A 57,671-nucleotide genomic window follows, 5' to 3' on the forward strand; every position below is an offset into this window, starting at 1 on the left:
AATAGTGGGAAACCTGCCCTTTCCGCTTGATACAGTGGTAAAGCCTTTACCATTTTGTAAGGGTTTGTCAAAATTTAAGAGTTCCCATTTAAAAGTACACTGATTCAGGTTCGTAAAATGATAGCGATTTTCTACTGAAATACGCCCATCAAAATCAGGAGGAAGTTCCTTCCCGTCGATTTTAATAGGTGCATAAATTTCCCGGATTGCATTCACACTACCTTCATGTTCTCTATGTGGCCCGACCAAACCATCCGGTGCATTCACGCCGTTCACATCTATTTTGTTTTGCTCATCCGTCCGAACTAAACCCTCATCTACTAAGGCCCAAAGAAAACCACCGGCACCCCTTTTTGCCTTCCAGTGCAATTCCCAAATATCGGCTAAGCCCGCTGCACCCCCGCCATCGTCCTGAGCGTGAAGAAACTCGGTAGGCATATAGATATTGGTATCGGCCAAAATTTTCTGCGTACTGTAATAATCTTCATAATGATTACAGTCGATCCCATTAAAATCATTGCCAGGACGATGATGCGCGTGAATTACCGGTCGTTTAGACAAATCATATTGATCGAATAGGGCATCTAACTCAATATTATGTCCCCCTTCGTTACCATTACTCCAAAAGATGATGGACGGATGATTTAAGTCGCGCAGAACCATTTCCTTTACCAATTTTGTTCCCACCGGTGTTGCATAAGCCTTTTGCCAGCCCGCTAATTCATCGATAACACAGAGTCCTAAAGAATCGCAGATATCCAAGAAAGACTGATCGGGCGGATAATGTGAGCAACGAACCGCATTCATGTTCATATATTTAATGAACTTCACATCTTCCAAATCAATGGTGGAATTCACCGAACGCCCTGTTTCCGGCCACCATACATGTCGGTTTACACCTTTCATTTTAATTTTGGTACCATTCAGATAGATTCCATCTTGCTTACGCACTTCGATGGTACGGAAACCGAATTGCTGCCACATGGCATATACCAAGCTTCCGTTTTTATAGAGTTCAGTTCTTACACGGTAGCGATTAGGCGTTTCGGCAGTCCATAAAGCAGGATTATTCACATTGGTATTAAATGACACGACAGCGTCCCCTTTCTTGGCCGTGGCCTGCAGCATATCCACCGTTTTGCCCTGCTGATTAATGATTTTTGCCTTCAGCGTCATTTCTTCCAGCACGCCTTCCAAATGCGCCTGCATACGAAAAGAACCGTCAGCCTTTGCATCAATGGCTACATAGTCTATAAAAGATGCAGGCACAATTTCTAAGTACACCGGACGAAAAATCCCACCGAGAATCCAGTAATCGGCCAACCGTTCTGCATTGTTAACTGACGGATCAGCTGACATCTTACTAACCGTAACTTCTAGTTGGTTTTCCTTTCCGTAGCGGAGTTTATCACTTATATCATAACGAAAGCGATAAAAAGCCCCCTGATGGATCGGACCAGCGGATTGGCCATTTATTTTCACCTCCGCATCGGTCATCACCCCTTCAAATACAATAAACACTTTTTTCCCCTTCCATTGTTGGTTGACCGAAAAAGTATGTCGATATACTCCTTTCTCGTCATGAAAGCGAAAATTCTTTCCATAAGTAACATAATCACGGCCATAGTTATAATCGCCATAACCCTGTTGTTCCCAGTGAGAAGGAACTACAATCTTGCCCCATTTACCACTATTACGTCCCCCTGAGCACCAAAAATCCCATGTAACCGTATGTTGATTATCTGTACCTGATAGGTACTGAACCTGCTTTCCGACTTCTTGAGAAGACGCGGTGTACAGACCAAAGGTCATGAAAATAAAGAATAAGAAGGTTTTATGTGCTATAAGCATACTCCGGCATTTATTTATATGCATTGGCTATATACGTTAAAAATAAGAGAATGAGTTAAAAGACTATTCTGAAGCATCTTGCAACTATCTATTTAATTATTTTAACACCTTTCGGTGCCTTTACGGTAGACTCAATCGTCCCGTTAGCCCGCCTACTATGCTTAATTTCAATCAGCCCATACGGGGTAGGAAAAGTACCTTCCACCCATTGTAAGTCACCCAGATGTGGTTCGATTTTGATGACCTTACAACCAGCTTTCAAAATTTTCACACCCAGTATGTGTTCACTCATCCAAGCGGTAGGCCCGGACGCCCAGCCATGGCACAGGCTATGTCGAAACCCGGGATAGCAATAGGCGCCGAAATCTCCGTGTATATCCTTTTTACCTGACACCGGCATCTCATCAATACGCGTAGCATTTTTTGTCCAATCCAAATTAAAATCTTCCCAGAAGGTAGTCGCTCCCATGTCCAGCATACCCCCCCAATATTGACGAATAATATCAATAGCCTGCTGATATTCACCCGCCTTCGCTTGAGCTTGCAACATATAATAGCCATAAAAAGTAGAGAAATCCTTGGCTCCACCTACCGAAACCACCTCATCGCAAGCCTTTTTCGGATCCATAATTCCTGCGATTGCCATTAAGGAAGCGGCCTGCTTTAATTGATGATGGTCTTTTACATATTTATTCATACGTTCAACACAGGCACGCGCCTTCTCCGCGGCTGCAGATTGTCCTAAAATTCCACATAATTTGGCGGCATCTTGCATTGCCCAAACAATGAGTGCTCGATAGCCTGCTTCTACCCCTTCCTTGTTAGGTGTAGACGGCCAATCCAGAAAGCGCTCTGCAGCCAGCTGCTCCTTTCCATTCACATCAATTTTTCCATCGATCAAGTCAATTAAGCCTAAAATGTAATTCTCATGTTTCTTCAGAAAATCCAGGTTACCACTATGTTGGTACCAGTCGTATTGAATGATCAAGTACCATAAAGAATATGCGCTCATCCCATTCAACCATTGCGGTAAGGGATATTGCTGACAAGCTAGGTCCAACGTTTTTGGCACAACCTCATTATTGCCAAACACGCTGGTGATCGTAGAAATTTCAGGATGCATATCCCCAAGCCATATCAAGCGATCCCGCTTAATGCCATCCCATACATATTCTTGCATATTCAAATGCACGGTATAGGCTCCCGTTAGCCAAATTTTATTGAGCCGTTCATCGTTACTTTTAAATGATCCCAAATAAGGTATATCACGGTATCGCAAAATTGCCCTCGCCTCTTTAATATGGATGGTGGTATTCTTCTGCAAGAGGTCAATACGAACAAAGCGGAACCCGGTATTACCGATCTCGATCAGGCCGTCTCTAGGTATTTCCATGGTAATATCTCTTTTCGCATGATCATCCGTAGCATAACCAACGCCCCACTCATAGTTTCGGGTTTGACTATTACATTCACCAACAGACTCGCCAAATCGGATCCGCACTAAAGATGGTTCGCGGCGTGTAGACCCTCCTAATACAAGTTGCAAACCGCCATGTATTTCTTTCCCATAATCTAAGAGAATCGACGCCACTTCATTCTCCGTGGACACCATTTCGCACATATTTTTCCCGCCCAGCTCGGTTTGACTATTCCCTTGCTTCAGCAATTCCTCTTCATGGCTTACCAACGTGCCATCTCCAGCATATTTCCACAGCACGCGCTGCGGCGAGATAAACACTCGTGTCAATTCATCTTTTTGGACTTTTCCATCGTATATTGGTTCAAATACGGGAGGTAACTGCGCCCATAAAAGGTGGGAGACACCGGTCCATAAACATAATTGGATTGTGAGAAGGAATGATTTCATACTTACTATATTGGCTTTAATCGGTTTTTATTGCGTATATAATGACTTAAAACAAACATACACATAAACGCTATGCAATCGCAACCTGCGCCGTCCTGACTTAGGGATTACCTTTTTAAAAAAGGAACATTTTTTTTAATCAACTTTATCGTGTTCTTTTTGTCTTAACACAAAAAGAACCAAAAAAGTCAAGGCTAATGTAGGCTACCTTGCACCTGATTGCAAAACATCGTTAGCGCGTATTGGAGCCGTTTCACTTCCTCAATCCGCTTGGATGTTGTAATATGAGCAGAAGTGCAAATGCTTTGCTGCTCGTTGCGTCAGTATCCTCCAAGGCCGTTTTTCCCACACACTGGGCCTTTTTGGTTATTCGCAGGAACCCTCCGTTCTACTTAAAATGCCACATCGGATATCCTGCGGTTTGCAGGTTGATGCACTACCGCTGTAGCGGGAGATCCAAGTGGCGAGTTTTTTGTTTTTTTTTTTGCGGAAAAAAAGAAAAACAAAACGTTCTTTTAATATTTTAATATAAACACCTTCTGCTATATGTTAAAAGCGAAATTATTAGAGCGTCCTGATACTTACATCTTGATACTTATCGGTTTGAAAAAAATCGAAGATAACGATTGAACAATATCGAATTCTCATTACTTTAGCAAAAGTAAACGACAACCTTGCTATAATGGCATTATTAAACTTAAATTATGACTATGCGATTTATTAATTTATTGACCTTTCTTCTCTTCGCAATCGTTTTTCGAGTAGCAGCGCAACCCAGTGAGCAATTTATTAAGGTGATAGTAGCACCCGATCATGAGAACTGGGAATACAAGCTAAATGAACCGGTGAAATTCACGGTTACCATTCTTCAAAATGGCAATCCATTAAAGAATATTCCTTTGCGTTATGAGCTCGGCCCGGAAAAAATGCCGGCACTTAAGAAAGATTCGCTGTTGTTGACGTCCGCGTCCTATACCGTTAAAGGTGAAGGTATGAAGCAGCCAGGCTTTCTTCGCTTAACGGCCTATGCTTATGTGAATGGCAAAGCATATAAAGGCCTCGCCACGGCAGGTTTTACCCCAGAGAAAATTGAACCAGCCGCTCAGCTGCCGAATGACTTTGCTGCGTTTTGGGACCAAGCCAAAAAAGAGCTGGCGGCAATCCCCTTAGATGCAAAAATGACGCTATTGCCCGAACGATGCACAGAAAAAGTGAATGTATACCATGTTAACATGCAAAATTATGGCGACTCCAGGCTTTATGGTATTCTATGCGTACCCAAGAAAGCAAGCAAGTATCCAGCGATTCTCCGAGTGCCGGGTGCAGGTGTCAGACCTTATAATGGCGATATTGCAATGGCTGAAAAAGGATTTATAACACTCGAAATTGGTATTCATGGCATACCGGTAAACATGGATCCTGAACTTTATGCCAGTCTTCGCTTGGGAGGTTTGTGGAACTACTTTAATTACAACCTGGATAATCGGGACCGTTTTTATTACAAACGTGTTTATTTGGGATGTGTACGAGCAAACGATTTCATCAGCTCATTACCTCAGTTTGATGGTGAACACCTAGCTGTTATAGGAGGTAGTCAGGGAGGAGCACTTTCCATTGTGACCGCCTCTTTGGACCCACGTGTCAAGTTTTTGGCTTCCTTTTATCCGGCACTCAGCGACTTAACCGGCTACTTAAAAGGACGAGCCGGCGGTTGGCCACATTACCTGGATTCGACAAATCGATCTGTTAATGAAACCCCTGAAAAACTAAAAACCATGGGTTATTATGATGTGGTTAATTTTGCTCGACAATTAAAAGTACCAGGCATCTATTCATGGGGCTTTAATGATGAAACTTGCCCACCAACTTCTTTATATGCCGTGTATAATGTAATCCAGTCGCCAAAACAACTATATCTTGCCTTGGAGACCGGACATTGGACTTATAAAGAACAAAATGAGGTTGTAGGTGAATGGCTGGAAAAGAAGCTTGGCAGGTAGGAATTTTAACAGCTGAAGCTAACATTAAGAACATTGCCTCAGCTATCGCTCTTTTTCTGCAGAGCAGTTGTTTTTAAAAAAGGAACGTTTTTTTATCAACTTTTTCTTGGCAAAAAGTTGAACAAAACCCAAGGCTGTGTAGGCTACCTTGCACCTGATTGCAAAGCATCCATTCCGCGTATTGGAGCCGTTTCACTTCCTCAATCCGCTCTGGTACTGCAATACGAGCAGACGTGCAAATGCTTTGCTGCTCGTTACGTCGATATCCTCCAAGGCCATTTTTCCCACACACCGAGCCTTTTTGGTTATTCGCAGGAACCCTCCGTTCTACCTAAAATGCCACATCGGATATCCTGCGGTTTGCAGGTTGATGCACTACCATTGCAGCGGGAGATCCAAGTGGCGAGTTTATTCGCGTTCCGTTCATTTTTGGCGCTCATGAGCTCCCTAAGGTCGGTTTTTGTTTCTTTTTTGCGGAAACCACGAAGTAGCATGAGTGCTTTTTAAAACAAACAATAACGAATAAAAAGAAAAATCTTATTTCACCGCTTTCTTATCATTTACAATGATATTCTTCAATTGTAAACCTCTGATGAAGTCAAACGCGACATCACTTTCATTTGGCGTTGAAATGGTTAAATTTTCGAATGTAAAATTGGAAAGCGTGTATTGTTTGGAATCGTTGATATGAAGAAAACGATCACAGGTCACCTTACAATTGCGCATGGTTAAATGGTCTACGGAAGATTTCGGTTCCGGTTGTCCTTTCAAATCAAAAAATTGCGTCCATGCGTCGATGGTAAGAAAATTGCGTGCAGTGCCGTCAATATCCTCTACCCATATGTTTTTATGTTTTTGCGGTGTATCGGGCCGCATTTTCAATCGAAGCACATAGGAGGTGTTTTTTACGGTACAACGCCTCATAATGACATTGTCGCTAAAAACCGACTCGCTACCCAATGTAAGAGACGGACAGTTTTCGATCGTATTATCTTCTATGATGATATTGCGATTAGCCCCATTATTTGGGTCCTTATCGGCTGTTGGCCCTTTACCACCCTTTAAGCAAATACCATCATCATTTACGGATATATAGCAGTTTTTTATTAACACATTTTGACATACATCTAGGTCAATGCCATCCGAGCTTGGCGCACGAACTTCACTTCCATTGTTTGAACCTGCAAGAATACGCACACCCAAAATCTTTAGGTTTTCGCATTTGTAATAATGCGAGGTCCAGAAAGGTGAATTAAGCAACTGAACGCCTGATACCTGCACATTTTTACTATTCGATATATATAATAGCCGTGGGCGCTGTTCGTCCATATTGGTGCATTTCGGGTTCCACTCGCGGCGAAGCCAGAACGCCTGCCAATAACGTAATCCATTGCCGTTGATTATCCCTTTTCCTGAAATCGTAAATCCGTCCAAACCATCGGCATTGATCAAGGCAGCAAAATATTTCAGCGACTGCCCTTCAATACGGGTAGTAAGCACTTTAAAATCAGCAATATTATCACTGCATTTGAGCGTTGCACCCTCGTCTAGATATAGATGTGTTTTAGGTTTGAAGAAGAGTGATCCCGTGAGGAAAACGCCTTTTGGAATAACAATAACACCACCACCATTTTCAGACGCCTTGTCAATAATTTTTTGGATACTTTCAGTTTGTACGAGGGTGCTATCGGCGTTTACACCGTGATCGGTAACGATGTATTCTTTCCCCAACGAATTGCGAACGATCTTACTTGTATCCGAAAACCAAGTAGGTATAGGCGTTCCATCAGGAAAATTTTGTGCATGGAGCTTCCCTTCATTTTTAAAAAGAAGGAAATAGAATAACACCGCTAAAACGAAAGTAATCGGGCTTTTGTATCTCATTTTTTCAGATTTCTATCATTAGGTTATTTATCATAATCCGTATACATCCAAAAAAAAGAGATTCTCTCATTAAAAGCAACCTGTACCGTCCTGCATATTGTATAAAGGCGCAAACAGACACCACAAAACACGCTAAAAATCAACACTTTACAATTAATAACTTTTATATTACTTCGAAACTATTTATTGGGCGGTTTAAAAAAGGTCTACATCCTACTTGTCTATGCCGGGGACAACACCTAAACGTGCTGCATGTTCAGCAATAATAACGAGAAACCTTCATTATATGAGCAACTATTTAAGCATCTGCACAGCACTATCATTAATCTCAAATGGATGCTCCTGTAATAAGCGGTAAATCTCGGCGCCCGCTAGCAAAACCGGTCCATACCCGTGTGCAGCAAAATTGCTGATCGGACGATAATAGTAAAATGCCGGGTCAAAGCCCATACCCGTTCCCACACAGGTACCCGTTACCTGTCCTTGTTCTGTTACTTGGGTATTCACCGCATTCCAAGCCAACAGTGCCATAGGCCCATAAGCTTTCGCATCCAACCAACCTTTATTAATGGCTCGGGCAATGCAATATGCATAAATGGCCGTGGCAGAAGTTTCAAGATACGAATCGTTTCGATCCAGTAACTGATGCCAAAAACCTGTTTTATCTTGCCTTTCCGCAAGCCCTGCTACATGACGATGAAGATTTTCAAGCACGACCGCCCTTCCTTGAAAATCTACGGACAATACATCCAACAATTCCACTTTTGTCAACAGCGCCCAGCCATTCGCCCGCGCCCAATGGAATTGTGGATGAGGGTCCATATCCTGTACCCAACCGTGCATATATAGTCCTTTTTCGGTATTAAACATACGCTCGGCAAATTGCTTATACTGTTTCAGTGCCTCCTCAAAATAACGATTGTCGCCCGTCAATTTACCCATCTGTGCCAGCGCAGGCAGACTCATATATAAATCATCCAACCATAAGGTGTTAGGTAGCGGTCGATTACGTGCCAAGGTTCCATCTTGCAAACGGAATTCTTTGTGCAAGATGTAATCTACATAGTTCTCTACCAAGGGTCGTATATGAGCTGTCTGCGCCCCTGCGTCCAGCGCTTTTATCATGGCTGCAGCCATGGAGCCGGCGTCATCCAAGGCATGTGGTTTCAGCACGCTCCGAACAGGAGTAGTAGCATCCTTATGTTGACGAAGACGTTTTTTATACTGCTCGGCAACAGAACCAATGAAATCAAGTCGCTTTATCGTATAATCCTTATACTTTTGATCGTCCGTTGCCAAAGCCACTTCTAACATACCCATATAAGTCACCCCCCACTCGTAACTAATCAATCTAAAATCACCGGGTTGGAAGATGCTGTTCTCATTTGCCTGCTTTAGATCGACTACCTTGTGAGTAGACTTGTCTATTAAAGCTACCGGCGTAGCGGCATCTAAATATCGGTAAACTTTGTCAAGCGTCTTTTTCACATCTTCGGGTTTTGTTTCACCATAAGGTGTATCATAATCGGGCTTAAGCAGGTGTAAGGGTGCCGTGGCGTCGTTTCCGCCCTTACTAATATATTGTGCTTTTAAAGGTTGTGAAGACAAGCAGATCAGCAAGTGGCATGCAGTTAATAGAACTGCTATTCGAAATGGCACTGGTTCCATAAAGATCATTCGTAATTGGTTAATATGAACACTAATTTTTAACATCAGTAAATAGATTACAAGATACTAATTTCGGAGATATCAACTGTCAGGCACTGTCCTGATGAACAAGGTAGTTTCGGCCTAAACAACGAAGCTACCTTTCGGCAGCCTCGTTGAACCAACATGAACTAAAGATCTATAAGATGTTTTTGTTACCAACCCGGATTCTGCATACCCCCCAGAATTCTGTATGGCTTGTTTCTCTTCTGACGACAAAACGGCCTCACTATATTCCTCGAGGTAAACCTTCTCAATATGAATTTTAAGAAATTTTTCTCTATTGCTGGCAAAGTAAGTTTATATAATACGTTGTCTCTTTATCTACAAATTCTAAGTACTTAGATCGTTCGATCATTGAGCCCGCAGCTACTTTTACTAACACTAAGATCAATATCCCTCGTTTTGTTTCCAGTTGCTCCTCGTATTCAGCTCATTTTGAGGTATTGGAAGTAATAGATCACGCCTAGTTGGTAATTGTCCATTTGTATTTGTATGATAATGGCGTGCAAAATTACTCAAGGTATTAACTGCTTCATCTTCACCCCATCTTACTAAATCAAAAAACCTTTTACCCTCCCCTATAAACTCGAATTTTCGTTCTCTTTTAAGGTCATCTAAGGTTGGGCTCCCGGATAAAAGTGATAACCCAGCACGTGTTCTGATCTGATCGATATACATTTTTGCTTCTACGGCCTTATTATTCATAATTAATGCTTCTGCATATAACAGTATCACATCTGCGGGTCGAATAATGGGAAAATTACGTGGAAAATCGTTCCAGGAACTTATTTTTTCATTCGTGTTATCCTTTTCCAGAAATTTCGTGATAACATTTCTAGAAACCCAGCTTCTATTTTCCGTATCTAAGCTGCTCCAATACCCTGTATCAACACTTGCAACCAATCTTTTATCGTTATTATTAATCATCTCACGCACGAGCACACTATCTACTCTCAAATCTTGTCCTTGCTGGCTATAGGTTGGGTAAGTCCATTCTGGAAAAGGGGAAGCCCCTGATCCGGAATTTGTAATATATCCAGGAAGGCTGGATCCTAAACCAAGATTGCCTGAAGCAAATTGTATAGAAAAAAGATCGTACTTGTTTTCATTCTCTAAGGTAAACAGGGTACTATAGTCCAGATTAAATCGCTGATTTACTTCATTAATGATACCCGCAAGTGTGGTTTCTGCTTTTTCATAAGCACTATGATCATTTAGCGGATAGCCAGCCATTGTCATGTACACCTGTCCTAGTAACGCTTTTGCTGCCAGGCTGCCAACTCGACCAGCATCCTGTCCTGTATAGACTGGATCCAGATGCACTGCAGCGTATTCCAGATCCTGAATAATCTGCGTATACACGACTTCTAACGGCTCTCTGGGCAATGTGATGGCCGCCCCATTTTCGATCGGTTGAGTCACAATAGCAACAGGCCCAAATGACCGTGCTAATTCTGTATAAGCATAGGCTCTTAAAAAAGAAGCTTCAGCTCTATAGCGTAGGTATTCATCTTCTTTCGTATGCGCCAGTAAGTTATTCGCTTCCTTGATCATAGCATACAAGCGAGAAAAAATGCTAACAACTGTACCCGAGAAGGGAGTTATTAGGTATTTCCTTAAATCCAATTGATCGTTTTGAGCAGAAGTTTCCCCTCCCCCAAGATACCTTATATCAGATCGATCTTCGGATGCCAACAAATAGTAGTCGGTAGCAAAATCAGTATTCGTACCATTTTTACCCAAACGAGCATAAATTCCTGTCACAGCCTGTTTGATCTCCAATTCACTGCTATAGAAAGAGTCGGAAACATTATTCTCTATAGGCTTAATATCAAGGATATCCTTACAGGACTGGCTGATACACAATATAAAGAGTATAATGCCATATTTTTTTAATTGATTTTTCGTTTTCATGAGTTCAGGATTAAAAAGTCGCGTTTAAACCAAAGGAAAGTGTTCTAGCTTGCGGATAAGCCCCCCAATCGGCAGAAGCATTATCTTGTGTTGCTGCTTCAGGAGAAAACCCTGGATAATAACTATCCCACATATACACATTGTCACAAGAAGCATAAACACGCAATCGGTTTAGGACTTTCCCTTTCACTGGAATATTATATCCAAGTGTGATATTTTTTATTCTAAGATAACCGGCATCATACATCCAATTCGTATCATATTGGCTGGTTACCGCAGAAAAGAAAGCAGGCACCTTACCATCTCCCGGCTCTTCTTCTGACCAATAGGCATTGGTAAGCCATTGATCCATGTAAAGCCATCTCACATCATTTGTTGGACGATTCCATCCTCTGGATCCGATGGAAAGCAGATCGCCCCCTAATTTACCCTGAACAAGTATTGACAAATCAAGATTTTTATATGAAAAAGTATTCGTTAAGCCGTACTCGAAGTCAGGTTGGTAGTTGCCTGCTATAATATAATCAGCTGCATCAATTTTATTATCGCCATTGGCATCCCGGTATTTGGTATCGCCTGGACGCTGTCCGGAATAAATAGGTATCTTAGCGATATAACTTCCATTATCGCCACGATCGAAATCGCTTTCGCGAAGAACTCCGATCGCGTCTAATAAATAGTATGAGTTAATGGGGTTTCCGACCCGCTGTATGATTGTACTTCCCTGCCCTAATCTAATATCAGAATTGTCACTACCGAGGCTAGTTATTTTATTTCTGTTGATCGATATGTTGAAGGACGTATTCCATTTAAAGACACCTACTAGATTGGAGGAGTTCACCATCAATTCGATTCCTTTATTATCTACATTACCAACGTTATCCAACATATTGGAAAATCCTGTAATAAGTGATACAGGAGCTCCTAATAGTAAATTACTTGTCTTTTTATAATATAGATCAGCAGTAAGGTATAGACGATCTCTAAAAATCCCTAGGTCAATCCCAATATTATAACTATCCGATTTTTCCCATCCAAGCATTGAATTGGAGATATTTCCTAAAACGAAGCCATTGTTTAAAGACTGCGCATCTCCAAAAGGATAGTTTAATGGCGTCATGTTCGACAGAAATTGGGAGTTTCCAATGCGATCATTTCCTGCTTGCCCCCAACTTAACCTTAATTTGGCAGTACTCATCCACGACAGGTTATTAAAGAATGATTCTTCATTTATTTTCCAAGCAGCCGATAGCGCTGGGAACCAGCCCCAACGATTTGCCGGGCCAAATTTGGATGAGCCATCGCGCCGCAACGATGCGGAAAACAAATAACGATTTTTATAATTGTACTGAACTCTTGAGAAGAAAGAGACCATGGCGTTTTCTGCGGCTCCTATCCCGTTTGTAGTCATCACAGTCCCTCTGTTTAGATCAAATACCCAGGTTTTGTCGTCTGGAAATCCCGATTGCCCCTGATCAGTACTTTCATCCCAATAGCGCTCTTGGCTTGCACCAATTAAAGCCTCGATACCATGATCTCCAAAAACTCTATTATAATTTAGTGTCCCCTGCGCCAATAGAGTGTGACTTACTAAGGTCCTTTTCCTGGAAGAAGAGCGCTCACCCGGAGTTGAAGTATCCCAGGTACCTTGAATCCAAGTAGGACTGTAGGTGCGTTCTGAGTTTCCTCTATAATTCCATCCTACTAAACCATTTGCCGACAGCCCATCTAAAAGATCGATCGTCATGTTTAAGGCCGAATTAAGACGTGTATCCTGGTTTGTCCTTTCATTATAAACGGCCTGAACGTATGGGCTTACATTATTGCCTCCCGGACCCCATATATCATAGAACTTATAAGGATCGGCTCCGGCCATTTTGCCTGATCCGGCCAACACCCATCCAGGAAAGCTCAAGGATCTAGCTACGGCATTGTCTTTGCCATCAACGTTGGCACCCTTACGAGTTCCTAGCGAGGGTGCTAAACTTAAGCCAACCCTTATGCGGTCGTTAATCTTTGTCTCCAGATTAGCCCTTAACGAATACCGTGTAAATGAGGACCCATGAACGATACCATCTTGGTCAAAAATCCCTGCTGAAATGGAATAATTGGTTATATCGGTAGCGCCGGAAGCATTTATTTGAAAATCATTCACCGGTGCCGTACGAAACAATTCGTCCTGCCAATCGATGGGCTCTATGGCATCCGTACCCCAGTAGGGATCGTAAATTCCATAGGATGTTCTTATAGTTCCTAATTCCTCTCTAGTAGTATAGGTGGTGTTATTGATATTTTCAGCATAAGCTATCCGATCAGCTTGACCCACCGCAGCACTTAAACCGGTGGCATTTACCCACTGCCTATCCAACCATTTTTTATTAAAAGACACCCATTGATCTGCGTCCATTACATCTACCTTCCGCTCTATGTTTGACAAGGCGGTATACCCACTAAATGAAATTACCGGCTTTCCGATCTTTCCCTTTTTGGTGGTTACGATTACAACACCGTTGGAGCCTCGCGATCCGTAAATAGCCGCTGAAGCAGCATCTTTCAAGACATCAATCGTCTGAATATCGGCTGGGTTAATCCCCGATAAATTATCTATGGGAACCCCATCGACCACATAAAGCGGTGTAGATACACCATTGATGGATGCCACGCCGCGTACGTTGATCGTGATATCACTACCGGGCGATCCAGAAGTGCTACGAACGGTTACACCAGCCATTTGTCCTTGCAACGCCTGTTCGACACGGGCTACCGGCCTTTCTTTGAGCTGCTCAGCATTCACACTCGCGATAGAGCCAGTGAGATTACCCTTTTTCTGCGTTCCATAACCGATAACTACCACCTCGTCCAATCCTTGATTATCAACCTCTAATGTAATTTGAATGACCGCTTGATCATGAAGCAGGTACTTTTTCTGTTTATAACCGACGGCACTGAAAATAAGAACATCACCTCGTTCGGCAGGTATTGAAAAAACGCCTTCTGAGTTAGTCGTTGTACCCGTCTGTTTACTTAGTATTTTTACAGATACCCCCGGCAAGGGTTCACGCGTTAAGGAATCCATTACTTTTCCCCAAGGTTCTAATGGCTGCTGGGCAAAGGTTGTCGAAGCATAAAGAGCTAAAAAAATGCCTAGCAAGAGTTTAAGCAAAGCATTAGATTGCAATAGGTTTTTCTTCATTTGTTGATTAATTAGTAAAATAATTGGTTTCGGTATGTCTAAATAAATGTTATAGAGACATTTACTAACGAAAGAACAATATTTGCAAAGTTGGTGCAACCTGCCCCATCCTGTACTTTAAGTGAAATATTTCTAGCAAAACTATTTGGTTGAATAAGGAAACGTTTTAGCAAAAATGAGCTCCGATCAGGCAAAAATCTACGCAAACGATTCCGATAATACATTGCTTGCAAGAACTCATAACAGTACAGGATGGGATTTCGTATCAAAAACCCTTCTTTTGAAAGAACCAATGAACACAATGCATTATAAATGCCTTAATTAAACTGTCTTTGAAAATTCATAGGCATATAACCTGATGATAAGTAAGAAGAATATATCGACATGCGGATTAATTGCCTTGATCATGCTACTCTTCCCTAGCATAGTTCCGGCATTGGCTCAAATAGCAACATCTGATAAGAATACCGACCCACAGAAACAAAAGAACGTATTAATTCGTACTGCCGAACATATTGGCCCTGTAATCGGTCTGGATCATCCCGATGTTTTATCCAGTAATAATCGTGCTGGTTTTGAAACCGGACAGGTTGTAAAGGTTGATGGAACTTATCATATGTTCATCAACGAAATGTTTGACCGGCCCCATCGGGATATGCGTATTGCTTATTGGACGAGTCAAGATGCCGTTCACTGGAAGCGACAGTCGACACTGGTCGAAAGTATTCCCGGTAGAAGTCCGTCTAATCCTCGATCAGAGGTGTGGGTAACTGCTGTTGAATTTAATGAAGCGGAAAATGCATGGAATATATTCTATGTTGCCTATCGAGCAGGAGATAAAGAAAAGGGTGAAATTGAAGGCAATGATTATGCTGGAAGAATTTGGCGTGCCAAATCGGTTATGCTTGGGCCTCAGGGTATCGCCGGGCCTTACGCTGACATGGGGATCGTTCTACAACCTGATGAAAACACACAAGCTTGGGAGGGCCAACAGGCAGTGGCAACCTTCAATCCTTATAAAGTTGGCAATCGTTGGTATGCTTTTTATGATGGTCACAATCATGTACCCAAAGGACCTTGGCCTACGGGTATGGCAACAGCAGCAAGCTTAGATGGCCCTTGGACAAGAATGCCCGAAGGACACAACCCGATTCCGCTTACAGAGGTATTTAATGAAAATGCACAGGTTACGGAATTAAAAGACGGGCGTTATCTAACCGTTTTCGATTCTTTTGGCGATCAAGAGATCGGTTATAGTCTCTCCGATGACGGAATACACTGGAATCATGAAACGCGCATCAAAGTGCAGTCGGAAAAGAACCTTTGGGGTGACCCGGGAGATCACGCGATGCGCACCCCGCTCTGTGCAATTGAAGAGGATGATGGTACATTTACCGTTATTTATACCTCATTAACTACCGTTAACGGTAAAAAATTCTACGCTGTTGGGAAATGTACACTCGCATGGAAATAAGAACAATCCTGTTGCTTATACTGGCCCTTGTTTTATCGGCTTTTCGTCGTGACGAACCGGTAAAAGAAAACAGCAAGTTGCATTGGCCGACGATTAAGCAGGAAATGAAACCTTGGACGCGCTGGTGGTGGTTTGGTAACGCCGTCACTGAAAGCAATTTAACGGCGGCTTTGGAATCCTATAAAAAAGCGGGGTTAGGAGGCGTTGAAATAACGCCAATTTATGGCGTACACGGAAAGGAAGATCAGTTCATCGACTTTTTAACTCCCGCCTGGATGGACAAGCTGGATTATACACTTAAAGAGGCCCAACGATTAGGACTGGGAGTGGATTTAGCAAACGCTTCGGGTTGGCCCTTCGGAGGCCCTTGGGTAAATGATACGATTGCCTGTAAAAACATGGTATCAAAAACATTTAGCCTAATGGGCGGTCAACGCTTAAACGACTCGATAAAATACATACAAAAAGCACTTGTGCGTGTTGCCGGCGACAAGAAGGTAGACGTAAACAAGCTCAAAAAACCGATCACGGCCAATGAACATCTCCAAGCCTATGCGTTCGACCAGGTTCGTTTTGAAAAAGAGCTTCCCTTGATCCTACTTACGGCCAATAAAGTAGGTGCTCAAGGATTCAGCGAGGTTATTGATATAAGCAATAAAGTAGTCAATGGAAAACTGAAGTGGACAGCCCCAGAAGGTAAGTGGGTAATCTGTGCTCTTTTCCAAGGAGATCATGGAAAAATGGTAGAACGCGCGGGTCCCGGAGGTGAAGGAAATGTGATCGACCATTTTTCAGCGGAAGCGCTTAAAAAATACCTTCAACCATTCGATGAGGCCTTTAAAGGGCATGATCTTCAGTATCTACGTTATTTTTTTAATGATTCGTATGAAGTAGACGATGCCCAGGGACAAGCAAATTGGACACCAGCATTTTTTACTACATTTAAGAAATTGCGTGGTTATGATCTCACAAACTATATTCCCGCCTTATTAGGACTTGATTCGCCCGAAAAGAACAGCCGGGTTTTGTACGATTATCGCTTAACTATAAGCGATCTCCTTTTAGATGAATACACTAAAAATTGGCAGGGTTGGGCCGCAAAAAAAGGCAAAGGAATTCGAAATCAGGCCCATGGATCGCCTGCCAACGTGCTCGATTTATATGCTGCCAGCGACGTTCCGGAGATTGAAGGCACAGAAATCGTCAATCTCAAAAGTGCTCCATCAGCGGGTCATGTTACGGGAAAAAATCTGATATCCTCCGAATCGGCTACCTGGCTTAATGAACACTTTGAATCGAATTTTGGAAATATCAAAACAGCTCTCGATCAATTATGGCTCGCGGGTGTTAATCATGTATTTTATCATGGTACCGCCTACTCTCCGCAAGAGGCCAAATGGCCGGGATGGTTGTTTTATGCGGCGGTGCACTTTACACCAACCAACAGCCTCTGGGCCGATTTTGGTGCCTTTAATCAATATGCAGCCAGAACGCAGGCTTTTCTTCAAGCGGGGAAGCCCTCGAACGATATATTACTTTATTTCGGTATTTCCGACCTTTGGTCAGAACCTGGAAAGCAAATGCTACTTCATTTTCACTCTAATCGCTTTTTTGACGAGCTGTCCCTTAAAACGTGCGGAAATTATCTCAGCAAACAGGGTTATTCGTGGGACGCAATCAGTGATCAGCAATTATTAAACGTAAATTATCAGCATTCATCGCTCCAAACGGGCGGTAATCGCTATAAGACCGTTGTGATACCTGAAATGCATTATATGCCTATCGAAACCTTTGAAAAGCTTTTGAATCTTGCCAATCAAGGGGCCAATATAGTCTTTTATAAGAGGTTACCCGATAATGTACCAGGACTTGCCAAGTTCGAAGAAGCAGAAAAGCAGATGAATGTATTGAAAAATCGCCTGTTTTTTAGAGAAGATGGGGACAACCAAACGGCTTATTACGGAAAAGGCCGTGTTATCATATTAAACGATTTGTCAGACCTCACAAAACATACCCAAGTCTTAGCCGAAAACATGTACACCTATGGACTTCAAAGCATTCGAAGGTTAAAAGCAGACAATAATTATTATTATTTCATCAACAACCCCTCTGATAAGGCTTTTAAAGGCTGGGTAACGCTCAATGCCGATTATCAATCGGTAGGTTTATACAACCTCATGACGGGCACGGACGGGTATGGCAAAACACGAAAAAAAGGCGACAAAACCGAAGTATATCTACAGCTAAAACCAAAAGAATCCCTTGTAGTAGAAACCTTTAAAGATACTAATATCGGTCCTCTTTATCCTTACTACGAGGTGATGGGACAAGGGATTCCGCTGTCAAACGATTGGCAAATTACTTTTCTGAAAGGTGGTCCGACCCTTCCCGGCAATATAAATACCAAGGAATTACGATCTTGGACAACTTATGGCGAAAACTATACAAACTTTTCAGGAACGGCTTCCTATAAAACAACGATTCCCAAGCTTCCTACGAAAGCGGATGCTTGGAGTCTGCTTCTTGATGAGGTGCATGAAAGCGCTTCAGTTTATCTGAACGGAAAATACCTGGCCACTTTATTCAATAAGCCCTATTGCATTGAAATTCCCGCTAACCTGTTTAAAGGCAACGATGAATTAGAGATAAAAGTTTCGAATCGTATGGCCAATCGAATTGCCGACATGGATAAAAAAGGTATTCAGTGGCGAATCTTTTACAATACAAATTTCAATGCCAGAAAAAAAGAGAATGTGGGAGAAGATGGAAAGTTCACTGCAAAAAACTGGGAGCCGACGCGATCAGGTCTTGTAGGTCGGGTTAGCTTAATCCCTCTTCTCAACAACCTTTCCCAATAACTCATCACACCTTAGCACAGTGCCGACAAAAAGAGCTTAGCTTTTCACCACCTCCCCGTTTATTTTGCTAAATCGAATTAGTAAAGCCTCTTTATTCTTAAAAAAACAACAAGAAACACAAAATATCACGTAATATCACGTAATATCAACAAAAAAATAGCACAAAAAAATCAAAAAACCGCCTAAAAAACCCAAAACCTCAACAAAACACCACTAACCAAATCACAATCGCTCCTTTTCATAAGACACTCACATTAAAATAAGGTTAAAAACAGATAAATTTAGGTTAAAATACGGTTAAAAACAGCAGAACCAGAACAATAAATTTGAACCGTACTTTTTTAAAAAATCAAAAAGATCAACCCAATTCAACAAAAACTAAACACCATGAGAAAAAAGATCTTTACACTTTTGGTTTTTTGCTTTTTCTTGTCTACTACACTCTACGCGCAAACACTATTGCGCGGAAAGGTGGTCGACAACGAGCAAAAGCCAATTCCAGGCGTTTCCATTACACTAGAAAATGGGACAGGAACCTCAACAGGACCTAATGGCGAATTCTCCATCACCTACAATGGTCCATCCGTTTTAAATGTAACTGCGATTGGTTACGAAAAAAAGAAGATAACAATCGAGAAAGAAAGCACCTTAGAAATTGTGTTAAATGCTGATGAGCAAACACTAAACGAAGTGGTGGTAACCGCTCTTGGTATTACCAGAGAGCGGAAGTCTCTAGGATACGCAGTTCAGGAAGTAAAGTCAGAAGATTTGACAAAATCCGGACAGCTAAGCGTTACAGGTGCACTTTCGGGCAAAGTAGCAGGTGTGCAAGTGAATCAATTCGGCGGAACGGTTGGTGCTTCTTCACGCATTTCAGTCCGTGGAAACTCATCACTGAATTACGACCAGCAACCGTTGATTGTAGTAGATGGTGTGCCGATTAACGGCGACAGCCAGCGCTCGGGCGATAATACCTATAAAGGGGTTGACTACGGTTCGGGGTTGAATGATATCAATCCAGAAGATATTGAATCGATTAATGTTTTAAAAGGTGGATCAGCGGCCCTTTATGGTATGCGCGCAGGAAATGGTGTTATTTTAATCACCACCAAATCAGGCAAAAATGCCAAGAACGGAGTAAGCATATCGTACGATGGTAATTTTACGGTCGACCGAGCTTATACTTACCCAAAGCTACAAAACTTATATGGACAGGGACATGATGGTGATGAATATCATTATGGACTGGATGAAGATGGTCTCAGCTACCAGGATTATGCTTCCCAAAAAAGTTTTAATTATGTAGATGGAACGGGAAATGATGAATCGAGTGTCAATGACGGTTTTGATGAATCTTGGGGGCCACGTTTAGACATTGGTTTAAAATTACCCCAATTTGATAGCCCTGTCATTGATGGAGTACGTCAAGCAACGGACTGGATTTCACATCCAAATAATGTAAGGGAATTTTTACGCACCGGCTATTCAATGAATCATAACATCTCCCTACTCTCTCGTACAGATAAATCAAGTACGCGCGTGTCAATGTCATACAGAGACCAGCAAGGTACAGTTCCAAATACAGACCAACGAAGGTATAGTTTGCAATTGAATAATAACGTAAACATTAGCGATAAGGTGTCTTATGACGTGATGGGCAATTATTCAAGAACCGAAAGTGATAATTTGCTAAACCAAGGTTACGAAGGAAATAACCCAATCAATGGATTCATTTGGTCTGGCCGCCAGGTTAATATGGCGAGCTTAAAAGCCAACTGGGATCAGCGGGATGAGAAAGGCGATTATACCTATTACAACTGGAACCAAAGCTACCATATCAATCCTTTTTTTAATGTATATGAAAATACCAATAGCTTTCAACGGGATCGGTTCTTCGGAAAAACCTCCATGTATTATCAACCTTTTGAATTTTTAAAATTTGAAGGTAGAATGGGATTTGACTACTATGGGTCAAAAGCGTTGGAAAAGAATTACTACAACACCTCTTATCGGGAGGGGATGTTCAGAGACATCAAACAGGATAACACGGAGTTAAACCTGGATTTTATTGCATCTTTCAATAAACAGCTAAACGATTTCAGCCTATTTGCCATGGCAGGAGTCAACTATCGAGATGCGAAATGGTCAAGAACAATGCAAGGAGCGGACGCATTAACTGTGTTGGGCGTCTATACTATTGCTAATAAGAAAGGGGATGCCATTACCGAAATGGACCATACTCATATCCGATCTAATTCCGTATATGGGTCTGCATCACTAGGCTGGAGAGAGCAATTGTACCTCGATGCTAGTTTGCGTAATGATTGGAGCTCAACCGTAAAAGACGACTTCTTTTATCCTTCGCTTAGTTTAACTTGGCTGCCTACTACAAGCTTTCCTAGTCTAAGCGGAACAGTCCTGTCATTCTGGAAATTACGTGGCAGTTGGGCCGAGATTGGTGCAGGGACCTCAGCTTATCAGAATCAGCTGTATTATTATGCGCAAAGCAATTCTTTTGGCGGCATAGCACAGATGTACAAAAGTATGACCTATCCAAATAAAAATTTAACGCCGGAGAACACGGCTACTTGGGAGGTAGGAACAGAATTGGGTTTCTTAAACAATCGATTACACGCCGATTTCACTTACTACTACAAAAAAACCGTGGATCAGATTCTAAATGTGAATACGTCCAATGTGGTAGGCTTTAACCGCATGGTTTTAAACGCCGGCGAGATACAAAACAAGGGTGTCGAGATTATGGTGTACGGGGATGTCCTCAAAAAAGAGAGCGGTTTGAATTGGCGGAGTACGATAAACTTCTCTAAAAACCAAAGCAAAGTCATTGAGCTGTATCCACAATTAGGTGTTAACGATTATCAGATTGGCTGGACTTGGGGCATTGCTACAATGGCCAGAGCCGGTGAACCTTGGGGAATGCTAGTTGGTCCAGGCTACGATCGCGTGGAGGACGGTCCGATGGCAGGAGCTATAAAAGTTACTTCTGACGGTTTGGTCAGAAGTAAGGCAAGTCAAAATTTGGGAAATATTAATCCGGATTTCTTACTAAGCTGGCGTAATGACTTTACCATTAAAGACTTCTCATTTGGCTTTATGCTGGATATGCGTAAGGGAGGCGATATCTGGTCGCAAACTATGAGCCATAGTTATGTAGCTGGAACTGCCGAAATTACTGCTGAAAACGGTGTACGCGAACGGCCAATCGTTGCCGGTGTTGATGTAATGCCCGAAGAGCGATTTGCCATGCAGGCAGCAGATGGCTCCTGGGTAGAAAATACCATCGCCACCGATGCCCAAACCTGGTATGAATCTGGTGGTATCGACCAAATGTATGTGTTTGACGGATCCTTTTTGAAATTAAGAGAAGCATCCATCACTTACACAGTTCCACAAAAATATCTACAACGCTTTAAAGGTATTAAACGAGCTAACATATCACTTATTGGATCGAACTTAGCTTTACTCTGGGTACATAAATCGAATACCATGCGCCTGGATCCTGAAACTGGAGGTGTCTCGAGCGATAGCCGCGGTGTAGGCTTTGAACAAGCGTCCGTACCTACCTCACGTAGTTTTGGATTGAAGTTAGGCGTTACATTTTAACAAAGAAAAATCATGAAAATTAGAAATAGATTGATGACAATAGCTATCGTTGCAATAATTACGGCGATAAGTGGATGCTCTAGGACTTTTGATGAAGTCAACACCGATCCGGATGCACTACCGGATGTACCACCAACGAATATGTTAGCAAATGTCTTGCGGAATTCGGGGGAGCAATTTGGAGGCGATATTGATGGCTACGGCACCTTTGCCGGTTACATCGTTAAAATACAGTATTTGGATTATATGGGTGGATTGGTCCCTACTAACAATACCTACGGTAATCGTTGGTATGCTTGTTATTATAACAATACCCAATTAAAGGATCTACTAGCTAAAACGGAAGAAGCAGCGGATGCCTATAAAAACATTCGTTTGATCGCCCGCTTATGGCAATGCTATATGTGGCAATATTTAACGGACGGTTGGCGTGACGTCCCCTATTCAGAAGCGCTTCAGGGAGCGGAAGAAGAGGGTGGAATACTAAAAGCAAAATACGACAAACAAGAAGATATCTATCCCGCGGTGATGACTAGTTTAAAGACAATAGCAGATGAAATGGCCGCTGGTTTCGGTAGCGATGAAGTTGGAGAAGGAGATTTCATTTACCAGGGCGACATGGAGAAATGGCGACGTTTCTGCAATTCCCTACGACTTCGGATGGCCATTCATATAGCTGGCGTTGCTCCCGAAATGGCCAAAAGTACGATTGAAGAAATTTGTACTCAGCCTGATAAATATCCCGTAATTACTTCTAATGCAGACAACTGCTATTTGTATTGGCCGGGCGCGGCACCTTATTACGAACCCTGGTATAAAACGGGATATACAGGAGATTCACGTGTAAACAATTTTGGTATGTCGGATATTTTCATAGCTCAGTTAAAAGAAATGGAAGATCCCCGTATCGCCAGTGTGGCCAATACCGCCTCAGATGGAGAATACCGTGGTTATCAGAATGGTGCCAAAACCCCTCCCCCTGTATTAACTCGCATCTCCTACATAGGCGATCGCTATATGAATAACGCTGCCGGCTTTACTCCCTTCTTTAAATCCTGTGAAAGTTATTACATTATGGCAGAAGCGGCTATGCTTGGTTATAATGTGGGTATCGGTGCACAAGAAGCCTATGAAAAAGCTGTACAATTATCAATGGAAGACAATGGAATAAACGCAGCTGCGACCAACGCTTACCTTGCCGGAAAAGGCAAATGGGATAACACATTGGAACGTATTTGGTGGGATGAGTGGGTTGCATTATTTAAAGACAACTTTGAAGCTTGGACCCTATATCGCAGAACAGGCATCCCGTCTACCAATTACCCGTCTCTGAATTCTATATATGGCGATGCTCATAATGACCAACCTTTCCGCTTACCCTATCCGAATAATGAATATCTATTTAATAGGGAAAATCTAGATGTTGTGTTAAGTAATGTGTCCGACTATGTTTGGGGACAACAGATGTGGTGGGATACCCGAACGGGTGTTAAATAAAAACGATCGCTTTATCACAATAAACTGATAAAAAACCCCTCTTCCTGTTAGGATAAGGGGTTTTTTATGGTGCTAATTTCGAAGCCCCTTCGCTTGCTCTTTTTCGGTACTCCCCCATTCCGTGGGCTCGTTTGTCAAATGAAACTCCAAATCCCCGCCTTGCATAATCTCTTGATAGCTAATATAATTTCTTCCAAGATCCTGTCCGTTTAGGACAACTGATTGAATATAACGGTGAGTATCCGGTTCTTGATCACAACTTACACGCCACCTTTTACCATTTGGCAGAAGCATTTCATAACGTTTATATAAAGGACTTGTCAATAGATAGTTCCCGGAAATCGGATCGACTGGATAAAAACCTAGTGAGGCAAAAACATACCAGGCAGACATTTGTCCGGCATCATCATTTCCACTTAGCCCTCCCGGTCCGTCACTATATTCTTCTTTTAAAAGACGCCTAACACGTTCCTGCGTTTTCCAAGGCGAACGCGTATAATTATAAAGAAAGGGAATTTGATGCCCAGGTTCATTACCATGCCAATAGCCTCCTTCCGAGAACAAACGATCCAAACTGCTTTCCAAAGCTTCCTGTCCCCCCATCAGTTTCGCCAAACCTGGAATATCATGAGGCACATAGAAGGTATATTGATGCGGTGTCCCTTCGGTAATATACGGTTCCCGCTTTTCTGCATAAAATGGCTTATACCAAGTTCCATCCATGTAACGCCCGCGAACCATCCCAACTGCTGGATCGAATATCTTTTCATAATTCTTTGCCCGTGCAAACAGCTGCCTATAATCCGCAGACTTTCCAAGTGATTTTGCGAACATGGCCAATGCATAATCATCATAAGCATATTCTAAGGTACGACTCACTTGTTCCTTTTTATGAAATGCTATCGGCACACTATCTTCCATAGGAATATAATTATATTGAAGATAGGATGCTAAAGCACGCCTTCCTTTACCTTCCTGATAAGTAAGCGAATCAGCTACATCAAAGGCATTTTTACGCAAAAGCGCATATGCTTTACCAGCATCTACTTGTCGAATACCTTTCAGATAGGCCGAACTAATAAGCGATGCAGCATGATCGCCGATCATAGCAGCAGTATAGCTATTCCAGCAAGGAAAAATCGGCATCCATCCACCTTGCTCGCCCTTGTCAATGAGGGAGGCGACAAAATCATCTACTAAATCAGGTGCGATAATTTCTAACAATGGTATCTGCGCACGATAAATATCCCACATGGAGAAATCATCGTAATAGCCCCCTTCTTTCGTTTGCCGATATTCATTATTGCCTGCAAATTTTGGATAACGCCCGTCAACATCGTTGAATAAACGTGGATGCTGCATAGCGTGATACATGGCCGTATAAAAAATACGCTTGGCCTGTATATCACTGTCCTGCAGGACGATTTTTCCCAAGGCTTGTTCCCATTCATCGATCGCTTTTTGTTTTACCTGATCGAATGCCCAGGATGGAATTTCCTTCTGTAGATTTTGTTCGGCTCCTCGAGCACTGGTAAAGGAAGTTCCCATTTTAAAACAGAACGTTTCTCCCTTTTTAAGAAAAAATCCCAAATAAATACCACTTGTTTCGTCGCTTTTGATTGCAGTAGTTTCGGCTACTTTAGCTTGATAATAAGTTCCTTTAGCCGAAGGTGCTTTTTCCGCCATTAAATACAGATGGCCGTCAAATCCCGCATATTTACCCCAACCTTGATAAATGCGATGAATGGGATTTTTTCCCACGACCCCACCTTGTTCCCTGAGTTCCAGTTGGCCTTCGTGTTCATCACTATTGGCATTAATTAATAAATAAACACTATCACTTTCCAGCGCAGTAATGCGCATCATTCCGCACCGAGCGGTAGCCGTTAATTCTATTTGCAATTTATAGCGGTCCAACGTCACCTGATAATAAGCCGGATTGCTTTGTTCATTGTGATGTGAAAACGGACTCTCTACCTGTTGCAACGCATTTTGCAATGAACCACTCACGGGCATCACACTGAAACTGCCATAATCTTGTGTACAAGAACCGCTTAACCAATGACTGGCGCGAAAACCATTGATCAACGAATCGCTATAGTAGTAGGGAGCAATGCATTTCTGTTCGGTCTTTCGGGTTTGAGGTGTCCATTGTGTCATAGCAAAAGGTGCCGTGACAGCCGGGATTGTGTTGGCATACTGTTCCGAATTCGCTTCGCTGTGCTTTTTTGCCGCATCAGTGTTACTAGCCGCCGTTCCGGCTAAAGGTTGTACAAAATGGATCAGTTCCGTTCGCTGCGCAAGCACGGGATGATAGAAAAGTAAAGTAACCAAGGTGCTGCACACCATGAAGAATGCTCTCATAATAAAAAGTGATAAGGTCATATCAGGACAAGGCAAGATAACATTTATCTGTTAAATCCATCCGGAAAACGATACATTTCTGATTATGTAGATTTATTAACCTGAATCCAGGTTAATAGAATCGATCCCGTTCATAAGAGCGCGATACAGTTGCTGCGCAACTGTGATAAAAAACGATCAATTAGTAACTCATATTTTCTTGCAGGTTAGGAAAAGCCTGGAACATCTATGCACACACTTTCGCGTTAATTGATCAACTTTTTCTTTATCAGATATTTACAAGGTAAAACCAATAATTTAGATGCTATAATTAAACCCCTGTTTACTATGGAAACTTCCTTTACTTACGTGGACGGATTTGAATACCCTGCATATAAAATAAAAAGATACATAAGTAATCTGGAGCTTTTCACCTTACTTTTAACTGACGGGCGTATTGTACATCACATAGCCCCGGATGAGAACCTATTTAAGAATTGGTTGATCAGCAACAACATACCGGATGTAAGAGAGCAAGAATATATAAACGCAGGAATAGGTATAATGAGTTGATTTTGGCACTATATTCGATAGACAGTGCTAAAAGCAACAAGATGAAAAAGATTTATTTTCTAATTACCCTATCTGGACTGTTTTTGTGCAGTTCCTGCTATACGACGAGAACTGCGGGAAGAAGTGGAAAAGTACCTCCAGGTCAGGTCAAAAAAGCAACGGGATCCAAATCGGCCAAACCATATGCACCTGGTCAACAATAAACCAGGTGCTATGGCACAAAGCTAGAATAGGGACTTATTTACTATGTCCGTGGTTACCGTGTCCCTTTTTTTGGCCACCACCTTTTTTTATAGTGTGATTTCCTTTCATTTTCCCGCTACCTCCTCTTACTTCATATTTTGGATGTCCCTTAACGACGTAATATTTAGGGTTATTACTTCGTGCAATTATTCGCTGCGAATGGTTCGACCTATACTTAGCATATTTAACCTTGTGATTATTAAAATATCGATAAGGTTTTGACTGGTTCATCACCACCTTATATCCTCTGTATAAGTCATATCCACTATAACGTGATGGTAAGTTCAGACTAAAAACCCATGCCCCGTTGCTTAGGTAAATAAATTGCCTTGAGGGCACATAATAATAACTTTCGATATCGGGTAAGTAATAATAGTCGACGTAGTCGTATCCAACGGGCCCCCAAATCGGCTGAGAACCTATATTAATACTTACCTGTACTTGGGCTTTTGATTTTATTGGGATGCTCCCTAGTGTTACTAAAGTAACAAACAATAATAACTTTTTCATCTGAATCTACTTTAGCGTTGCGATGATTTGATTTAATTACCCAAATCAATTACACCTACATTTGTGTTTTGACCGAGCGAAACTGAAACGTTGGTAATTGTGCTGTCGCTGACATTAAGGGTATCCACTGGTATGATTTTCAACGAATAGGTCCCCTCTTCTAGTCCACCGATGGTAAACGTACCGGTTAACGGATCGGCAACGGTTCCGATTGTATCAACTCCACGAATAGCAAGTATCTCAGGATAACTTTCCAAAGGCAATACAGAGCCGGAAATAAGTCCCGATGTTGCAGCAGTCACGCCTCTAACGACGGGCTTCAACATGTATTTCCCATTTCCTGTCTGAACGATCGATTTAGCAGCATCAAAGTCTAATAACAGCGTATAAGTTACACCGGGCACTAAAACCGGGTTCTCTGTTAATTTAACTTTCCAACCAGATGACTGGCCACTGGGTGTCGTCAACGCATGCTCTACACCATTTACGACAATTGTATTCCCATCATCTAATACCAATCTGATTTCTGTAATATCTCCACTTGGCATTTCGCCGGAAGCTACCAAAATATCAGGATTATTCGTTCCAATTCTATAATCGAGAATATTAAACCAATTGGCTTCCGCAGCAAATGTGTACGATTGTTCCCCTGATTTCAACATAATTTCCTTAACGTGGAGATTAATTTCATCAAAATTGCCAGGAGCATCTGTCATACGAACTTCTACTTTAGTCGTTCCACCACCAGCACCATCATTCTTATCACATGCTGTGAAGGCAAAAAGTCCCGAAATTGCTATACCTAATGCCAAATAAATGTTATTCGTTTTCATACGCATTGTTTTAATTGTTTCCGTGAGCAATGCTCTCCTCATCCAACTGCTAAATTCCAACCCATTGCCCGACATGTTTTTCATAGATAAATATTGATTCAAAGTTGAGATGACAAGATGAAAACAACATGAAATTCTCAATTTTTTTTGTTTAAATATTTCATCTATTTTTCATGTAAAGAGCTGATCTTTGTTTAGCAGACAAAAGAGTGTCTGCTCAATTAAGAAAGTCGTTGGTCCATGTCGAAGTGTTATCACTTACGTATATTACTGTTATTTATATTAAGTGTCTGCGTATTGCATATCTTTCCTGCACGCGCATCTGCAATACCGTATTTAGAAGTTGACAGAAGCAGCACTATATATAAGGTGCGACAAGATGAAAAAAAAAGAGAGAAAAAAAACGTTAAATCGGAACCGCAAAAGGAAGTAAAACAAGTACCGAAAGCAAAAAAGCAAAATATACCTGCTAAAGTAAGAACCAACGTTAAGGTGAGACCTAAAATCGTTCGGCCTAAAATCAAGAAGCACTAATTATTAGTATCAAATGAAATTAACATTAGCTTCAATCTTCACTTGTTTTATTTTCTTAGCCCTATACGGACAACAAACAAACGACAGTTCAGAGAAGGTAACCTATACTTTAGCCGCTCTTTACAAGACCAATATTGATTATTATGGACAAGTTACAGAGGAGAAGTTACCATATATACTCTTGAATGGAACCGTTCAGCTACCGTTTGGGATGTATTTTTCGGCTAGCTCCTATAAATTTTTAAATTATGGTTCCGGCATCGCAGGAACAGACCTAAGCGTTGGATATGATTATGGTTTCAGTGACAGATTTTCGACCGGTATAATGTATACACATTCATTTTACCCATCGAATTCCCCTTTACTTCAAGCATCACTTACCAGCAATATCAATGGGTCTGCCAGCTATAACTGGACCTGGTTCAAAAGCGCGCTGAACATTGATTATGCTTTTGGACATGACAGCGATGTTTTTTTAACCCTATCTCACTCAAAAGACATCAACCTTGGAAATTTATTTACCGAAGCAGAACAGATCAGCTTTGAACCTTCATTAGAGCTAATAGCGGGTACGAGGAATTATTATGAGACCTATATTCGTGCGAAGAATCAACGCGGACAAGAAATGGGAAATGGTAAACCGCCTGACAATCCGGGAAATTCAGGAGACAAAATTGAATACGTGCCTTCCAAATCCTTTTCGATGCTGTCATATAACATGAAGCTTCCTATAAGCTATAGTTATGGCAATTATTTGGCAGAATTAAGCTATCAATTATCGCTTATTGCACCGTCGGAAGAAGGGTTTAAGCGAGCGCAATCCTTTTTTGGTATTGCCTTTTATTATCAATTTTAAAGCCTTCAATTATGAAAGTACTCATTGTAGAAGATGAAAAAACGTTGGCATATGAAATCGGCGAATTCTTAAAAAAAGCCTTCTATGTTTGCGACCTAGCCCATACTTATCAAGAAGGAGCTGAAAAAATAGCATTGAATAAATACGACTTTATTTTGATCGATTTGGGCTTACCAGATGGCGATGGACTTGATATTTTACGAAAGGCTAAAAAGTATAATGAAGAAGCTGCTTATATCATATTAACCGCAAGGGGGAATTTGGATGATCGGATTACGGGACTTGACTTAGGGGCAGATGACTATCTTTCAAAACCTTTTTATCTTTTGGAGTTGCAATCTCGTATGCACGCGATTGCCCGAAGGAAATTTAAATTGCAAGATGAACTGCTTCCTCTAGGTGCTTTCCGTATTGACCTCCCGAAACGGTTAATTCTATTTGATAATACACCCATCGATTTATCAAGAAAAGAGTTCGATTTACTTAGCTATCTATTACTCCATAAAAATAGGGTATTAACCAGAATGCAGTTGAGCGAGCATATTTGGGGGAGCTACGCTATTGATGAAAATGATTCGAATTACATCGATGCTCACATTAAAAATATAAGAAAAAAACTAGGGGTGTGGGCAAACACCGAATGGCTCGAAACCGTTCGTGGTGTCGGCTACCGAATAAAGCTATAAAATGAGTTATTAACAGCATTAAAGGCTTCGCTATTATGAAACTCTCTAATAAACTTTTACTATTTACGAGTTGTTCAAAACTAATTATTGTAATTATTTTTATCCTGATTCTACCTCTTCTCGTTCAGCATATTGCATCTCAGTACACTAACTATATTTTGGAACAGCAAAAAAGAAAAGTACTCATCGACCTGAAACGGAATGGATTGAACTATTATCTCCAGGGCGATACAGAATATGGAAGCTATACGATGCTCAAGGAGGAGTATATCGCGATTGAGCCAACTTCCGCTGACCTTCATTTAGATAACATCAAGGAATCGAAACGAATTGTAGAAAATGACACGCTAAATTATCGAATTCTAAGCTTTACGTTTCAGGATAAAGGCCAAGCCTACTTATTAGAAATAGGAAAGACGGTAAATAGCATCAATCAATACAACAAGCCATTGCAACGTTTTACACTCTATACGCTCATTGTGTTAATAGCTTTGACATTAATAATCGATCTAACTTTTTTACGTCTAGTCATTCAACCATTGCGCAAGATTATTAGAATGAGACTATTTAATCGTAAATTCCCTTTTAAAGATCAGCAGCCCTTGATAAAGACAAGTACATCTGATTTTAGATATTTAGATGAATCATTATTGATCCTAATGAATCAAGTAAATGAAGCATTTGAAAAAGAAAAGGAGTTCACAGCAAATGCATCCCATGAGCTTATGACGCCCATTAGTATTCTTCAAAGTAAAATGGAAAATCTATTATCGGAAGATGAGCTAGATGAGGCACTCGCCCGACACATTGTTGAGATGATGAAAACATTAACTCGACTAAAGAAAATTTCCGGTTCGCTGCTATTAATTTCCAGGATAGACAATGAACAATTTGCAAAAAGCGACGTCGTTTATCCCAAGGATTTAATCCAAGATGTAATAGAGGAGTTAGCAATCAAGCTAGAAGAAAAGCAGATCGAATCAATATCGAAGTTGACAATTAATAAAAGGCTAACGAATGTAAATAAAGACTTACTATTTCACTTATTCTATAACCTCATTAACAACGCGATCAAGTTTAATGTCGATCGAGGACAAATTGTTATTCAAGATGCAATGCTGAATACGGATTACTATGAAATTATTATTCAAGATACGGGAATAGGAATCGATGAGAAGCAGCTACCACTTATCTTTGATCGATTCAAGAAGTCCGGCAATGCGGACAATATGGGCTACGGCTTAGGGCTTACCATTGTGAAGAGCATTTGCAATTACCATCATATACAACTCCATGTTCAGTCCATTAAAGGAAGAGGTAGCACCTTTAAGCTCCTATTCTTTAATTGAAAAACCAAGGGCGCAAAGTCTTTTAAACACTGCGATCATAAGGAAACGCAGGCTTGCAGCGCTAGGAACTAACTTTTTTCACCGGTGCATAATATTTCAACTCGATAATGTCATTTGGAAAGGGCAGGCTATTCCAGGAACGATGAATCGCTAAAGCAGTACCAATTGCTGTTGCCTGGGCCATGGAGGCAGCAAATACTTCTACTTGGGGAAACGCTTCTGCCAACAGGTTCATATAAATTACATTTTTTCCAAAACCTCCATCAACGAACAATCGTTTTACGGGCGAGTTACCAATTGCTAAATCAGTTGAGGTTTTCTGTGCATGAACCAAATCGAGCATCAACTGGTGATAGGCTTCCGTTTCCGAATTAAAGTTAGCTAGATCACGTCTACCGAATAAAGTTAAACGCTCCTGTGGGCTCTCATTTGCTTGTTCGTCTGTCTGCCGACTCAATTTCTCCACTACAAGCGCATCGTAATTTATTGTCTTCAATTTAGCCGTGGAGACATTAAAATGAGCAGCGATTCGCTTGGTTTGCTGTTCGTGCTCATAGCCCGCGAACAAACGGGAAGCCTTAACCGGTTTCCCTTGATAATGGATATAAGATAAGCAATCGGCCTTCAAATCCCCGCTCGTTAAAGGCTCTTCATTAAAAGGATTTAAACTGATACACCATGTGCCGGTTGACAGCAGTACAAAAGGTTTGGTAAAGTTTACCAAGTAGGGAATTAGGGCAGCCGAACTATCATGAAATCCAGTACCAACAGCATAGTTGTTTCCGGGAAAAGACGCCTGAAAAACTGAATCTGCCGGTACAATAGGTGCCAATTTATCTAAAAGCCCTTCCTGCTTTACCCAATCGTGATAACCATTCTTCTGAAAATCCCATAAGTTCGTGTGACAACCAATACTAGTCATATCGCTGTACACTTTACCCGATATCAGGAAGCTCATATATTGAGGTAAATGCAAGGCTTTGTATAACTGATTGAAGACAGCCGGCTTTTCATGCTTTAACCGATACAATTGCATACCTGAATTTAAACTTCCCAATACAGGTGAGGCAGTCTGTAAGGCAAAATTCTCCTCCCCGCCATATTGATCGTAAAATTGATCTTTTAGGCTTTCAGGGTAAGCCTTTAAATAGTTATAAAGTGGTGTTAGCGGTTTTCCACTTTCATCAATATACACAAAGCTAGCGCCATAAGTAGAAAAGTTAATCGCTTTTATTTCAAATTCATCTTTGCGGAATACTTCGTGCAAGGAGTCAAATACAGACAGGCGAAGACTTGCAAGATTTTCGCAAGGATCACCATCTTCATCAACCGTTTCCGTAAAACGGGCAGAACGTTCAAATACGATTCGATAATGTTCATCAAACAAAAATAACTTCTTATTTGTCTTTCCTACATCAAATATGGCAATAACCGGAATGCTCATCTTATTCGTTGTTCGTTATTGGTTGTTTCTTATTCGTAGCTGGTTTCGAGTTCATAAATTAGCCTATGTGGTAATTAGCTGATTGGCTAATTTCTATAATCCTGTAGCGACTGTTTTCGAACCCCTTTCTTTAACCAATTCTTCGCGAACGTTTAATGACCGATACAATTCTATAGGGCTCAAGGCCCCCCCTGCGCGGAATCTTGCTTCGGCTATTAATGGCCGGACATCGGTACGGAAAGCTGCCTGTAGTATTTCTTGCGCTTTGGCAACATCGTTATCTTCTTGTGCCGCCGCCAAGGCCTGTCTGTCTACTAAAAGCGCCTGTGCATAAGCAAGCATAATGGCTTCTACCGATTGAAGCAAATCTTCCAAAGGATCTTTTACATTATGTGAAGCATCAATCATCCACCCCAAATCAGTCGAATGACTCATTTTTCGGGCATCCATCCCTTCAATCAGCTCATTAAAGATTAAAAATAACTGATAGGGTTTGATGCTCCCCGCTGTCAAATCGTCATCACCATACTTTGAGTCGTTAAAATGAAATCCGCCTAACTTGCCTTCCATAAGCAACAGCGAAACGATTTGCTCAATATTGGCATTCGGTAAATGATGACCAAGATCAACTAAGGTGTATGCTTTAGGTCCCAATTTACTGGCATATAAAAATGACTGTCCCCAATCGCCTACTGTTGTAGAGTAAAAATTAGGTTCAAAAGCTTTGTACTCCACAAATATCTTCCAATCATCCGGTAAGGCAGCATATACTTCCTGAAGACTTTCCAGTGTGCGCTGAAAGGCTTTTCTAAAATTAAGTTGCCCAGGAAAGCATGATCCATCAGACAGCCAGACAGTGAGCGACTTGGAACCCAATTCAATCCCATGTTGTATCACTTCGATGTTATGCTGCACAGCCTGTTTGCGAACTGCGGCATTTACATGCTGCATAGATCCAAATTTATAACTAAGCGCCTGCCCCGGTTGATCTTGAAAAGTATTGGAATTCATGGCATCAAAACCAAGCCCATATTGCGCAGCTAAGGTTTTTATTTCCTGATAATCTTTCGGAACATCCCAGGGAATATGTAGCGAGATCGCACCACTCGATTTATTCAGGGCATGCAATAAACCAACGTCTTCAATTTTTTCCTCCAAGCTCCGAGGCTCACCGCCCCCGGGGAAACGTCCGAAGCGAGTTCCCCCCGACCCTAGCGCCCAACTCGGTATAGCTATCTGAAAATCAATCAGTTTCTGCAATATCGCCTCGTAGTTATTTATATCTTCAACCAGACTTTCCAATTTGCGGGTATGCTTTGCTTTTACTTGCTGGTTGTATTCCTCAATTTTATACTTTTCTATATTCATAATTGTTACTCCTAATCAGTTAGTCGTTACTAGCAGGTGAATTTACTAAATCCGTTCAAGTTTTTTCATTAGCTAATACTACAATTACCGGACGAAAGCCATCGCCACACCGCCATCTACATTTAATACGTTACCGGTTGACTTATTAAGCAGTCCGCCCACAAAAACAAAACAGGCATTGGCGATATCTTCGGGTAGGATGATCTCATTAAGTAAGGTGCGTTTTGCGTAATAAGCAGGAAGCTCCTCGACCTTTATTCCATAGGCTTTGGCTCGTCCTTCCGCCCAAGCTCCTTCCCATATTTTGCTATCGGAAATTACGGCATCCGGATTAACCACATTTACACGAATTTTATCTCCGCCCAGTTCAGCAGCATTCAATCTACTCAGATGCAGTTGTGCTGCTTTAGCGGACCCATATCCGGCATTGTTTGGTCCTGAAACCAAGGCGTTTTTACTAACGATATTAATAATATCACCCCCTATAGCTTGCTTCCGCAGAACAGCAACCCCGCCCTGTGTTACTTTAAACTGACCTTTTACAAGCACATCGTAAAGCAAATCCCAATCTTTGTCTGTATGGTCTTGCAGTGGTTTCGATATAGAAAGTCCAGCGCAATTAATCACAATATCAACACCTCCGAAGGCTAAACTTGCCGCATTATAAGCGGTATCGATATCAGCATCACTTGTCACATCTAATTTGGTAGTGATATAAGCATCTTTTCCGAAACGGCCTTTAAAATCCTCATCGGCCTTTTTCAGTCGCTCTTCATCATTATCGTTGATAACGACGACAGCCCCTTCCTCAACGAATTTGACAGCGATTGCTTTTCCAATTCCACCCGCACTTCCGGTGATAAGTGCAATTTTACCGGAAAGTGCTTTCGGTTTAGGCATGCGTTGTAGCTTCGCCTCCTCCAACAACCAATATTCAATATTGAACGCTTCCTGCCGTGGTAAAGATGTGTACGCGGAAATCGCTTCCGCTCCCTTCATTACATTAATGGCATTGATATAAAATTCAGCCGCCACGCGTGCGGTCTGTTTATCTTTTGAAAAAGAGAATAAACCTACACCTGGAAAAAGAATAATGACGGGATTCCTATCTCTGATAGCGGGGCTATTTGGGTGTTTACACGTTTCGTAGTAATCCGTGTACATTGCGCGATAGGCATCAAAAGCAGGTTTAAGCTTCGTCTTTAATTGTTCTACATCACTTAAATCATCATTGGCTGAAAGCTCCAGTACTAAGGGACTTATCTTCGTACGCAGAAAATGATCAGGACAACTTGTACCCATAGGGGCAAGTCGGTCCAAATCATTGGAATTTATAAATTCGAGCACCCGTTCGTCATCGGTAAAATGACCAACCATGGGACGTTCCGAAGAGCAAAATCCCCTTAATATCGGTGCTATTGCTGCAGCTTGCGTCTGGCGAAGCGCAGGCGAAAGACTGTCTATCTTTTGCCCGCCGAATACAGGGCCATCCTGTCCATAATGTTGTTCTAAATAGTCGGCACAAGTTTCGATAACCTCTAAGGTATTAATATAGCTTTCATAGGCAGTGTCTCCCCATGTAAAAAGGCCATGCGACCCCAACATAATACCCCTAATACCTGGATTTTCATCCAAACATTGTTTCAACTTTAAGCCTAAATCAAAACCCGGGCGCTGCCATTCGACCCAGCCAATAGTTCCTTTAAAGAGTTCCTGCGTGATACGCTTACCATCTTTTGCAGCCGCAATAGCGATCGCTGCGTCGGGATGTAAATGATCGATATGTTTGAACGGTAAAAAGCCGTGCAGCGGCGTATCAATGGAAGGTGCCTTGGAAGACAAATCGTAAATACTGTGATTAAAGAGTTCCACCATTTCGTCCTCATAATCAATCCCTCGATATACCTTTTTTAGGTTGCGCAACCTTTCCACATAAAGTGCCGCCAATCCGCTTCTTTTGAGTGTACCCAAATCACCGCCAGATCCTTTTACCCACATCACTTCTACTTCCTCACCTGTCAACGGATCTTTGGCCATTGCTTTACATGATGTATTCCCGCCACCATAATTGGTCAAACGCAAATCGGCACCTAAAAGATTAGAACGATAAATCAACAAGCCGACCTCATCTCCTGCTAATTTAGCCGCTTCCTGATCATCCCATAAATAGCTAACGTGCTTAAATGATTTTCTTTTTTCTATTTCAGACATGTTCTTATTATTTTTTCTCCGTTTTAAAACCCTTCGGTCATTTTATTACCAAATTATTAATTAACTATATTGCAGATGCCCTCGTTAAGCCATTTCTTTTGCGAAACCGACAATCAGTACCGATAGGATAATAACAAGTATCCCCGCCAGAATGGTTGTATAAGTTTTCTTACTTACCCCTTTCCATTCCTTCAAAACAACGCCCCATACATTCGCCAATAAGATGATGAAAGCCATATGTAAAATCCAAGAGCTTGCCCCATTCCCCAACTTGCTCTCCCCCATTCCATAAAAGAAAAACTGCAGATACCAGGTCGTCCCGGCCAATGCACACAACAGATAGTTTTTGAGCAGCGGCGTTTTTGAATCTACATAATCTCCAAAACTTTTGTTACGGACATTCAATATAAAACACCATATAAAATTAGTTGTAAGTCCTCCCCATAGCACAACTACATAAGTTACATTATTCTGAAAAAGAAACTCACCTTCACGCGGATGCCCTGCTTTCCATAATTCATTAGCAACTATAGCCATCGGTTTACCTGCTTCCAATCCGAAATTAAAACAGGCACTAAGTATGCCTGAAATAATTGCCACCACTAAGCCCAAACTTAAATTAAACTCTTTGTTTCCGCTTGCATCACTATGGCCCCCAAGATCTCGTTCCTTTCTGACGCCGGCTAAGCCACATAGATAAATTCCCACAACGCATACCAGCAAGCCTGCCAACGTGTACAAACCCCATGCATTTCCAAAGAACATGCTAATTGTATCTTTTCCTTCCTGTGGAAAAAATTCATAGTAAATAGAAGGTAGCATTGACCCAATGACCATGCTAAGGCCTAACATGATACTACTCCCTAAGGAAACACCCAAATAGCGGACACCTAAGCCATAAGTAAGTCCTCCTATTCCCCATAAAAGTCCGAAAAGATAAGTATATCCTAAGGTTGAAGTAGCCGTTTGACTAATAATCTGACTGAAGTTGGGAATGGTTAGCCAAGCCGCCAGAGGAGGTACGATGAGCCACGAAAACAAGCCTCCAATAATCCAAAAGCTCTCCCAAGCCCAGCCACGCACCTTTTTGTAAGGTATATAGAAGCTACTTGAAGCAAAACCACCTATAAAATGAAAAATTACACCTAATAATGCCTGCATATATACAAAGGTTCTTGTTGGTTATCATGTGGTGCAAGATAAAGCATCTATAGCAGGCAACTGTCATGCCCTGTTATGCCAGAAACGTATTAAAATTCCATTAATTGTTCATTATATGACATAAATGGCAAATTTTTATAGTAGGTTTGTAATAGAAATTATGAGATTACATTACCATATAAATTTTTAATGCTCCATTAAAAAAGAAGATGGTTAATAATTCATTTACCATATTGTGAAGCAACGAACCTTTCGAGCAATATCATTGCCGTAAGCGGGAGTTTCATTATTAAAAAGAATAAAATGAAAATCAGACAAGCCAATTTGCAAGACTTGGAACCACTTGCCACTGTTTTTGCCGAATATCGAACAACTGCGGGGCAGGATTACAACTTAGCGGGGGGAAAGGAATTTTTAAAAGATCGTTTAACAAAACAAGATTGTATTATCTTTATCGCCATCATAGACGATAGTATTACAGGTTTTACCTTGCTGTTCCCATTTTTCACACCGGCAGGTATTAAGGAGATCTGGTTGTTGAACGACATCTACATCGCGGACGAGTATCGACATCAGGGTGTAGCACAGTCGCTACTCAGCGAGGCTGTATTCTTTAGCAAGAAAACCAATAAAAGCAAGGTGTATCTAGCAACCAAGCTTGATAATATAAATTCGCAAACTTTGTTCGAGAAGTTCGGATTTAGAAAGACGGATTATATCAATTACGAATTTATCACAGAAAACAATCATTCTCAATAGTAAAAAATCTATCGATTGCGTAAGGAGGTAATATCAATATATCACCTCCTTATATGGTTATTGAAAATCAGCTGGAGTAAGTGTTGGATTGATAACTTGTTCAATCGCTACCATTTTTAATGGCACCGGAATATTGGGACTTTTGATGGTGCTAACAGCAGGCAGCTTAATTCCACTGTACTCTTTATACTCATTTATTTCCGCTTCGCCTTCGCTGGCACTTTCTGATTTTAGTTTCAAACCATTGGCAACGCTATAATAATTGATCGATTTAGTCCCATCTGCGGTTGTGATCAACACTTTATAGGATGCCTCATCATTTACCTTCACAATTCCGTCCAAGGCCAACTTCGTTCCATTTTTTACATAATTCAGTTCCGGAAAGATCTCCAATGCGTTTTTTAAGGCTTTGAACATCTCAGCTGGCACATCTTGCGTTTGTCCCTGATTGATCATGGTGGCTTTATCGGCATGAATGATAAACTTCGACATAACCTGAGCTCCCATTTTCATCGATTGTACAGCAATAGGTTCCGTTTGATCAACCAATAGCTCAGCCGTGATTTTCATACCTTGTACTTCAGCTTCTTGTATGCTCTTCAACGTTTTAACCTGTTCCAATTTATCTTTTCCACCAATAGCATTAAGATACTTATCAATGACCTTTTCTGCAGTCAAGTTTGCATCCTGAATCGTCGTTTTCACTTCCGGCTCACCTGTATTGGTATAATACCGAACTTCACCGAATTGCTTAATTCGACCTTCAAAAGTATCTGTATTACCGACAACGACAATGTAAGCATGAGCCGGCTTTATGTATTTCGGGGCCAATGTATTCAGCTGCTCAACAGTAACCGCATTTAAATTTTTAAGATAGTTTTTATAATAATCTTTCGGGAGATTCTGCAGCTCCGTGTTGATCGCAAAACGTGCAATCGTAGCGGGTTGCTCCAAAGAACGACCAAAACTACCGCCCAATATCGCTTTAGCGTCCGTCAGCTCTTGCTCAGTAATTGTTTTATTATCAATCCGTTTTAATTCTGCCAAGAATTGATACACTGCACTGTCTGTCACTTCCGTCCGAACACTGGCATTCGCACTGAAATTCCCAACAATCTTATCCGGAGATAAAGAAGAGTATGCGCCATAGGTATAGCCCTTTCGCTCTCTCAGATTCATGAAGAGCCTACCGGCAGAACCACCCCCTAAAATATTGTTCAATACCTGAGCGGGGATTGCATCTGCGTCATTATACTTCAGTTCAAGTGGATAGGTAATGTTTACCACTGATTGTACACTGGTGGGACGCTTTACGAGTATCACTTCGTTTTTCTGCGGTGCCATCGGAACTGCCCATTCTTGTTTTTTCACCTCTCCCTTCTGCCAGCTACCGAAGTATTGCTTGGTTAGGCGTTCGGCTTCTTGCTTGGTAATATCACCGACGATCGCAAGGTATCCGATATTCGGCTTAAAATAGGTGTTGTAATATGCCTTAATATCAGATAGTTGGACATTGGCAACTGTTTTCTCTGTAGCAAACTCTCCGTAAGGATGGTCTTTCCCGTACAATACCACATTGGACACTTTCTCGGAAATCTCATCCGGACTATCTTTTGAGCTTGCAATAGCGGAAATAGTCTGTTTTTTAAGTTTATCAAGTTCCAGTTGAGGGAATGATGGATTTAACAGTACATCCGAAAACAAAGTCAATAGTTTATCTTGGTATTTTGTTAAGGAGCTGGCATTGGCTGTTGTAGATCCAAAGGACATTTTTCCGCCTATCAAATCTATTTCTTCATCCAGCTGATCTTTCGTACGATTTTTTGTACCTCCCATCAGCATATCCCCAACCATATCAGTCAGGCCGGCTTTCTCTCCTTCAAACAGGGGTGAACGATCCAACACCAATGAATAGGTAACACGCGGTAGTTTATGGTTTTCAACGACAAACACCTTTAAACCATTGGGTAAGGTAAAGGTTTCGGCATCGCCGATATTAATTTGAGGAGCAGGACCCGGCTCCGGGTATTTTGTCCGATCGACCTGTGCACAAACAGGGCCGAGCGATAGAAAATATAACAATGTATATATATATATCCTTTTCATATCTATTTTTTTTGGAAGCGCTTCTTTAGGGTTATTTAACCGTCTATTAAACCTTATCTACTTGCTTTCCCCGGTTTTGGGGAGATAATGTAAAACGACCCGACTATCTTTGTTCAGGTATTCTTTCGCCACACGTTGTATGTCTTCCTTGGTAACTTCATTATAATTGGCAAGCTCTTTATTGATTTCGTTTGCATCACCATAATACACCTTCGCTTCAGCTAAACTTTCAGCTATACCTGCAACAGAGGCATGCCGACTTATAACAGCATTTTCAGTTTGCGCCTTTAGTTTCGCAAAATCCTGATCGGTTATACCTGCTGCCTGGAGTTTGTCAATTTGCTTATCAATCGCAATTTCAAGTGAATCGGCCCCAACCCCCATGTTGGCAATACCTAAAAATAAAAATAGGCCCCCGTCTTCCAGATCCAACGGCATGGCCATAATCTGCACGGCCTTCTGTTGTTTATCGACGACTTCTTTTGTAAGCAGTGAGCTTTTTCCTCCGGCTAAGTAGGTAGATAACATATTAAGCGCATAGCTATCGGGACTGTCTTTGCGTGGCAGATTATAAGCCTCTACAACAGCCGGTAATTGAATATTATCATACACAATATCACGGATTTCCCGGTTCCGTTTGGGTTCGATCACCGAGGGTCGTATTATCTCTTTTTTTCCTTTGGGGATTTCCGCAAAATATTTGCGGACCCACGTCTCTGTTTGCGCATAATCAATATCCCCCGCAATGGACAGAACAGCATTGTTCGGTACATAGTACGTTTTATAGAAGTCCATAAACTCTTGCAGGGAAGCAGCATTCAGGTGCTCCATAGAACCAATGGGAGCCCATTGATAAGGATGTTCATGATAAGCGCGTTTTAATACTTCAATCAATATAGAGCCGTAGGGTTGATTGTCCATTCGTTGACGTTTCTCTTCCTTAACCACCTCTCGTTGTGTTTCCACACCGATTGAATCAATTTTAGCATGTAACATTCGTTCACTCTCCATGTATAAAGCGGTTTCCAGATAGTTGGATGGAACAACTTCATGATAATACGTTTGATCATTCGAGGTATAGGCATTTAGCGTCCCCCCTATACTCTGTATTTTTTTCATAAACTCCCCCCGACCAATATGTTCACTCCCTTCAAACAATAAATGTTCGAAGAAATGGGCAAACCCGGTACGTTCCGGTTTTTCATTTTTAGAACCAACATGATACAGGACAGAAACGGCAGCAATGGGTGTGGTTTTATCCTGATGCATAATAACATTTAACCCGTTGTCTAATTTAAATTCCTTGAATTGGATTTTCTCCTGCGCGGTTAGTGCACCGGTTAAACTAAGTAAGCCGATTAACAGTCCCCCCTTTACTCCTTTTGTTTTATTCATATGTGCGATTATTGTGATGCTTTGGCGCATACTTGGTTTGGTAATTATTTCGTATTTGACTAGCTCAGATTCATCTTGTTACAAATGGTAGATATGATTTTTTCGCTCCCTTCCATCAAATCACCAGAGTTCTTTTATGGGATTAATCAAACTTAGATAAATTCATTTTTTTTCGCAAGTGTTTCATTTTGGTGTTCTGACTGTCTTAAAAAGCAGCCACATCCGTCCAAAACGTTAAATAATAATTAGGAAATACAGGAGCTCCGTTGGTCGGTTTTACCTAAAAAATAGAACCTTTATTTTGTCACTTTCTTCCGAAGAAAGTAACCAAAGACTCGTCGCTTGGAACTTTGCTTTAAACGGTAATGCATCAACGTGCAAACCGCAAATTTCCTAGGCGACATTGCAGCAGAACGGGGACTTTTACTTTTAACCGGACGTATTATTATCTTCAGCCCTAATATAGCCCTGCGCGTGGGTAAAACGGCCTTGGAGGATACCGAAGCAACGAGCAGCAAAGCATTTGCATCGCTGATCATGTTGCACTACCCAAGCGGATTGAGGAAGTGAAACGGCTCCGATACGCGCCATGAATGCTTTGCCATCAGATGCAAGGTAGCCTACACACGCCTTGATTTTGCTCAACTTTTATCAAGAAAAGTTGAATAAAATAATCGTTCCTTTAATATAAACAATTCATCTATGTGTTAACTCGATCCCTGTTTTAGGTCAGAAAGCCGATAGCCATATTAAATTTATTACCAACACCAGGGGATTCTTTTGCTTTCCCGACTAAAATAGCGCTTCTTATAGCAGAGAACATACACTTTTTTGTCCAAAAAATTTATTTTGGACAGCTCTGAAAAGCAGCAATATATCCAGCCAATTTTATCGCGTGAGGTATTAAAAAATTACACCCGATTTCTAAAAAAAGCGGAACAGCTAATGGGCTGTTCCGCTTTTTTCATCCGTATTTAATTATGTCTATTGCATCTGTTGACCTTGCCCACTCTCCCCTGCCTTTTGATCGTCATTTTGAATACCTCTCTCTTTTCTTGGTTTGGCATTATAATTCATCTTTCCAAACTTCCAGCTGAAAGTAACACCAAAAGAACGGAATGGCACAGCGAAGTTTGATTCTTGTCTGTAGCTAGCTGTTTGAATTTTCGATCTGAAATTCTTTTTCTCATTAAATGGATCGATAATATTCAATCCGATACTTGCCTGTTTCTTGAATATTTCCTTCTTCATACCTATACTCCACATATTAAAGGCTGGATTATAGCCTTGAAAAGTACGTCTCGGCGCATTCAGAATAAGAAATGTCTCTGCAATCAGCCCTCCTTTTAGGTTAACAGTACCACTTAAAAAGGCTTGGTACATCCAATAAACATTACCTGCCTGAGAGGTTAAGTTGTCGTCAATATTTTGAAGATTAATATCATAAGTGTACAAATTCAGATTACCCCGTAAGGTAAGAATCTTAATTGGATTGACTGAAGCAAACAGATTGGTACCGAATGAGTTATTCCTCCCCACATTCTCAAAGCTCTGCAATACAATCGGTTGATCTGCCGTTCCAATATTGGTATAAATTGACTCGATAACATCATTCGTACGCCTATAGTATAGGGATGCATTCAGAATCGTACTTTTGATCATCGTTGAATAACCAAGTTCGACATTGTGCGATAGCTCGGGATCCAATTCCGGGTTTCCTTGTCGTTGGTTCACGGGATCTGCTTCGTTCCGGAATGGATTCAAATAGAACAAACTAGGTCTTTGAATACGCTGGTTATAACTCAGTTTGACATTAGACATTTGTCCCAGCTTTTTCGACAGCACTACACTTGGAAGTAAGTTATGGTAATTGTTCTCAAAGGCTGGAAAATTTGCTACCGCATCCCCATCAAGCAATGTATATTCATATCGGGCACCCGCTTTTAATTCATAATCTTTAGCAAATGGTACACTAACTGTAAAATAACCAGCACCAACATTTTGTTTGTAACCGAAATCATAAGACCGCTGCGCATGATTGATATAAGAACCATTTTGTAACATGGTATCGACGGTAACATCAGAAGAAATATCTCGAAGGATGGCTTTTGCTCCCACTTCCAGCACGACTTTCTTGAAAGGATGGGTATAATCTACCTGAAAGGTAAGTTCATCGTTTATACCATTGTTATAACCCATCTCGTTCGGTCTGAAATTCTGTTGCTGGTATAGTGTATTGTAATCTGTATTGTTGTTATTTTTTGAGTATTGACCCGCAAAGGTTAATTCTTGTCCTTTTTTTTCAAATTTATGTGTATAATCCGCGCTCCAATCAAATCCATGAAATTTAATCTGATTTCTTGAATTACTTAAAATTTGATTAACTCCACCGTAAATAGACGTCATATCACCATCTACCTCCATTCGAAATTGATTGTAGTTAAACGAAGAGGTGATAATATTTTTATCATCTATATCATAGTCTACACTTATGCTCCCCCTTCCCCCACCACGCTTGGTAGTGCTAGCACTATTCTGCGAAATCAAAGGCTCGTCTGTCAACGATCGTTGATCAAAGGTGACATCCGTCGTAACGGGCCACCCCCACATCGCACCCAGGTTAGCAGTAACACCTAATTTACCTTTACGCACATTCACATTTCCATTGAAGTTGTTTTGACGCGTACCTATACCTCCCGAAATGGAACCATTTACCCCCACGACATCCTTCTTTTTAGTAATAATGTTAATAATCCCTGAGGTACCCTCCGCATCGTATTTAGAAGAAGGACTGGTAATGACTTCCACATTCTTAATCTGATCGGCCGGAATCATACGCAATGCGTCTGCTACATTGTTGGTCATGGCCCCTGACGGCTTTCCATTAATAAAGATACGAGCGTTTTGATCGCCGCGCAAAGACACATTACCATCCATATCCACCGATAATAAGGGAACTTTTCTCAATACATCGGCTGCATTCCCTCCAGCAACCGTTACATCCTGCTCCGCGTTATATACAAGTCTGTCTACTTTATTTTCGACTACCGGCACCTGCCCTGTAATTTCTACCGCTTGTAGTTCCGTTGCAGAAGGTTTCAACAATATATTGGCCACATCAAGGGAAGTGGTTTGTTCAGTGATTTCGATCGATGTAATTGTTTTAGGACTATATCCCATGGCACTAATAATGAGCCTATATTTTCCAACGGGTATTTTTTCTAGATTGAATAATCCCCCCTCATTTGCCAACGCGCCGGTAATTGATTGTGAGGATGTACTTTTTAAAAGGGTTACTGTCGCAAAATCAATAGGCTTGTTCGTTAAAGAATCTATTACTATTCCCTTTATCTTTCCTGGTCCACTAACTTGTTGCGCAAAAGCGACACAAGCCCCCAACTGCATCAAAATACATACAAATAACTGTTTGCTTATACTCATCTGATCTATTTTTTGAACATTAGTCGTTTCCAAGCGACAAATGTTACAACAACAAGTATACAAAAGGTAAGCAAACAGGTAACTTATTAGTTACTTACTGTTTTAATTATTTATTTCAACAAATCCGTTTTATCTGTAACCGGCTAATTGCGACTCATATACCAAATAGCTAATGATTATATAGCTATTTAACCGGTAAAAACAGCTTGTACAACCAGTCTTATCTACAATATTGGCACGATATATGCTAAAATGAGGACAGGTTTAGGTTGATTTGAAACTTAGGTTTCGGCCCCACTCCCCAAGTGGGGTTTTTTTATTTAAAAAAATCTGACTATCAGCTTTCCTCCCTAAAACCAGGAATTTCACTTTAACATACCGAAGAAGGTGTTTATGTTGTTTATTTCATTAGGCGTTCATGAGCTCGCCTTGCTCGGTTTTGCGTCACTTTTTGCGGACCTTGAAAAAGCTTGAGCTCCTTTAAAAAGAATTAATTAGCGAAAAAACCACGAAGTAGCATGAGTGCCTTTTAAAACAAACAACAACGAATAAAAGGGACTAAAATACCTTACTTTTTCATTCAAATGCACCTATTTTAACGACATATTTTGCTTCAATAACGCAAAATGATCAATAATTATCAACCTATAAATATCAAACAAGCAAAAAAAAGTATTCTGAAAAAAATAAGGCATGTGCATACCTTATTTTATTGAATTTTCAGCAGATACATCAAAAAAAAATTCTCTGCCAAAGTGTCATTTGAGCAACCTGTACGAGCTTTATCTGCAAAAAAAACGACACAGCACAGACTCGCTAAACAACGGAAATAACAGCAAATAAAAAGTTCAAATAAAGAATAAAAAATCACTGATTATCAATTTATTAAAAATAATAAAAATTTATTTTTGCAAATTTGATATTAATTCAAGGGTAATAAAAGGAATAAAAGCAGCGTAAAGACAATGACCTCCATTATCCGTTAAACCAAAAGCTGCAAAAAATAAAGTAAAAAACTCATTATCAATAAAATAAAAAACAAATCTATTTACAATTGCGAAATTCGCAATACCTCTGATTTATACCAAACCCTTTTTTTGAAAAACACCTGAAACAGGTTAACAAAGAAAGAAAAAATAGTCAGACACTAATAATATTAGCAACATCATATTTATATATAATCTGTTAAAAATTAGCGGGGATTCAATTTTATTTTGTGAAAAATGTTATAAAAAACAATCATTTCCTGTTCCTTTCCAATTACCTGCTTGCGTGTTTTTGAGAAATTACTTTACAGGAATGATTAAACCTTTTTTTCTATGCGCATTCCAATAAGATGTAAAATGAAAAACATGAAAACAGCAAAATTTATTACTTTATGTCTGATGCTCTTATCGATTTTCACTTATTCGGAAGCATTGGCGCAGCACGGAAGAGGGCGCGGACATGGACGTGAACGCGAGCACAGAGGTCACGATTATAGGCGTGGAGACCGGGACCATTATAGACATGATAGAGGTTATTATAAAAAGAGCCATAAACACTATAATAAGCAGGTAAGGTATTACGAGAAGCATCGTCGGCAGCGTTATTACGGGTATCCTAGATGGGCCCACGCCCATCGTTATCGTGCTAGACATCATGTTTATTTCAGGGATTATTGTACATTTTATGATCCCTATCGTGGTGGATATGTATATTGGTCCAGTAATCGTTGGATTTTCTCGCAAAGTGTGCCTGCTTTTTTAGCGAATGTAGATCTCGGGAGCGCACGCATTCAGTTAATGGCCAACATACCCCTAGAAAGACATCCTGAGTATTACTACGAGGAATATGCGCGAAGTTATCCGCGCAGCACGAGCGTTCATATCAACCTTTCCTTACCACCCTTTTAGTGACAATTCACGAAAAGAGGGGTCCTAACTTTTGTTTAAAAGTTAGGACTTTTTAATGCGATAATAATTGCAATAAAGCTTCTTTAGAAAAAGATTGTTTGTTGAGGGTTGCTGAATCGACCAGTTTAGTGAACAGTTCATTTTTACTGTGTTGTAACTGGAGGACTTTCTCTTCTATGGTCTCTTTACAGATCAGTCGTATAGCGATTACCTTTTTCCGCTGCCCCATTCTATAAGCACGGTCAATGGCTTGATCTTCCACTGCCGGATTCCACCACGGATCAATTAAATACACATAATCGGCTTCGGTCAAATTTAAACCGACTCCACCGACTTTTAAGCTTATTAAAAAAACCTTCACCTCCTCATTGTGTTTAAATTGCTCAATAAGCTCCTTTCGATCTTTCACTTTTACATTACCCGTCATTTTAACAGTCTGTAAGCCTTGTTTATGCAACTGTTCTTCTACCAGATCCAACATATGCACATATTGAGAGAATAATAAGATTTTGTGTCGGACACTCCTTTGTTCAATTTCCTCTGTCAACCACTCCAATTTCGTGGCATTTGGCGCATCGCTATATTTATCCTTCAACAAAAGTGGGGAATCACAAATTTGGCGCAACCGCATCAAACCCTTTAACACGATGGCATTTTTGTTACTTAACTCCTCATCTGTTTGTGCTGAAATATAGGACCGAAATTCCTGCTGATGTAAGTCATATATTTTTCTTTGCTCTTCCCCCATTTCACAATAGACCACCATTTCCGTTTTCTCAGGCAACTCATCCATTACTTCTGCTTTCGTTCTTCTTAAGACAAAAGGTTTAATCTTATGTAACAACGCTTCCAGACGCTTACTCACACCAAATTTGTCGATAGGCGTCGAATATACATCACGAAAATATCTTTTGTTACCCAAGAGCCCCGGACAGGCAAATGAAAGCTGACCGAATAGATCAAAAGTGTTATTTTCTAGGGGGGTCCCTGTCACCGCAATCTTCGTTCTTGCTTTTAATCGGTTTGCAGCACGATATCGTTGCGATGCCAGGTTCTTTATATGTTGTGACTCGTCAAGAAATATATGGTCAAATTCGATTTGTTGAAAACGGTCCAAATCTGCCACCATAGTTCCATAGGACGTTAAAACAACGTCCCACGACGACACGCTATTGATCTGGATTCGTTTTCCGCCATGCCAAAGGAAAACCCGCAGCGAGGGAACAAATTTCCCAAATTCTTGTAGCCAGTTTGTCAACAAGGTAGCCGGAACAACGATTAAATTTGTACCGACCCCTCCCTCTTCTTTCTTAAGTTGTAAGAACGCAAGAATCTGAATCGACTTTCCCAAACCCATATCATCTGCTAAACACCCCCCGAAACCTAGCCGGCTCAAACTATGCAACCATTTCACGCCGTCTAATTGATAAGGTCTTAACTGGCCGATAAATCCTTCCGGAACCTTTACTGTTGTGTCTTCATCTCCGTCTTTCCATTGCTTAAAACGGAATAGCTCATCTTTTACCCCGCTATCGAACATATCGGTTTCATAGACGGCAAGCAATTCTTGAAAATTCATCTTGCCCGTTTTAAGCAACTCACCTGCTCGTCTACCAAGGCGGAAGTATTCCTCCAGTTTGTGAAGCCATTCAATGGGCAAGACACCATGTGTTCCGTCATCCAACAGTACGTAGTTAGATTTATTTTTAATTGCTTTTTCCAGATCACGCAGCCGAGCTGTTTTTCCGCCATAAGCAACTTTTAGCTTTGTATTAAACCAATTAATACCACTGGTAACTTCAATGCTAATTTTAGCTTTGTATGGGCTCTTATTCCAAGACAACTTATTGTATCCCAAAACAGATATCTTTTCCGTTTGCCACTGCTCAAAGGCATTCAAAAACCAATCGTCGTCAAAAAACCGATCTTGATGTAAATAAAAATAAAGCAAATCGTCATCCAATTGCTCGGGGAAAAAAGGATGTTGTTTGAGGAGAAAAGACAAGAATTGTAATTCCTCCTCTTCACGACGATGAATCAATAATGGATTTCCCTGTTCATCACTTCCATAAACCGGTCGTTTTGAACGGATGGGAATCTCAACTGTTCCATAGCGCATTACAGGCTCAATGACGATATAATTCTCAGATTCAGACAAATAAATTATTCGCTCAGGGGGTTGTATAGCCCTTTGTATTGAAACGGAAGCTTCTATTATTGAACGAAACCTATAGTTCACCTTCAACAAATCGCTCACACTATCTAACAAGTGGCTCTGCAAATGTGGATATTTTGATTCATGCACAAGTAGATCAGTTCCGAGGTTTTTGAAAAATTGGACAATTTTCCATATATTGTAATTCTTAGGGACGTAAAAGGTTTCACCGATAACGAGGAAGCAATCAAAAGCAAAAGTGAGATCTTGTACTCGATACAATTGGTTTTCGATCTGCAACCATAGACCTACTTCATAAAATGTATCTCTTTTCTGAATCTCTAATGTAAATTGATCTCGTTCTATTGGTTGCAGTTTCACCTTGCTAAAATTTCTTGCCTGAAACTGCATTGAATTTGTATGATAATAAACAGGCATATGAAGCGGATTCTTTACGACTTCCTGCAAAGCACGCATATCATCTTCATCATAAAATTCCTTTATGGGCTGCTGGAATCTACTTACCGCCACCAGAAAGCGAATATATTCAGGGTGTGTTTCATACCATAACAGCGTTGCTGCATCAATCGTCTTCACTAATGTCTTCACTTTGCCATTGGCAGCAAAGGTTAATTCGCCAAGTTGAATCATCAGATGATGATAATGTTTATGGTGATAAATAAGAATAGCTTTACCATCCTCTTTATGTTCGCGAAAAGCAGGTTTAGTGTCCGGTAAAAGTTTATTTTTTAGATACGCTATATTTTCATCTGTTATCTTTAACAAACCTTGTATTCTTGGTTTAAGTATTAACGTATTTTCCCCATAATGCATTTGGAAATGTGAAGCGATATCAACTTCATGCTCCAAGCCGTAGTCTTTTCCAATTTTTTTAAGTTTCGAATGCCGCAAAATTCCATCAAAAAAAAATCGGATATTTTCGTTTTTAATGATCTCATAAAGAATGCGATGGCTATGTTGGCACATTCTTATTGGTTTTTCGAAGCAAGTGCAATGAAAATTAAGACGCTTTTTCTCGCTGTTTTTCCATACACTTACACGTGTAGTGGACGCGCCGAGATATAAATAGTCAAAGACACCTCTGTCAACAGCCAATTGCACAACATCTACGGAAGCTCCTGGCATGAGTTGATCAGATGAATGTTTATACATCAAGATATCGGATAATTGCTCATCCGCAAAATCTTCAATAATATAAGAAGCATCTCCAGCGTCTATTATTTTATTTACAAAGGTCATTTTATAACATTCTTATGAATATATTTCCCACAAATATTAGCTACCTTCAACAAAGCTATTCATAAGCAAGCTTAGATTTGCAATAAAGAATGAATTATATTAGCACACGTTCATCAACACTTAACTGCTGAGCGCTTTAATCGTTAACGGATCTAAGGGATTGTCAGCATATAGCCTCGCTTACGAGCAAGATGAATGCACGGAAATTATAAAAAAATGAAGATCATTATTATTGGAGCAACCGGAACAATTGGCAAGCATGTGACCAAGCTGTTTGAAAGCAAACACGAAGTCGTTAAAGTGGGTGTTACGAGAGGAGACTACCAAGTGGATATTTCCTCTGAACAATCGATAAAGATTTTTTTTGAAACTATTGGCCCATTCGATGCACTCATTAGTACAACGGGCAAGGCAGCTTTCAAGCCATTAGAGGGACTAACTGGTGCTGACTTCAAGATGGGTTTGGACAACAAGTTATTGGGACAAATTAATTTGATACTTATCGGTCAACATTATATTAACCCTGCCGGCTCATTCACATTGACCTCCGGGATTCTTTCCGACGACCCCATACCGGGAGGAACTGCGTTGAGTACAGTAAATGGTGCTATTAACGCATTTGTAAAAGGTGCTGCCATTGAACTTAAGAGAGATGTGCGCATAAACGCCGTGAGCCCGGGCGTTGTTGAAGATTCTCCTTCATTTTTTGAAGCTTTCGCCGGTCACATTCCGGTTAAAATGGAACGTGTCGCAAATGCTTATTATAAAAGTGTAATGGGAGCAATCACCGGAGAAGTAATTCGTGTATTCTAATCTTTTTTGTAATCTATTATATGACAAAATGGGAAATTGACCCTAAGCATTCGGAAATCCATTTCCGAGTAAAACATATGCTTATATCGACTGTAACCGGCTTATTTACTAAATTTGAGGGAACAGTAGAAACGACAGATCCAATGGATTTCACACATGCATCGATCCGCTTATCGATCGATGCGAACAGCGTTTATACCAATGAATCCTACCGGGATGAACACCTGAAATCATCCTCTTTTTTCGATGTTACGCAACATCCGACCATTACTTTTCACGCTACGGAGCTAAGCGCCGGAGAGGAAGCTGAAACATTCATATTAAAAGGGACACTTACCATCAAAGGTGTGGCGGGAGAAGTGAAACTTCATGTTTCATTCGGCGGAACCGTAGAAGAGAAAAACCAATTGAAAGCCGGTTTTCAGGTGTCAGGAAGCATCAACAGAAAACACTTTGGCCTCACGTATAATCCGCTAATGGAAGCCGGTGGAATGGTCGTATCGGAAGAAATCGAACTGGCTGCCAACATTGAATTAATAAAAATATCCTGATGTATGAATAACTTCAAAACTGTGACCGAGTCTCAAACGATTATGACGGAGCTGATGATCCCCTCCTATTCCAATTTTGGCGGAAAAATACACGGTGGTGTTATCCTATCGTTAATGGATAAAGTTGCCTATGTATGTGCCGCCAAACATGCCGAAACATATTGTGTTACTGCCTCGATTGATACCGTTGATTTTAGGGCTTCCGTAGAAGTGGGTGAAATCATTTCGCTACTGGCCTCCGTTAACTATGTCGGCAATTCCTCGCTCGTAGTTGGCATTAAAGTATTGGCAGAGAACGTGAAAACACATGCTGTTAAACATACAAATTCCAGCTACTTTTCGATGGTGGCTTTAGACGAAGAAACACACAAGCCCGTTCAGGTTCCCGGTTTGGTTTTAGAAAACGAAACAGAGATACAACGTTTTATTACAGCCATGCACCGCAAGGAATTAAATCGGTATTATAAGCAGGAGGGCGAACGTATTAAATCGGACTTCAAGAATCAGGATATTATTGAAGCACTGAAGAAAGAACGGTGTATTCTGAAAGAATCATATTAACCTGAAATCGATTCGATTATTAATTCAGATCCCCAACACCTTCATCTTTATAGATTTCGACCTCGAACTCCCCTGTTGCTGAGATAGCTCCACGGTACATACCGGAAGTATTGAAGGGCATCGCAACATTACCTTCTTTATCCAATGCAATCAGGCCGCCGTTACCCCCGGCCTTTGCTACTTTGGCAAGAGCAGTTTCTGCAGCATCTTGTACCTTCAAATTCTTATAATCCATGAGTGCAGCCACATCATAGGCCACCACATTCCGAATATAAAATTCCCCCCAACCTGTGCAAGATACCGCAACGGACGCATTATTGGCATAAGTACCTGCACCGATAATGGGAGAATCACCTATTCTTCCAAATTTTTTATTCGTCATCCCTCCTGTCGAAGTTCCAGCGGCCAGATTCCCCTGATTGTCCAGTGCGACGCAGCCCACTGTACCAAACTTATCATCCTGAATACCGCCTCCAAGTCGCGCAGCAGTCTTACCGCTCTTTTCCTGAGCTGCTTCGTGTTGAAGGGCCTTCTGAAGCCCATCCCATCGCTCTTTCGTATAAAAATACGATGGATCGACCATCCTCAAACCTACTTGTCGAGCGAAGTCTTCAGCCCCCTCCCGCGCCAGCAGTACATGTTCTGATTTCTCCATAACCGCACGAGCGGCACTTATCGGGTTTTGAATGGTCGTTACTCCTGCTACCGCACCTGCACGCAAGCGCGCTCCATCCATAATAGCCGCATCTAATTCGTTTTTTCCCTCATGCGTAAACACAGCTCCTTTCCCGGCATTGAACAAAGGAGAATCCTCTAAAACGTGTATTGTTTTCTCAACAGCATCTAGTGCACTTCCATGCTGTTTGATAACTTCATAACCTACCAATAAGGCTTCTCTCAACTTTGTGCGATAGGCTTGCTCTAATTCGGCCGTCATACGGCCCCGCTCAATGGTCCCAGCACCACCGTGTATTACCAATACATACTTCTTCTGTTGTGCATGGGCAACCGTCAATAAGATAGAAAACAATAAAAAAAGTCGTAAGCGTCGTTTAATTTTCACAGTATATATTAATTTCCCATAAAAATACAGCATTTTCATTAGAATTTATCATTTAAATCGATGGCACCTTGTTAGACCATTCACTTGGCACCACGCCCTCAAAACAGAATATTATTCAAATTTTACAATTCAACAATGAATATTATTCAAAAACAATCCAAACAATCTGTATTTTTGTCGGCCCTATTTATAATGAAAGATTATGCAGGATATACAACTAGATCGGATTGATCTGGAAATATTGGATTACTTACAGAAGAACTCTCGGATGACGAACGCAGATTTGGCCCGCGAATTGGGCATGGCTCCCTCCGGCATACTTGAACGAGTCCGTAAGCTTGAACAAAAGGGTGCGCTGATACAATATACTGCGCGTATAAATCCGGAAGCCGTCAATCAAAGTCTGTTGGCATTTATTTTCATCAGCGTGTCAGATGGTTTAGGTTGTGATGAAACGGATAAACTGCTCAGTGAGATAGAAGCCATTCAGGAGATTCATCATATTACAGGCGAGGATTGCTATCTCGTAAAAATTCGGGTAGCAAGCTCCGGTGAATTAATGCATTTCATGAAGACTTCGTTGAGGGATATTCCCAATATTATATCAACGCGAACAACCATCGTGTTGGAGACCGTTAAAGAAAATCAGCACCTTGTTATCAAAAAAAATACCGCAGAAAATGACGAAAACTAAGAATACATCGACATTGGCAATTATTATCGCCTACTTGTTAATTTACATTGTTTGGGGTTCTACCTATTTTTTTATTCATATTGCCCTTCAGGGTTTTAGCCCCTTTCTTTTGGGAGCGGTACGTTTTACAACTGCAGGAATTTTACTGCTGATTTGGTGCGGAAAAATGAAAGAACCGATATGGAATAAGCAATTGATAAAAACGGCAGCCATTACCGGTATACTGCTTTTGTTCATCGATATGGGGTTGGTCATGAAAGCTCAACAGTATTTACCTAGTAGCCTGATTGCCATCGTTGCTGCTTCTACGGCTATATGGATATTGTTGCTCGACAAAAAGATGTGGAAAATCAATTTTCGAAACTGGAATACCATTCTGGGGGTTTTAATAGGATTTATTGGAGTTATCTTGCTTTTTAGTGAACAATTAGCTACTTCCTTCACCGAAACGGGCGTATCTAATCAAGCGATTGGCATGTGCTTGCTTATATTAGGTACACTTTCTTGGGCCTCGGGCTCTGTTTATTCAAAGTACAGTGTGCTACCAAATGGTGTTACCTTTGCCAATGCAGCTTGGCAAATGCTGATTGCAGGCGCACTGTTTTGGATTGCCTCTTTTGTGCATGGTGATGTACAGCGATTTAATGTGCAAGTTGTGCCACACGTCTCTTATCTCGCCATCGGTTATCTTATTATCTTTGGTTCTATTCTGGCTTTCACTAGCTATATCTGGTTGCTCAAGGTACGTCCGGCAACGGAAGTTAGCACGCATGCTTACGTTAATCCACTGGTAGCAGTCTTTTTGGGAAGCACCTTTGCTAACGAACAAATTACGCTGATTCAAATTATTGGTCTCACCATTATCTTATGCGGCGTCGCCATGATAAATTTGGTAAAGGTAAAAAAGCGTGACAAGCAAATGAAGCCGCTGTGTCCCGAGCAGTAAATTTCCCTTGCTACTTACCCATAATGTTGTAAAAATTATAATCAGTCATTGGCGCATCCGTGAACCCAAGTTGACGACCAATACTTACGATCTGACCTCTATGATAAGTATTGTGATTCACAAACTGCATAATGTATTCTGATGCCAAAAATTCACAATTAAACCAGGGGCTTTCTACTAAAATAGGTTCGTGCAATTCATTAACAGTCATGGCGCTCACATAGTCTGCAATTTGAGCGGATTGCTCCACAACAAAATCCATCGCTTCGTCAAGTGTTAGGCCGTGTTCGGGATCGAAGTCATATTTCTTATTGATAATGGCAAACCAGTATCCTTGCGTTCTACACATATGGATCAAGGTCAGATAAATGCTTGGGAAACTAGAAAGAACTTCTTTTTCTAAAAGTTCCCTTGGCTTTGTTTTCAGCCAGTTGATCAATGTAATATTAGTCCATAAATTGTAATCTGCATAATTTCTTATCAAATTAGTTAAGCCTGCTGATTCGAGTTCGAAGGTGTCTTTTTCCTGTACCATAATCGCTAAGTTTTTATATACCAAAGAAAAGACACATGAGTGACAACAGTATGTCATGCGCTTTTTCATTTTTTACGAAACGGCAAATAATTCGAGCAAATGGACACCTCGGATTTTTTAACGCCACGCTCTTTTATGAAAAAGCAGAATAAAAATTCTATTAAAGATCGAAGGTATGCAAAGCTTGTAATGAAGTCGATACTTCTCTATAAGATTACTGAAACAAATAGCACTTCAAAATGGCTATTCCATCCATTGTATTATACTAGCAATTTATTTAAGTTTGTTTAGAAATGCCAAAAAAGATTAAATGGACTACCAGGCTATTATTCAAGAATCTGCAAATTGGATCAAGGATTATATCAAAGCGCGAAACAACACCAATTTATGCTTTCACGATATCGAACATATACTTCAAGTGGTAGAAGCAAGTAAGAAAATCGGTGATTATTACAAACTATCAGCACAAGACGATTTCATCGTCCAAGTAGCCGCTTATTTCCACGACGTTGGATACTACACCGGACCTCCTCAAAACCATGAATTACGTGGTGCTGAAATTGCTGAAAAATTCTTACAGGAAAGACAAGTGGATGAACCGATCATTGAATCTATCAAGAAATGTATTATTGCTACGCGCATGCCTCAAACCCCACAAACCTTACTGGAAAAGATTGTATGTGATGCAGACTTATTCCATTTAGGGAGTGAGGGATTTAATGAAAGAAACAAACTGATGCGAAAAGAAGCAGAAGGTTGTCGAGGAGAATCAATTGACAAGGATACCTGGCGCAACGGAACCATTACTTTAATGGAAAGACATCACTACCACACCGAATACGCGAACCTGTTCTTAAATGACAAAAAACTTAAAAATCTGGCTTCACTTAAATTAAAATCCAACCATACAACCATGGAAGAAGATAAAAAAACAAAGAAAGACAAAGATAAAGACAAACGCCCTGATCGGGGGATTGAGACGATGTTTAGGGTAACATCTACTAACAACCAACGCTTAAGTGATATGGCGGACAATAAAAGTAACATACTTATAACCGTTAATTCTATTATTCTTTCCGTCATTATCGCCTTACTATTACGCAAGCTTGATAGTAACGAACATCTCGTTCTGCCTACTTTTGTTCTCCTTGCTGTAAGTTTATCAACGGTGGTGGTAGCGATCTTAGCGACCCGCCCTTATATACCGAACGGTGTTTTTTCACAGGAAGACATGAAGGAAAAGAAAGTAAATCTCCTCTTTTTTGGCAATTTTTACAAAATGGGCTTGCAGGAATACAATGAAGGTATGCGAACGGTTATGGAAGATCGTGATTTCCTATACGGAACCCTCATCAAAGACGTTTATTCGCAGGGTGTAGTGCTCGGCAGAAAATATCGCTTATTGCGAATCGCATATAACATATTCATGTACGGATTAATTGCCTCCGTACTCTCTTTTATTGCTGTCATTGTCACCATTCAATAATAATACACATGGTCCTGCAAAAAAAACG

The 57,671-nt window shown here is 40.9% G+C and carries 40 protein-coding genes (2 of these 40 only partly in view); 21 read left to right on the forward strand and 19 right to left on the reverse strand.

Going from position 1 to position 57,671, the window contains the following annotated elements:
- On the reverse strand, positions 1-1,851 hold the 5' portion of the coding sequence (locus tag RYH73_RS20125) for a glycoside hydrolase family 2 protein (protein ID WP_335315280.1). It extends 1,020 nt beyond the left edge of the window; 1,851 of the gene's 2,871 nt are visible here — the first part of the coding sequence; the start codon lies at positions 1,849-1,851; its stop codon lies beyond the left edge, outside the window.
- 88 nt (positions 1,852-1,939) lie between these two features.
- Positions 1,940-3,718 (reverse strand): alpha-L-rhamnosidase-related protein, encoded by a 1,779-nt coding sequence (locus tag RYH73_RS20130; protein ID WP_335315281.1) that lies wholly within the window; start codon positions 3,716-3,718, stop codon positions 1,940-1,942.
- A gap of 704 nt (positions 3,719-4,422) precedes the next feature.
- Between RYH73_RS20130 and RYH73_RS20135 the strand changes: the two genes are divergently transcribed.
- Together RYH73_RS20135 and RYH73_RS20140 are read left to right on the forward strand one after the other, a co-directional pair.
- Complete coding sequence (locus tag RYH73_RS20135; protein ID WP_335315282.1) at positions 4,423-5,718, forward strand: acetylxylan esterase; 1,296 nt, start codon at positions 4,423-4,425, stop codon at positions 5,716-5,718.
- A 117-nt stretch (positions 5,719-5,835) separates the two neighbouring features.
- On the forward strand, positions 5,836-6,225 hold the full coding sequence (locus RYH73_RS20140) for a hypothetical protein (RefSeq protein WP_335315283.1): 390 nt from the start codon (positions 5,836-5,838) through the stop codon (positions 6,223-6,225).
- A gap of 30 nt (positions 6,226-6,255) precedes the next feature.
- Here the strand turns inward: RYH73_RS20140 and RYH73_RS20145 are convergent, their stop codons facing one another.
- The 4 genes from RYH73_RS20145 to RYH73_RS20160 all read right to left on the reverse strand — a co-directional run bounded on the left by RYH73_RS20145 (position 6,256) and on the right by RYH73_RS20160 (position 14,419).
- Positions 6,256-7,602, reverse strand: a complete 1,347-nt coding sequence (locus tag RYH73_RS20145; RefSeq protein ID WP_335315284.1) for a rhamnogalacturonidase — start codon at positions 7,600-7,602, stop codon at positions 6,256-6,258.
- 294 nt (positions 7,603-7,896) lie between these two features.
- Complete coding sequence (locus tag RYH73_RS20150; RefSeq protein WP_335315285.1) at positions 7,897-9,279, reverse strand: glycoside hydrolase family 88/105 protein; 1,383 nt, start codon at positions 9,277-9,279, stop codon at positions 7,897-7,899.
- A gap of 420 nt (positions 9,280-9,699) precedes the next feature.
- Positions 9,700-11,226, reverse strand: a complete 1,527-nt coding sequence (locus RYH73_RS20155; protein ID WP_335315286.1) for a RagB/SusD family nutrient uptake outer membrane protein — start codon at positions 11,224-11,226, stop codon at positions 9,700-9,702.
- A 10-nt stretch (positions 11,227-11,236) separates the two neighbouring features.
- Positions 11,237-14,419, reverse strand: coding sequence for a SusC/RagA family TonB-linked outer membrane protein (locus RYH73_RS20160; RefSeq protein WP_335315287.1), 3,183 nt, complete (start codon positions 14,417-14,419; stop codon positions 11,237-11,239).
- A 358-nt stretch (positions 14,420-14,777) separates the two neighbouring features.
- Here RYH73_RS20160 and RYH73_RS20165 point away from each other — a divergent pair, with 358 nt between their 5' ends.
- From RYH73_RS20165 to RYH73_RS20180, 4 genes are all read left to right on the forward strand, one after another.
- On the forward strand, positions 14,778-15,893 hold the full coding sequence (locus RYH73_RS20165; RefSeq protein WP_335315288.1) for a hypothetical protein: 1,116 nt from the start codon (positions 14,778-14,780) through the stop codon (positions 15,891-15,893).
- Complete coding sequence (locus RYH73_RS20170; RefSeq protein WP_335315289.1) at positions 15,884-18,751, forward strand: glycosyl hydrolase; 2,868 nt, start codon at positions 15,884-15,886, stop codon at positions 18,749-18,751. The genes RYH73_RS20165 and RYH73_RS20170 overlap by 10 nt, the downstream gene beginning before the upstream one ends.
- A gap of 387 nt (positions 18,752-19,138) precedes the next feature.
- Positions 19,139-22,375 (forward strand): SusC/RagA family TonB-linked outer membrane protein, encoded by a 3,237-nt coding sequence (locus RYH73_RS20175; protein ID WP_335315290.1) that lies wholly within the window; start codon positions 19,139-19,141, stop codon positions 22,373-22,375.
- Positions 22,376-22,387: 12 nt separating this feature from the next.
- Entirely contained in the window at positions 22,388-23,872 is a 1,485-nt protein-coding gene (locus RYH73_RS20180; RefSeq protein WP_335315291.1) for a SusD/RagB family nutrient-binding outer membrane lipoprotein, read from the forward strand.
- A 72-nt stretch (positions 23,873-23,944) separates the two neighbouring features.
- On the opposite strand, the gene RYH73_RS20185 is transcribed toward RYH73_RS20180, so the two are convergent.
- Entirely contained in the window at positions 23,945-26,236 is a 2,292-nt protein-coding gene (locus RYH73_RS20185; protein WP_335315292.1) for a GH92 family glycosyl hydrolase, read from the reverse strand.
- A gap of 327 nt (positions 26,237-26,563) precedes the next feature.
- Between RYH73_RS20185 and RYH73_RS20190 the strand changes: the two genes are divergently transcribed.
- Positions 26,564-26,788: a hypothetical protein gene (locus RYH73_RS20190; RefSeq protein WP_335315293.1), complete on the forward strand. Its 225-nt coding sequence runs from the start codon at positions 26,564-26,566 to the stop codon at positions 26,786-26,788.
- 41 nt (positions 26,789-26,829) lie between these two features.
- A complete protein-coding gene (locus RYH73_RS20195; RefSeq protein ID WP_335315294.1) occupies positions 26,830-26,991 on the forward strand; it encodes a quinol oxidase subunit 4 in 162 nt (53 codons plus the stop codon).
- Positions 26,992-27,025: 34 nt separating this feature from the next.
- Here the strand turns inward: RYH73_RS20195 and RYH73_RS20200 are convergent, their stop codons facing one another.
- Together RYH73_RS20200 and RYH73_RS20205 are read right to left on the reverse strand one after the other, a co-directional pair.
- The gene (locus RYH73_RS20200; RefSeq protein WP_335315295.1) at positions 27,026-27,541 is read right to left on the reverse strand and encodes a hypothetical protein; all 516 of its coding nucleotides are present in this window, start codon (positions 27,539-27,541) and stop codon (positions 27,026-27,028) included.
- 32 nt (positions 27,542-27,573) lie between these two features.
- The gene (locus tag RYH73_RS20205) at positions 27,574-28,374 is read right to left on the reverse strand and encodes a DUF4382 domain-containing protein (protein ID WP_335315296.1); all 801 of its coding nucleotides are present in this window, start codon (positions 28,372-28,374) and stop codon (positions 27,574-27,576) included.
- Between the two features lie 547 nt (positions 28,375-28,921).
- Between RYH73_RS20205 and RYH73_RS20210 the strand changes: the two genes are divergently transcribed.
- The 3 genes from RYH73_RS20210 to RYH73_RS20220 are packed head-to-tail and all read left to right on the forward strand — an operon-like array spanning position 28,922 to position 31,799.
- Positions 28,922-29,764, forward strand: coding sequence for a hypothetical protein (locus RYH73_RS20210; RefSeq protein ID WP_335315297.1), 843 nt, complete (start codon positions 28,922-28,924; stop codon positions 29,762-29,764).
- 11 nt (positions 29,765-29,775) lie between these two features.
- The gene (locus RYH73_RS20215) at positions 29,776-30,450 is read left to right on the forward strand and encodes a response regulator transcription factor (protein WP_335315298.1); all 675 of its coding nucleotides are present in this window, start codon (positions 29,776-29,778) and stop codon (positions 30,448-30,450) included.
- 35 nt (positions 30,451-30,485) lie between these two features.
- The gene (locus RYH73_RS20220) at positions 30,486-31,799 is read left to right on the forward strand and encodes a sensor histidine kinase (RefSeq protein ID WP_335315299.1); all 1,314 of its coding nucleotides are present in this window, start codon (positions 30,486-30,488) and stop codon (positions 31,797-31,799) included.
- Positions 31,800-31,860: 61 nt separating this feature from the next.
- Here RYH73_RS20220 and RYH73_RS20225 read toward each other — a convergent pair whose 3' ends face one another.
- The 4 genes from RYH73_RS20225 to rhaT all read right to left on the reverse strand — a co-directional run bounded on the left by RYH73_RS20225 (position 31,861) and on the right by rhaT (position 37,983).
- A complete protein-coding gene (locus RYH73_RS20225; RefSeq protein WP_335315300.1) occupies positions 31,861-33,243 on the reverse strand; it encodes an FGGY-family carbohydrate kinase in 1,383 nt (460 codons plus the stop codon).
- Between the two features lie 93 nt (positions 33,244-33,336).
- Entirely contained in the window at positions 33,337-34,611 is a 1,275-nt protein-coding gene (locus RYH73_RS20230) for a sugar isomerase (RefSeq protein WP_335315301.1), read from the reverse strand.
- An 84-nt stretch (positions 34,612-34,695) separates the two neighbouring features.
- On the reverse strand, positions 34,696-36,822 hold the full coding sequence (locus RYH73_RS20235; RefSeq protein WP_335315302.1) for a bifunctional aldolase/short-chain dehydrogenase: 2,127 nt from the start codon (positions 36,820-36,822) through the stop codon (positions 34,696-34,698).
- 84 nt (positions 36,823-36,906) lie between these two features.
- Positions 36,907-37,983: an L-rhamnose/proton symporter RhaT gene (rhaT, locus tag RYH73_RS20240; RefSeq protein ID WP_335315303.1), complete on the reverse strand. Its 1,077-nt coding sequence runs from the start codon at positions 37,981-37,983 to the stop codon at positions 36,907-36,909.
- Between the two features lie 303 nt (positions 37,984-38,286).
- Between rhaT and RYH73_RS20245 the strand changes: the two genes are divergently transcribed.
- Positions 38,287-38,742 carry a GNAT family N-acetyltransferase gene (locus RYH73_RS20245; RefSeq protein ID WP_335315304.1) on the forward strand — a complete coding sequence of 152 codons (456 nt, stop codon included), beginning with the start codon at positions 38,287-38,289 and terminating at the stop codon, positions 38,740-38,742.
- Between the two features lie 57 nt (positions 38,743-38,799).
- Here the strand turns inward: RYH73_RS20245 and RYH73_RS20250 are convergent, their stop codons facing one another.
- The gene (locus RYH73_RS20250; RefSeq protein ID WP_335315305.1) at positions 38,800-40,848 is read right to left on the reverse strand and encodes a M16 family metallopeptidase; all 2,049 of its coding nucleotides are present in this window, start codon (positions 40,846-40,848) and stop codon (positions 38,800-38,802) included.
- Between the two features lie 57 nt (positions 40,849-40,905).
- The gene (locus tag RYH73_RS20255) at positions 40,906-42,243 is read right to left on the reverse strand and encodes a M16 family metallopeptidase (RefSeq protein ID WP_335315306.1); all 1,338 of its coding nucleotides are present in this window, start codon (positions 42,241-42,243) and stop codon (positions 40,906-40,908) included.
- A 375-nt stretch (positions 42,244-42,618) separates the two neighbouring features.
- Here RYH73_RS20255 and RYH73_RS20260 point away from each other — a divergent pair, with 375 nt between their 5' ends.
- A complete protein-coding gene (locus tag RYH73_RS20260; protein WP_335315307.1) occupies positions 42,619-42,813 on the forward strand; it encodes a hypothetical protein in 195 nt (64 codons plus the stop codon).
- A 414-nt stretch (positions 42,814-43,227) separates the two neighbouring features.
- On the opposite strand, the gene RYH73_RS20265 is transcribed toward RYH73_RS20260, so the two are convergent.
- Entirely contained in the window at positions 43,228-45,684 is a 2,457-nt protein-coding gene (locus RYH73_RS20265; RefSeq protein ID WP_335315308.1) for a TonB-dependent receptor domain-containing protein, read from the reverse strand.
- A 1,352-nt stretch (positions 45,685-47,036) separates the two neighbouring features.
- On the opposite strand from RYH73_RS20265, the gene RYH73_RS20270 reads away from it, so the two are divergent.
- Positions 47,037-47,579: a hypothetical protein gene (locus tag RYH73_RS20270; protein WP_335315309.1), complete on the forward strand. Its 543-nt coding sequence runs from the start codon at positions 47,037-47,039 to the stop codon at positions 47,577-47,579.
- Positions 47,580-47,631: 52 nt separating this feature from the next.
- On the opposite strand, the gene RYH73_RS20275 is transcribed toward RYH73_RS20270, so the two are convergent.
- On the reverse strand, positions 47,632-50,994 hold the full coding sequence (locus RYH73_RS20275) for a DEAD/DEAH box helicase (protein ID WP_335315310.1): 3,363 nt from the start codon (positions 50,992-50,994) through the stop codon (positions 47,632-47,634).
- Between the two features lie 216 nt (positions 50,995-51,210).
- On the opposite strand from RYH73_RS20275, the gene RYH73_RS20280 reads away from it, so the two are divergent.
- Genes RYH73_RS20280 through RYH73_RS20290 form a run of 3 tightly spaced genes read left to right on the forward strand, consistent with a single transcriptional unit; the run spans position 51,211 to position 52,919 of the window.
- On the forward strand, positions 51,211-51,807 hold the full coding sequence (locus tag RYH73_RS20280; RefSeq protein WP_335315311.1) for a short chain dehydrogenase: 597 nt from the start codon (positions 51,211-51,213) through the stop codon (positions 51,805-51,807).
- 20 nt (positions 51,808-51,827) lie between these two features.
- A complete protein-coding gene (locus RYH73_RS20285; protein ID WP_335315312.1) occupies positions 51,828-52,358 on the forward strand; it encodes a YceI family protein in 531 nt (176 codons plus the stop codon).
- Between the two features lie 3 nt (positions 52,359-52,361).
- Entirely contained in the window at positions 52,362-52,919 is a 558-nt protein-coding gene (locus RYH73_RS20290) for an acyl-CoA thioesterase (protein WP_335315313.1), read from the forward strand.
- A 19-nt stretch (positions 52,920-52,938) separates the two neighbouring features.
- Here the strand turns inward: RYH73_RS20290 and RYH73_RS20295 are convergent, their stop codons facing one another.
- Entirely contained in the window at positions 52,939-53,982 is a 1,044-nt protein-coding gene (locus RYH73_RS20295) for an isoaspartyl peptidase/L-asparaginase family protein (RefSeq protein WP_335315314.1), read from the reverse strand.
- 202 nt (positions 53,983-54,184) lie between these two features.
- On the opposite strand from RYH73_RS20295, the gene RYH73_RS20300 reads away from it, so the two are divergent.
- The gene (locus RYH73_RS20300; protein WP_335315315.1) at positions 54,185-54,676 is read left to right on the forward strand and encodes an Lrp/AsnC family transcriptional regulator; all 492 of its coding nucleotides are present in this window, start codon (positions 54,185-54,187) and stop codon (positions 54,674-54,676) included.
- Entirely contained in the window at positions 54,663-55,622 is a 960-nt protein-coding gene (locus RYH73_RS20305; RefSeq protein ID WP_335315316.1) for an EamA family transporter, read from the forward strand. Before RYH73_RS20300 ends, RYH73_RS20305 begins: the two co-directional genes overlap by 14 nt.
- A 10-nt stretch (positions 55,623-55,632) precedes the next feature.
- Here RYH73_RS20305 and RYH73_RS20310 read toward each other — a convergent pair whose 3' ends face one another.
- Positions 55,633-56,157 (reverse strand): DinB family protein, encoded by a 525-nt coding sequence (locus RYH73_RS20310; protein ID WP_335315317.1) that lies wholly within the window; start codon positions 56,155-56,157, stop codon positions 55,633-55,635.
- Positions 56,158-56,467: 310 nt separating this feature from the next.
- Here RYH73_RS20310 and RYH73_RS20315 point away from each other — a divergent pair, with 310 nt between their 5' ends.
- On the forward strand, positions 56,468-57,643 hold the full coding sequence (locus RYH73_RS20315) for a Pycsar system effector family protein (RefSeq protein ID WP_335315318.1): 1,176 nt from the start codon (positions 56,468-56,470) through the stop codon (positions 57,641-57,643).
- An 8-nt stretch (positions 57,644-57,651) separates the two neighbouring features.
- Positions 57,652-57,671 carry the 5' end (the start) of a polyphosphate kinase 1 gene (gene ppk1 / locus RYH73_RS20320; RefSeq protein WP_335315319.1) on the forward strand. The gene runs 2,032 nt beyond the window's last position, so only the first 20 of its 2,052 coding nucleotides appear in the window; it begins with the start codon at positions 57,652-57,654; its stop codon lies off the right edge, out of view.

The organism is Olivibacter sp. CPCC 100613, assembly GCF_036959255.1.
GTDB lineage: Bacteria > Bacteroidota > Bacteroidia > Sphingobacteriales > Sphingobacteriaceae > Olivibacter.

Excerpts from the sequence above, each read along its gene's own strand:
- RYH73_RS20285 (WP_335315312.1), top strand. The coding sequence starts at position 51,828 with ATGACAAAATGGGAAATTGACCCTAAGCATTCGGAAATCCATTTCCGA.
- RYH73_RS20155 (WP_335315286.1), bottom strand. The coding sequence starts at position 11,226 with ATGAAAACGAAAAATCAATTAAAAAAATATGGCATTATACTCTTTATA.
- RYH73_RS20150 (WP_335315285.1), bottom strand. The coding sequence starts at position 9,279 with ATGATCTTTATGGAACCAGTGCCATTTCGAATAGCAGTTCTATTAACT.
- RYH73_RS20270 (WP_335315309.1), top strand. The coding sequence starts at position 47,037 with ATGAAAACAGCAAAATTTATTACTTTATGTCTGATGCTCTTATCGATT.
- RYH73_RS20315 (WP_335315318.1), top strand. The coding sequence starts at position 56,468 with ATGGACTACCAGGCTATTATTCAAGAATCTGCAAATTGGATCAAGGAT.
- RYH73_RS20215 (WP_335315298.1), top strand. The coding sequence starts at position 29,776 with ATGAAAGTACTCATTGTAGAAGATGAAAAAACGTTGGCATATGAAATC.
- RYH73_RS20250 (WP_335315305.1), bottom strand. The coding sequence starts at position 40,848 with ATGAAAAGGATATATATATATACATTGTTATATTTTCTATCGCTCGGC.
- RYH73_RS20255 (WP_335315306.1), bottom strand. The coding sequence starts at position 42,243 with ATGAATAAAACAAAAGGAGTAAAGGGGGGACTGTTAATCGGCTTACTT.
- RYH73_RS20135 (WP_335315282.1), top strand. The coding sequence starts at position 4,423 with ATGACTATGCGATTTATTAATTTATTGACCTTTCTTCTCTTCGCAATC.
- RYH73_RS20165 (WP_335315288.1), top strand. The coding sequence starts at position 14,778 with ATGATAAGTAAGAAGAATATATCGACATGCGGATTAATTGCCTTGATC.
- RYH73_RS20145 (WP_335315284.1), bottom strand. The coding sequence starts at position 7,602 with ATGAGATACAAAAGCCCGATTACTTTCGTTTTAGCGGTGTTATTCTAT.
- RYH73_RS20185 (WP_335315292.1), bottom strand. The coding sequence starts at position 26,236 with ATGAGAGCATTCTTCATGGTGTGCAGCACCTTGGTTACTTTACTTTTC.
- RYH73_RS20170 (WP_335315289.1), top strand. The coding sequence starts at position 15,884 with ATGGAAATAAGAACAATCCTGTTGCTTATACTGGCCCTTGTTTTATCG.
- rhaT (WP_335315303.1), bottom strand. The coding sequence starts at position 37,983 with ATGCAGGCATTATTAGGTGTAATTTTTCATTTTATAGGTGGTTTTGCT.
- RYH73_RS20235 (WP_335315302.1), bottom strand. The coding sequence starts at position 36,822 with ATGTCTGAAATAGAAAAAAGAAAATCATTTAAGCACGTTAGCTATTTA.
- RYH73_RS20200 (WP_335315295.1), bottom strand. The coding sequence starts at position 27,541 with ATGAAAAAGTTATTATTGTTTGTTACTTTAGTAACACTAGGGAGCATC.
- RYH73_RS20280 (WP_335315311.1), top strand. The coding sequence starts at position 51,211 with ATGAAGATCATTATTATTGGAGCAACCGGAACAATTGGCAAGCATGTG.
- RYH73_RS20160 (WP_335315287.1), bottom strand. The coding sequence starts at position 14,419 with ATGAAGAAAAACCTATTGCAATCTAATGCTTTGCTTAAACTCTTGCTA.
- RYH73_RS20305 (WP_335315316.1), top strand. The coding sequence starts at position 54,663 with ATGACGAAAACTAAGAATACATCGACATTGGCAATTATTATCGCCTAC.
- RYH73_RS20230 (WP_335315301.1), bottom strand. The coding sequence starts at position 34,611 with ATGAATATAGAAAAGTATAAAATTGAGGAATACAACCAGCAAGTAAAA.
- RYH73_RS20220 (WP_335315299.1), top strand. The coding sequence starts at position 30,486 with ATGAAACTCTCTAATAAACTTTTACTATTTACGAGTTGTTCAAAACTA.
- RYH73_RS20265 (WP_335315308.1), bottom strand. The coding sequence starts at position 45,684 with ATGAGTATAAGCAAACAGTTATTTGTATGTATTTTGATGCAGTTGGGG.
- RYH73_RS20190 (WP_335315293.1), top strand. The coding sequence starts at position 26,564 with ATGGAAACTTCCTTTACTTACGTGGACGGATTTGAATACCCTGCATAT.
- RYH73_RS20290 (WP_335315313.1), top strand. The coding sequence starts at position 52,362 with ATGAATAACTTCAAAACTGTGACCGAGTCTCAAACGATTATGACGGAG.
- RYH73_RS20130 (WP_335315281.1), bottom strand. The coding sequence starts at position 3,718 with ATGAAATCATTCCTTCTCACAATCCAATTATGTTTATGGACCGGTGTC.
- RYH73_RS20175 (WP_335315290.1), top strand. The coding sequence starts at position 19,139 with ATGAGAAAAAAGATCTTTACACTTTTGGTTTTTTGCTTTTTCTTGTCT.
- RYH73_RS20195 (WP_335315294.1), top strand. The coding sequence starts at position 26,830 with ATGAAAAAGATTTATTTTCTAATTACCCTATCTGGACTGTTTTTGTGC.
- RYH73_RS20180 (WP_335315291.1), top strand. The coding sequence starts at position 22,388 with ATGAAAATTAGAAATAGATTGATGACAATAGCTATCGTTGCAATAATT.
- RYH73_RS20300 (WP_335315315.1), top strand. The coding sequence starts at position 54,185 with ATGCAGGATATACAACTAGATCGGATTGATCTGGAAATATTGGATTAC.
- RYH73_RS20205 (WP_335315296.1), bottom strand. The coding sequence starts at position 28,374 with ATGAAAACGAATAACATTTATTTGGCATTAGGTATAGCAATTTCGGGA.
- RYH73_RS20245 (WP_335315304.1), top strand. The coding sequence starts at position 38,287 with ATGAAAATCAGACAAGCCAATTTGCAAGACTTGGAACCACTTGCCACT.
- RYH73_RS20310 (WP_335315317.1), bottom strand. The coding sequence starts at position 56,157 with ATGGTACAGGAAAAAGACACCTTCGAACTCGAATCAGCAGGCTTAACT.
- RYH73_RS20210 (WP_335315297.1), top strand. The coding sequence starts at position 28,922 with ATGAAATTAACATTAGCTTCAATCTTCACTTGTTTTATTTTCTTAGCC.
- RYH73_RS20225 (WP_335315300.1), bottom strand. The coding sequence starts at position 33,243 with ATGAGCATTCCGGTTATTGCCATATTTGATGTAGGAAAGACAAATAAG.
- RYH73_RS20275 (WP_335315310.1), bottom strand. The coding sequence starts at position 50,994 with ATGACCTTTGTAAATAAAATAATAGACGCTGGAGATGCTTCTTATATT.